Here is a 42,674-nt window from a genome sequence, read left to right as displayed (position 1 = left end):
AAGAAAAAACATAGGTAATCACTTTTTACTCTACAAGATGTACTTGCTCGAGCGGATACGAATATATAGAAGTTCTGGAAAAGTATCAAAGAAGTTTGTGGACAATTTATATCAAACATATATTGATTTATATGGAAAGCCTGATTCATTAAAACAAATATTAAGAGTTGGAGTTAGAGATATTGAAGAAGACACATATCTGTCTGAAAAGAAAAAAAATGACAAAGAAAAAACCAACTCTACACAATTATTTTTTACTCCAACTCTGAACAAAGATTACTTAAATGGAAAAAAAGCTGTTTGGATAAAAGATAATTTTATATTAATATTTAATATTCCTACAATAAAAAAGCCACAAACTCCAAATGAAAAAGTTTATTATCAAAAAGACTATGATAGATCGATACTAATATCGTACGAAATGAAATCATACACAGAAGAATTGATTCGATTAAAAGATTCAATATCGAAAGGCTTAAACCCAAACGACATTATTCAGTTCAATATAGTATCTTCAAATTTTACTAATTCAAATCAATTATTAATTAAATTAAGTAGTGTTAGTTTAAAAGACACGAGAAAAGCTGATTTTTTAACAGACAAAATCAAAGGATTTAAATATCGGATATTAATAAAAGATTCTTACAATGAGTTAATTTTCAGAAAAGATAATTTAGAATATCAATTTGAGCAAACGCTTGGAGATAATGGAAACGGCGAAATCAGCGTTGATGAAATGTACCCATATTACAAAGATTTATTGATTGATTTAAACACAGAAATCCCTCAAAATAAAAAAACAAATTTTAAAGTTATTACAGAAATCGAAGAATTAAGATTAGAAGATGGACGTGTAATAAAATAACAGTAAAAGAATTTTATGAAATACTTTAAAGAAAATAAAGATTGGGAATACAATTCAAGAATTTTATCAGATGATAACATATGGTTATACTATGGTGAAGGATATAAATTAACAATTGATTTGATTGAAAAACAAATTCTTGAAACTGATAGAACAAACCAAGATTTTTTTATTTATCCTTATTGCTATATAATTAGACATTACATAGAGATTCGTTTAAAAGAAGTCGTTTTTGAAGGCAATAAAATTATTGGAAAAGAATTACCTTTAAAACTAAATCACGATTTATCAAAATTATGGAAAGAATCACAAGAGGTTTTAGAAAATGTTTGGAAAGAAAGTTTCGAAAAAGCACCTGATAATATTTCACAATTCATCAATGAATTTCATTCGATTGACGTTAAATCAGATAGTTTTAGATACCCAATAGACAAAGAAGGAAAAATAAATTTGGGAAAAATAAAAGGTATAAATTTTAAGCAACTTTCAGAAATCGTTAATGAAGTAAAATACTATTTAGATGGTATTACTGATGGACTTGCAGTATTAAAAGACGAATCAAAAAATAAAAGCAAAATAGAAACAGAAAAAAATACGGCTGGTAACAGCTAGAGTTTCGTTGCGTGCGTAGCACGAACAATGAAACTCCGGTTGAACGGAACTGGAGGTAGTTTAAAAAGGTTTTTTAAGCTGTTGAATTTGTATACTGGAGTAATAATAACCAAAAAAAGATGCCGCAGGGCATTTTTTTTTGGTTATTATATTCCCTTAAAAACATATTTAATTAAGTTTGATTTTTAGAATTTAATTTGGACAAACTGCTAATAAATCAGCCTCTAACTGCTCAATTGTACTCCATTCTGAACAGTTTGGTGGGATTGCCTCCTCATGATTTATTAATGATTTCAGTAATTTTTCAACTATATCAAATTTTGCCGCATCCGTTGAAATAGTCTGTAATGCATTATATGGTTTGTTCAACTTAATTTCTTCCCCAAAATATGCTTCTTCAAAATTTGGAAGAGACGCAAGCAATCTTACCTTAGTTCCTTCTGGGCTCGCAGCTACTGAATTCAAAATGTTCGGATTGTTTCCCCATGCTGGACTTTTTTTAATCCCATCTTTTGCTAAAACCCGATCTGAATCATGTAACACTGAATAATTTGCACCAAATTGATTTAAGATTTTTACTAGTGATACAATTGTAGCTTTTCCTCGAGCTCGAATAATATGTACATCTTTATATAGCTCTGGTTTTCTATTCTTTATATAGTTGAATGCAGTATATTCTGTGTCACCTTCAACAATTATTACTTTTCCACCGAAAAAGAATTCAGCGACGTAAGGATCACATAGATTAAGTAATTTAAGATTTGCCATATCGTCAAGATCAAGTTTGGCTTTTTTGGGTCTAAAAACTGTAGTCCCTTTAATTTCTCCAGCATCATTCTTTTCAACGCGTACAATACTTGTATTATTACGAGAAAAGTCTATAAAAACTGGTGAATGTGTTGTTACCATTACTTGCCAATTTCCTCCCGTAGGCAAACTGTACAATACATTACATGCCTCGCGTATGGCATTAGGATGTAAACAAATTTCTGGTTCATCCAATAGCAGCAAATGAGGTCTGCTTGGTTTACCGTCTTCTCTAACTTTTTGGTTTATTTCAGAAACGTATTTAAGTGCTGTCCAAAGTAGCGTACGTCTTGCACCACTTCCCTGTTTTTCAATAGAGCTTTGATAGCCATCTTTAGGTCCCATAGTCAAATCTGCATCTGGAGATAGGAACTTGAGATCAATTTGTTCACTTACCTTAGCATCAAAATTAACTTCATAATTTGGAAAAATATTAGAAATCAAATTTGAAAGTTCAACATTTGCTTTATCAATTTGTTCACGGGATTCATCGACAATTTTACTTTGCAGCTGCCCGACTTTTTGTAAAAGTTGTTGATATTCATTTTCTGCATCTGCATCAGCTGCCTGCATGCCCTTTATTTTGTCTTGGATTCCAGACAAAATAATTTTCTTAATAGCATCAGTCTGAGATTCGGGAGTATCAAATGCCTTGACTGAATGCGGGTCAGGTCTTCTCAAGTTCGCAATATTTGCAGGTCCAAAAGGGAAACTCTTTTCGTGCCAGTCATTAATATTGATATCCCATCCTTGTCTTTCAGGAAGGATATTATCTTTTTTCCAGGTCCATTTTTCCTTTACAAGCCACCCGTCTTCAAATTTTTGAATCCATTGAGCACCGACTCTTTCGTCGTAAATTATTGTGTGCAGTTCAATTTGAGGTAGATTATTTTCATCAAGTTTTCTATTCGGAAAATCATCAATGCTTAGTTTAGAGGCATTGGAACCATCAGACATTGCAATTTCATAAGCACGTAGTAATGAACTTTTGCCTACATTATTGGGGCCAACAAGTACAACGATTTCATCCAAATCGATTTCAACACCTGTTGATCCTATACAGCGAAAATTCTTTACAATCAATTTTGTCAGCCTTGGTCTAGGCATTGATAACATTATTTCTTCTTCTTCTCCAGTATTTTTTTTTGCCATGATAAATTATTTATTTAATCCAAAATACAAAAAATCGTATAAAATGAATTTACATTAGTCATAATAATCGATAAAGTACATTCAAAACCGACGGAATACATAAAGTTGATTGATGGGAACATCTTTTTATATGATTGTAATTATCGTTACACACTTTTTTATGTGTAAAAATTCAGACTCAAATCTATTTTTTTTAATCTTTTATCATAGGAATTTTAGAGTCTTTGATTGAATCCTTTACAAACTCTTTTCTTATTCTTTTGTTTCCAATACAGGCAGTGTCATCTAGCAAATCTTCAAATCTAAAAATTCTTATTTCGTTTTGTCTATGTTTGCCATTTCTGTCCTTAGCGGATTTATAATACCTAACAAATATATATTTATCATTTGAATAAAGTATTTCAAAATTAGCTGAGTCTTCTACTTTTTCAGCTTTACAAATTAAGTTATCTACATTTTTTAATTCAGCAGGCAACAAAAAAACATTGTGGAATTGGACCATAAAAGAAATTAGCATTATGATCTGAACACTTATAAAAACGATGCTTATATTAGAAGCAACCTTTTTTAAATGATTTAGTATCTCAATATCTTTACAATGCAATACTGAATAACCTAAAAAGGCAAAAGCAAAGAGTGTAATTACTATATTTACAGGTAAGTAAAGAAATAAACTTATAAGACTTTCAATGTTTTTTATAAAATAATTATTGCAATATGCCACTAAAACAATACACCCAAAAAATAACAAGATAAATAGTATTGCAAATAAAGCATTCCCTTTTTTTATAGTAACATTATTTTCAACTTCCTCATCATCATTATCAAGTTTCTTCCAAAAATAGAATAGAATAAAAACTGAAATTGTAAATATTATTAAAAACAATAGTATTAGTAATCCATCAGGTATAATTTGACTTACTGAAAAAAATCTTATAAATGAAAACGAAATCCTTGAAAGTTCAATTAATTGCCACAAACCTCCCAATAGAGCGGGTAGAATGATTATTAAATTCAGATTATTTTTTAAATACTTTAGAGGTGATTTTTTAAAGGTTCTATATATTTCTATAAGTTCATTCATTTGATTTAATTTTTATTCTGTGGGAAATTAACAAATATTGAATTCTAAAACTAATATGTCGCAATTACTGTATAAAAACTTTGAACAATAAGTAAGATCTTGTGTGAGCCGCAAGCCCAAACATAAAGTTGTTGTTGAACGAAACCCATCATTATCAGCTTTAGGGGCCTTGATGGGCGTTGTAATTTTGCGAAAGGAATTTTAAAATATTTTTGGTTAGAGAAGGTGTTGTGATAACTATGCTTATAGATATTAAAAAAGATGCTGAGAGGTGTCTTTGTTATTTCTACGCATAATTGTATATGAAGAAAGTTTTCTATTATGTTTTAATTTAAATCAAATATCACTAAAAGTGGGTATTGTAACAATAGTTTTAAAAGTCTTTATTTACGAACTAGAAGATATAGCTTGAAATATGGTAAAACTTTAAAAAAAGCATTACTTGTTGATGTTATATACAAGTTACCAGCAAGCGGTAAATAAATACTGGAAATATAATTAATAAGTATTTAAAATTCAGAATAATACATTGACTTAAAAAAAAATATGAAAACTGGAATTAGAAATTACAAAGAAATCACAAAAGAATTAAAAGTAAACTATCCAAAATTAACAGAGTATGAAGTTTTAACTTTAGCTATTCAGATTGAAAGAAATGAGATTTTAGAAAATGGTCTTGTTGTAAGTACAAATGATAAGACACCTAGCGGTATCGAAGCCATTTCAATCGCTCTAGGTTATACTGATAGTGAACCTAGAAATACAGTTGCTAATATTTTAACTGAAATAGCGAATAAAGAATAAATGCCAGCTGGTGACAGCCATTAGCTAGCTGGAATTTAGTGGAATTACCATTTCGCATCAAGTTTTCGTTAAGCCGAAAATTGAGCGGTTACGAATTTCCAGCCATCTCAAAGTGGCATAACGTGTGTGACTTGAACAATCAGCCTTGTCTGATTGGTGCTTTAAGACAGATGAGAGTAGGTCTCTCAGTGACGATTTTCAGGAATAGTTACTAAACCACCTTATGCTGCGAGTATTGGAAACATGCTGGTGGTGAGCGATAGGGAAAAACGGAAGCTATGACTTCTGTAGGTACGAATACATTGAGCTGAACGCAAGTGAACCAATGACGAAGCCTCGTAAGCGCAATAAATGATGTCCAAAATAGGTAGTTACGTTTGTACCTTTGACAAGAGTGTATCGGAAACCTGATTACTGGGTACACGGCATCCGGGGTTAAGTTGGCAGGACAGGTATTCAGGCTGTTTTAAGGAACAAGTGAACTCTACATCGTTCTGTAAAATCTTTTAGAGGAAGCAGACAAGAAAGGATGTGCTTGAGATGTAGGGGGCAGACTTAGTTGTAGTAGTGCAGAAGTTTTTGTAATGAAAATGGAGCGAAGGGCTAAGCATGTTTGGTTTCAAAATAATTTACAACCGTAAAAGGAATGATTGATTACTATGAGACAAAATCACAGCCAATAACCAAAGTAATGGTTTGGCAGGCATACAAGGAGGTAAAATCCAATGCTGGAAGTGGTGGAATAGACAAAATGAGTTGGGAATATTTGCAACAAAATGCAAGTACCGAACTCTATTTGCTATGGAATCGCTTAAGTTCTGGGAGTTACTTTCCAAAACCCGTCAAGCAAGTTGCAATACCTAAGAAAGGAGGTGGAGAGCGCCTACTTGGCATTCCTACAATTCTAGACCGTATTGCTCAACAAGTAGCAAGAAGACATTTAGAACGAATTTTAGAACCTAAATTCCACCCGAGTTCCTTTGGGTATCGCCCAAAGCGCAATTGTCATCAGGCAGTAGAACAAGCTCTTGCCCATTCGTATAACCACGATTTTGCTATAGATTTGGACATCAAAGGATTCTTTGACAACATCGACCACGATCTTATGCTTAAAGCATTGGGTCATTATTGTTCTGATAAGTGGATTTTGATGTATACAGAAAGATGGCTCAAGGCAGGCGTTGTACAGCAAGACGGAAACTTTAGTCCGTCGCTCTCAGGTACACCGCAGGGCGGAGTAATTAGTCCAATTTTAGCCAATTTATTTCTACATGTAGTATTTGATAAATGGATGGACAAAATTCACCCTCAAAAACCCTTCGAGCGGTATGCAGATGACATTGTTGTGCATTGCAAAACCGAAAAGCAAGCGAAATTTATGTTGCGACAAATACAAGAGCGTATGAAATCGTGTAAACTTCAGTTGCATGAGCAGAAAAGTAAAATCGTAAATCTGCGGGGATTCTCATTGGAGAAGTATCCAAAAGGATTTGACTTTTTAGGCTTCACAATCAAACCACGACCTTATAAAGTGAAAGGAACAGGAGTTATAAAATCCATCCCTTGTATTTGTGTTAGTCAAAAGTCCAAGTCCAGTATTATGGAGAAATTCAGGGAAATGAATCTTCACAAACGCAGAAAACCTTTGGAGCAAATTGCCAACGAAATCAATCCAGTACTGCGTGGTATCATTAATTACTACCACCATTTTTGGAAAGATGATATCCGTATGGTGTGGTTTCAGCTCAATGCACGGTTGCTTAAATGGGTAAAATGGGAAAAGGATTTGTATAAAAAGGCTTCAGTTCGATACTTAAAAACAAGGTATGATGAAAAACCTTGGTTATTTGCACATTGGTTGTTGGTATATCCATAAATTAAATTTAGTGTGATTTATTAACATGAAGAGCCGTATGAAGGGAGACTTTCACGTATGGTTCCGTGAGAACGTATGGCTGAAATTCCCTTGCGTGACTCGATTGTAGGCAACCCTATGACGACACAACAACAATCAAATAATTAACAATATACCAGGACAACTTTTAGAAACTTTAAATAAGACGCAACAAGTCAAAGCTGTAATAAGTATTAATCGACTAAATACTAAAGCTTATCTACTAGAGCCCTAATCTTACCTACTTGTTTATTTTTTTCCAAATAGTCTTGATAACTTGCCTGAGCATGAGCAATTAATTGATCATAAGTTATAACACGAGCATTGGTTGATCGTAGACTATTATTTGTTGCATTAATGTCTTCTAATGCATCTTTTCCTACAACACATATTGATTCAATAGTAGGGGAGGGAAATCCTGTATTTATTAAACAATTCCGCAGCGCACTTTCGTATTTCTGAACCTGATCAAGTAAAATCCCAGTTGTAATTTTGTATCCAGCAACGTATCTTTTTAATTCAATTATTATATGCTTATTTGTTGCATTTCTATATCTAATATCAATTCTACCTTTTTGTTCATCAGCAGATAATTTAGAGGTAACTTTTCCAAATTCATCCTTAACCGTTTTCTCTAAATGTTCTGTTCCCTCTGTCGCTCGATCCCATGAAGCATCTAAAAGCCACAAATTATTAAAAAGATGTTCCTGTAATATTTTCTCCTTATCATTATCACTTACGCTTTTTATAAGTTTATTAATTACCTCAACTCTTTGGCTTGCAATATCATAATATAAAGTTGCTTCAATATCTTGCATTTCTGAAAAAATACTTCCAAAAAGATGTAAATTGTCACCATTTAAATTTTTAATTTCAGATAATTTTTCCGCAACCCTTAATCTTTCAAATGCTAAAATCCCAAACTTATATACCTCTTTTTTCTTAACTATATCCTTATCAAAATGCAAATTTTCTATTACGGAAAATAAGGTTTTGGCATGTTTTTTATTATCTCCTCTTTGCAGATTGTACCACTCATTTAACTCTGGGATTTGAGCTACCGCTTTATCCTTCGCATTATCAAGTCTCAAACTTGACCATTTTGATTGAATCGACTTTAATAAAGGTTGCACATGACCTAATAGCTTTTGAAATCTTTCATCATTTTCATTAAATTGCTGTCTATTAGTTGTTGCAATATCTCTATCCTTATCATCATCTAAAAAATCGGCATGTAATTCACCTATCAAATAACTTGCATAAAGTCCACCTTCGTTGTAATATGATAATAAGTCTTCTTGCGCCAATTTTCCACGGATGAATATACTTATTTTATTGTTATTATCACTTCCATCTCTTAAATCACTTGGTTTGTCAACACTTGCAATCCATCCACTTATGACTAACCTATCATCAATTTTACCGTTTAGGGGTTGTTGAATTTTGATATTCGTAAACTTAGATAAAGTTGTTATATCAAAATCTCCGACAGGCCACAAAAATTCTAGTTTTTTATAAAATTGTCTATCATCAATTGTTAGTTTTTTTGAATTTATTGTGATATCAAAAGAATGTTTTCCTTGTAGAAGGACAAAACGACTTGCTAAACGAGTTCTTAAATATGACTCGGTTCTATTTATTTCTCTGGGAAAATCTGATATTATTATTTTCGTACCATGCGGTTCGGAGAAATCAATATAACTAATTTCTTCGGGATTGTATTTGCCGTTATTTTGCTTAATTTGTCTTTCCAATTCAGACTTCTCCAATTTTAGTGCATTTCCAACATTATTTTTAGACTTAGAATGTATTTCAATAACATTTGCAATTGATAATAAAGAAAGTTTTCCAATGCCTTTTCGTCCCATTACTGGTCTTGAGAATCTTTTTGATAAATTCTCACCATTTTCCCTTTTTTGATACCCTACTGTCAGAAATTTTTCGTTTATTTCTTCTAAAGACATACCATTACCATTATCAAAAATTATAATTTTATCGCTTTCCTGTGATATTGTTATATTAACATTTGTTGCGTCGGCATCATAACTATTGGCGATTACCTCTGAAAGTACTGCAGGCGTATTGCTATATAAATTAAGTCCTAAATGATTAAGAACATTTAGGTTTAACGTCATTGAGTATTTTTCCATAAAAATTAGATTTGTATTTGTACAAGAGATAAATTATTCGTTGTCGTAGATCTCCAGATGCTTTTTGATTGATTTGGCAATTACTTGACCTAATCGCGCTGGAACAGCATTACCTATATGTCTGCATATACTAATGGTTGACATCGTTGTACTAGGATCATAAAATTGATAATTTTCTGGAAATGATTGTAATATTGCAGCTTCTCTCATCGTGATAGCTCTATGTTGTTCTGGATGTCCGAAACGACCATTTCCTAGACCAATGCATTGAGTCGTAAGGGTTGGCGCAACATCATCCCAATGCATGCGTCCATAGACATCTCTGAATGTCCTTCCGCTTTCTTTCTTATGGCATTCCAAAAGTAATTCCGGTTGCCAATCACGCCATCCTCCGCCGGGAGGGGTAGCCATGATTCTTCTTTTGTTAATAGGATTTAATTTTCTTGTACGATGCAGTTTATCGTTTTTATATTCCACTCCATCTTCAATAGGAGGAAGGTGTCCGATAGCTTGCCTTACTGTTATTTTATTGTTTTTATGAGTTGGCTCGATTATTTGTATTTCCGCAAATTTAGATGCAAAAAGAACTAAACGATTTCTCCTTTGCGGCACACCATAATCTTGTGCTGAAACAATACTATATGTTACATGATATTTCAGGTTTCTAAGATTTGCTACAAAATCTCTAAAAACCGTTCCACTATCGTATTTTAATAAATTGGGAACATTCTCCATTGATATGATATCAGGTCTTACATCATTTATAATTCTACTAAAACTATAAAGAAGTTTCCATTTATCATTGGTTTCTTTATTTTTGGAATATGTTGAAAAAGCTTGACAAGGAGCACATCCAACTAAAATTTTTAACGATTTTCCGGGATAGAGAGCTGTTATGCTATCTGAATGCATCGTGATGAGGTTTTCGTGTAAAAAAGTAGAATTATTATTAGTCTCAAAAGCATATTTACAAGTACTATCAAAATCGATTCCAGCAATGACATTGAATCCCTCAGTTTTGAATCCGTGGGTAAGTCCACCAACTCCACAAAATAGGTCCACAATATTATATTTTTTTCCCATGCAAATTCAATTATATTTTATACAAATGAAACAAAAATACGGAAGAAGTTGTGAAAAAAAACGCAAGCTCGAAATATAAATCAAATTTTTTTTTTTTAATCAAGTTTTCAATTAACAATGAAATTATTTGAGTACCGCATTTTTGTTAATTTTATTATAATTTCCCATGTTACTTCACGAATTAAAATTCGACGAAGTAAATCCTTATCATCCCTCATTAGGAAGCAGACTTCTATGTAATTTCCTAAACACTTATGAAAACGATTCATGAGTAAGGGGAACTGTTTCCACTATATTTACACAGTAAAATCACTGAAAAACACATCTATGTAAGTACGAAAAGCTCTCTGTAATATTTAAAAGCATTCTTAATATTTTGTAATAAAAATATTATTTATAAATTTGGTTATAATAATGCACTATTTTATAACGACTATGTATTAGTTATAAACACTAGCATAAAAAAAATGAGGAAAATTCAATAAATTAGCCCAACTAATGATAAATTATTTTTGTAAAAAGTGGAAAGCAATAAAAAGAGCGAAAAATATACGTAGGAACAGAAACAAAATCCCTCCATATCTTAAAAATAATAGTTTTGAAGAAGAAATAAATTATAAACTGTGGTCAACAAAAGGTGCAAGATTCACAGCTAGTCACAGGAATCATATTTTAAATAAATTATCTTCTAAATCAATAGGATATTTATCTGCATATTTAATAATTATTGGAATTGTTAATTTGTACAATATTGATTTATTAGGTATCAAAATACTAGATAATCAAGTTGGTTTTATTTCTACTGCATTTTCTGTTCTTATACTTCTTTTTAGTCAACTTGAAAGTTCTGAAAATTTCTCTCTAAAATCAGAAAGATATCATAATTGTTCTTTAGACATTTCTGAACTTTATAATAGAGCAAGATTTACAAAAAACTTCACAGAAAATCCCATAATTAAACAAAATGAACTTTTACAAATAAGCTTTGAATACGAATCAATTCTTAAAAAATATGAAAACCATTTACCAATAGATTATTTACAATTTCAGCTAACTAAACCCGAATATTTTGGTTTAAATTTCATTATGATAAAATGGATTTGGCTGAAATATTATATAAAAGTATATGCTATCTATCACATCTTGATATTTGGACCATTAATTACATTATTTTACATAGCATTTTCAAGTAATTAGTATTCCTAAATGCTAAGCGTTCGTTGCGTCCACAGTACATTCATTTAAACGACTGATCTATAAAAAAAAACAGGGTAATGTATAAGACTTCATATTATCTACAAGACTCAACAAGAAGTTGTTGGTAAGTGAGGCTTATGATTTTTAATAAGCTATAGGTTTTTATACTGGAATAATATTATAATGGGAAATGATGTTAAGACGTAAGCGCCCAGCCAAGTACATCTTGTTTGTTTAAATAAAAAGATTCCGCTGCAAAGTACACCACTTTTGTGAAGTAAAAACTCAGATCAATGACCAGTGGATATTTTGGTTCGATTTGTTCCACTTATTCTGGTAAAAATGAACAGATTGATGTAAACACCGAAGAACCACATCTTATTTGCCTAGATAAGTTTCTTGTAATTGTGAGGGAATAAATCGGAGATGTTCTTGTGGTTTATCGATTGAATATTCTCAAGAGTATACTTGAGCCATTCGAACGGGTTTACCTCGTGCTTTTTGCAGTTAGTAAAAAAAGGTATACGCCATAGCACCGCCGGATCTGCAAAGTATGTACTTTAGATAAGTAATTTTGTTGTAAGTGTTGCGCAAATGTCTTTGACTTTGAGCAATTTTTTAATATCATGATTAAAATTAAAACCCCACATTTTTCACAAAGTATGATCTGCTGTTGTGAATTGATTTCAAAATTGTATTTTAGTTTATAATTCCCAACTTACTACAGCTAATCGAAGGCTGACGGAAAGAGTTTAAATTATAGTTGAAATCCTATATATTTACTTTCTAGTTATCAAAATAATGTTCGTTTAAAGGTTTTTAGAAGAAATGACCTTATGAGAGATTAAATTAATGTAAATATATGATTAACGAAAAAGACTTTAGAACTGTATTACTCATCTTGATAATTTCATTTGTTATTCCATTAATAATAGTAAATGAAGGCGCGGCAATTTTTGGAATTTCTAATCGCTTAAGTCAATATTTTAGTTACAGTCTGGCTGTTATTTGTTTTATTGCAACTTTAAAGAAACCTTGGTTACCAAAGTTTTTAGGAATTTACATTGGCGGGAATTACGAAGGTTCTTCACAAAGAATTACTAGTAATTTAGAAGAAGGTAGAGAAGAATATAACAAAATAACAATTATACAATCGCTGATATCAGTTAAGCTTCATGGTGTTTCATATGATCTCAATGGTAACCAAAATGCAATCTATGATGGTTATCTTATCGAGGGTGAAAATAAAAGTTTTAGATTCTACGTCAAAATTAAAACCACTCACAATGAAAGAGTTGGACTTATAGACCTTAACTTTAACGATAACCCTATTACAGGATTTGGCACAAGTATCGAAACTAGTGGATCTACGAAATGGCGTTTTGCATTAGAAAAGAAACAAACCACGACATAGCAACTAAGTTTTGGTTGCATATAGCACGAACTATGAAAGCTCAGGTGAACGGAATGGAGGTTAGAAAGAAAAATAATTGTGGTTTAATCCCATCTATTTACTTTCTAATTTAACAAAAAAAGTTACGTGTGAAGGTTTTTAGACGAACTGACGTCAAACTGTCTAATAGCTTCTTTATCACCTGTTAACTTATTTGTATTAAAAAACGCTCAAAACATTTCCGTAATTCATTGATTTTCTGTATATTTAATAATTAAATTCATCAATGGAACCAACAGAAACCAACTCCCGCTTTTTGCCTCATCGATTGATGATGCCATTGCGCAAGACAACGAAATCAGGCTCATTGACCTTTTTGTGGATAGTTTAAAACTCGCTGATTTTGGATTCACTTTCGATTTTGTCGAAAACGGAAGACCCGCTTATCACCCTTCGGATTTACTCAAACTCTTTATTTACGGCTACCTCATTCGCATGCGTTCTTCCAGAACTTTGGAGAAAGAATGCAATCGAAACATTGAACTCATGTGGCTTTTGAAAGGTTTGGTTCCAGATCATAATACCATTGCTAATTTTAGAAAAGACAATCCCAAAGCCATTGCTCGCGTTTTCCGTGCAACTGTAAAAATGGCCTCGCACTTTGAACTCATTGGAAGTACTTTGGTTGCGGGAGACAGCACCAAGCTTAGAGCACAGAACTCCAAGAAGAATAATTTTAATTCCAATAAGATTGAGCGTCACATTGCCTATATTGATGCTAAGCTCGAAGAGTACAACTCAGCTCTAGCCAAAGAAGACAGTGATACTCAATACAAACAAATAATAGAAAATAAAATTAAAAAACACACCGTTCAGAAGCAAAAATATATCGGTTATCAAAACACAATTCAGACCACTGGCGTTACCCAAATCTCTACTTCAGATCCCGATACTAGACAAATCATGACCCGAAACAACATATCGGAAGTGGCGTACAGCGTACAAACTACCGTTGACGCATTACACAATATCCCCATTGATTTCAAGGTTACTAATGAAAATGATGCCAAAGCTATGGGAGGCATGTTACGTCGTAGTAAAACCATTTTAGGACATAACCATTTTACCGCCATTTATGACAAAGGGTATCACACCGGAGGCGAGTTTGCATATGCAGACAGACTAGGTATTGATGTTCTGGTTGCTATTCCAGATGTAGCTTCGCATGCACCTGATCCTGCTTTTGATGCAAAATATTTTATATACAACAAACAAACCGATTCCTACATTTGTCCCGCAAAGGAAATACTTGTCACTAATGGAAGATGGTATACTAAAAGCAGAGGGAAATGGAGCAACCAAATGAAGCATTACAAAACTAAAGCCTGTTTAAGTTGTGCTTTTTTCAAACAATGTACTCAAAACAAATACGGCCGATTAATAGAACGCTCAGAGTATGCGGATTTGATTTATCAAAACAAAGTTCGAATCGAAAACAATTATGAAACCTACCGTAGGCGGCAAGCTATTGTAGAACATCCTTACGGAGTGATAAAACGTCAATGGGATTTTTACTATATCATGACTAAGAAAACCATTAAACACGCCTCGGCCGATGTAGGATTGATTTTTACAGCCTATAACCTGCGTCGAATTTTTAATCTGATTGACCAAAATCTACTAAAACAATATCTAAAAATATTGGCTTTATATTTAAGAGCTCTAAAAGCCACTTTTAACGCTTTTTACGACTCCTTTTTTGAAAAACTAAATCAAATTTCTTTTTTCAAAAAGAGAAATAATTGCAGCTTAAAATCACCTATATTTACTTTCTAATTAACAAAAATCAGTTCGTTTAGAGGTTTTTAGACGTACTGACGTTAGCAGCAAATTTTTGAACCTTCAAATCCAAAAACCCGATTGAACATGAATGAACTTATCGGTTTTAAAAATATTAATAGAATTTCCGATATAAATCAACTTAAGAGAGAATTGCTTTTGTTTGATAAGCTTTTTATTGTCGGTTATAATGAATATCAAGAAGTTTTCCATGATAGAGGCTTTAACAACACTAACGAATTATTGGAAAAGAAAGGTCTAATACCGCTTAATGACTTCATAATATATCAAGGGTATATTTTCATGAAGGAAAAAATAAATGAATTAGGAGGTGTAGAAAAATATTATGAAACAACTAAAACACCAGACAGGGAATTTCGTAATCAAAACTTAGAGTATTTGTTTGAACAAGGAAAATTAATTTCTGACTATTCAAAATTGGAAAAGAATAGTGACTATCATAAAACTTATTCTAAATTCTCGCCATTACTTGAGCAAAAAATAAAATTAAGTACGGAAAGAAAAATTGATGACTATTTTGACTTATGTAATTTATCTCACGATTTGAAAACAAGAATAGTTACATCATCTACTAAAATTCAAAGGTCGACATTGATTACTTGTGAATCCTCAATATACAATGTAGAAAGTCTAACACCTTTAAAAGAACAAGTGTATAATTTAATTTTAGAGGATTTTCCTATCATCGAGGTTAAAAATCTCAGTTGGGAGCAAATTTTTGATTTTAAAAGCGATCCTGAATCTTATAATTCAATATGGAGTTTACGTAATTGGATTAGTAAAATTTCAAGTTCCGCAAAAAATATTTCTGAAATTGAGGAAGAATATCGTGAGTTAAAATACAAATATGAACAATCTATAAAAATTCATAAGTTAAAGACAAGTAGTAGTGTATTTCAAACAACCATTCAAACTGGAGCGGAACTTTTAGAAAATATTGCAAGATTAAAATTTAGCAAAGTAGCTGACTTACTTTTTAAATTTCGCGAGAATCAAATATCATTAATGGAAAACGAACTCAAAGCGGAAGGAAATCAACTTTCTTACTTATTCAAAATGAAGGAATTAAATTAAAACTGCTGCTAATAAGTAAGACTTCATGCGGTCTGCAAGACCCAGCAAGAAGTCGCTGTTGAACGAAACCCGTCGTTATCAGCTTTGAGGAGCTTAATGGGTGTTTCAACTTATAGGGATTGCTTTCGTATTTTACTTTTTACAAATCAAACTCTGAATCGTAATGCTACAACGGATTTGGGCAATTGGTTTAATTTGAATATAGTTTTATACCCGCAAATTTAATGGATATCTGAAAAGTAGGTTTCCTTTTCCATACTAACAAAAAACAGATGCAAAAAGCAACGAGGGCAAATTTCACCTTCAAAAACAAAACGAGAGTAAATTTTTCATAAATTTACACTTGTACATGAAACGAGAGTAAATAACACCCTTGTTCAAAAAACAAAATTATGAGCGAGAAAGCGACATACAATCCTGAGATACCCTATAACGATTTACCGCTATTGCCGCCACAAGCGGAAATAGAGAGCACTAGAATTCTCAAAAAAACAATTACAGCAAGTAGAGCATTATCAGAATTAAAGGGAGCAATAACTAACTTGCCAAACGCAACGCTTTTCATCGACACTATCAATTTACAGGAAGCACAGGCGAGTTCGGCCATTGAGAACATCATTACCACACAGGATGAATTATTTAAAGCATCGATAGCAGAAAAGAGAAATGATAACCCGGCAACCAAAGAGGTAATGCATTACAAAGATGCCTTATGGTATGGAGTAGAGCAAATAGAAAAACGACCAATCTTGACCACAAATCTTTTTGTGGCTTTAATGCAAATTATAAAAGAAAACCAGTCAGGAATTCGCAATGCACCGGGAACACAACTGAAAAACCCAGCCACGGGCAAAGTAGTTTATACACCTCCCGAAGGAGAACAAATAATTAGAGAAAAACTCAAAAATCTGGAAGACTTCATTCATGCTGAAGATGCTATTGATCCATTGGTAAAAATGGCAATCATACATTACCAATTTGAAGCGATACATCCTTTTTTCGATGGAAATGGTCGGACAGGAAGAATCATTTTGTTGTTGTATTTAAATATGGCTGAATTATTAAGTTTACCAGCTTTGTATTTGAGTAATTACATAATTGAGCACAAAGACCAATACTACACTAACTTGCGAAAAGTAACCGAGGACGGAAACTGGGAAGACTGGATTCTCTATATGTTAGATATGATAGAACAAACGGCTTTAAAAGGTAGAAATCAAATTACATCCATAGAAAACTTAATGAGAGAAATGGGTAAGGAGATACAGCAGAGACTGCCAAAAGTATATTCTAAAGACTTGATGGAGGAACTTTTCATATTGCCATATACTAAAAGAAACCAACTTGAAAAAGCGGGACTGGGGAATCTAAAAACCGTTGGAAATTACTTAAAGGAATTGGAATTGGAAGGATTTTTAAAGAGTGAACAGGTAGGAAAAGAAAAGTTGTATTTGAATTTTAGGTTATTAGAAATTTTGAGATTAAAATAAAAAAATAATACATTAATAACCTGTATAATTATTTTAGGACGGGTCAATCTCTTATTAAAGGCATGGATAAAGCATAGATAAAGCATAGATAAAGCATAGATAGTGTATGGATAATGCATACTAAGTTTTGTATTTGTTATAATTTTAATCTCTGTTACGGTTTTAAAGCCTAGTTTACTATTACCATTAATCGAATGTCGATTAGAAGAGCTTTTAATTGTGGTTTATATCCTATATATTTAACTTCTATTTAACAAAATAAAGTCGTTAGGAAGTTTTTATCCCGGCGCTTCGGGATATGGTATAATTTCCCTTACCCACAAAGTTAATTTTTATAGGGACTTGAACTTTGGCTGCCGCCAAGATACCAAGCAGGTGGAGCACGCTGTCAGGCAGGCTAGAGGGAGGAGTAATTAGTCCATTACTGGCAAATCTATTTCTTTACGTTGATGTGACAAATGGATGGAAAAGTGCCATCCCCTGATTACTTAAATAGGTAAAATGGGAACGAGATTTGTATAAAAAGGTATCTGTTCGATACTTAAAAACAAAGTATAATGAAAAACCTACGTTATTTGTACATTGGTTGTTGGAATATCCATAAATAGAATTAAATTTCGTGTGATTTATTAACATGAAGAGCCGTATGAAGGGAGACTTTCACGTACGGTTCCGTGAGAACGTAGGGGTGAAATTCCCTTGCGTGACTCGATTATGCGACACCCCAAAATACCCGCACAAAACAAAAGTAAAAGCCAAAAACAAACAATCAAATTTGCAAAATTCAAAATGACGACTTATATTTGACAAATGTTGTCAAGTAAAATTATTCATATGGAAACAGTCGGACAAATAATCAGAGCAAAAAGAGAAAGTTTAGGTTTACTACTTCGGCAAGTAGCATCTTATCTCGACATTGACCAAGCTATTTTAAGCAAAATTGAGCGTAGCGAACGTAAACCCACTAAAGATAATATCATAAAACTTGCAGAAATTCTAAAACTTGATAAAGAAGATTTATTAGTTCAATTTATCAGCGACAGAATTGCTTATGAAATCGCAGAAGAAGATTGCGCAAGTAAAGTTTTGAAAGTTGCTGAACAAAAAGTTAAATACTTAAAGTCTAACCTTGTTAAAAATTAACTTATGAGTACTGAAACTTTAGACGCAGAATTAAATGTAGTTCAAGAACCTCAACTAGATTTTTTATATTATCCAAAAACCAATTTAAAACCAACCGAAGAAAAAGAAACACTAAATGTTCTTTCTCTTTTTTCTGGTTGTGGCGGAATGGATTTAGGTTTTGAAGGCGGTTTTTCAGTTTTGCAACAATCAATAAACGAGATTTTAACTCCGCATTTTATTGATAAAAAATTAAAAAACGGTTTTCTTCAACTCAAGAAAACAAAGTTTAAAACTGTTTTTGCTAACGATATATTAATTGATGCAAGAAATGCTTGGGTAAATCATTTTGCAAAAAAAGGACATAATGCAGAAGATTTTCACAAGGAAAGTATCGTTGATTTAGTAAAAATGTATCGTGATGGCGTAAATGTTTTTCCTGAAGATGTTGATATTGTAACGGGTGGTTTTCCTTGCCAAGACTTTAGTATTGCAGGAAAAAGAAACGGTTTCATTTCACATAAAAACCATAAAGGAGAACTTATAGAAAACGAAATTGCTTCAACTGAAACTCGTGGGCAACTTTATATGTGGATGAAAGAAGTAATCGAAATTACCCAACCCAAAATCTTTATTGCAGAAAATGTAAAAGGATTGGTAAATCTTGGCGATGTAAAATCAATTATTCAAAAAGATTTTTCATCAGCAAACGGAAATGGTTATATTGTTCTTGACCCACAAGTTTTACACTCTGCAAATTTTGGTGTTCCACAATCCAGAGAAAGAGTGATATTTATCGGCATAAAAAAATCGGTACTTAAAAAATCGGTTTTAGCCGAATTAGAAAAAGAAATTATTTCAGAACAATATAATCCTTATCCAAAACCTACTCATTCTTACACAGTTGAAGGAGAAAATTTAAAACATTTCGTTCAGCTAAAAGATGTTTTCAAACATATAGATGAACCTGAAAATACACAAGATTTATCCCAAAGGTTTTACTCAAAAGCAAAATTTATGGGTAAACATTGCCAAGGACAAACTGAAATGAAACTTTCAAGTATTTCTCCAACAATTCGTTCTGAACATCACGGAAACATTGAATTTAGAAGACTTTCAAAAGAAAATGGAGGACAAATAGAAAGTGAGTTAAATAAAGGACTGAAAGAAAGGCGACTAACAGTTCGAGAATGTGCTTTAATTCAAACTTTTCCACCCGATTACGATTTTGTTATTGAAAACAAAAACGGTCGGAAAGGTTCTTTTTTGGTAAGTCCGTCACAAGCATATAAAATTATTGGCAACGCAGTTCCACCACTTTTAGCATATAATTTAGCTAAAAGAATTGAAGATATTTGGGACTTATATTTTAAAAAGTAAGAATGATAGTTTCAGTAAATTCAGACCCAAACAGAAGTGAATTTGATTTATTACTCGGCTCGACAATCAGCGAGTTGAATATTCACGCAAAAAAATCATCAAAGAAAGTTGAAACACTTTTAGGCAGAAATCTTGAGCCTTATGTGAGAGATGTGATGGCAGATTTAGCAATAGGAACTGTTTTTGAAAATTCTATCGAACTTATCGGTGGGCAAAAATTTCCAGATATTGTTGCCAAGAAATATTATGGAATTGAAGTGAAAACTACAACTCAAAACCATTGGAAAACTACAGGAAACAGTGTTTTTGAAGGAACAAGAGTTGATAGTGTTGAACGTATTTTTATGCTGTTTGCAAAGTTAGCAAGTCCAATAGAATTTCGTTGTCGTCCATACGAAGAAGTCCTCTCCGAAGTTGTTGTAACGCATTCACCCCGCTATTTGATAGATATGAATTTGGAACAAGGCAAGACAATTTTTGACAAAATCAAAACGCCTTATGACACTTTTAGAAAAAACGAAAATCCAATCAGACCAATTGTTGATTACTACAAAAGCAAACTAAAACCAGGCGAAGAACTTTGGTGGATGGATGCTGAAAACAACAGTAAACCGAGTAACATTGTTATCCGAATTTGGAGTAATTTATCATTAAAGGAAAAACAAGAATTAAAAAACCGAGCTATGGTTTATTTTCCTGAACTCTTTGGAAACAGAAGTGATAAATTTGGTAGAATTGCAATTTGGTTAGTAACTCGTGAAGCAGTCGTTTGTCCAAATGTTAGAGATTTATTTACGGCAGGAGGCAAAAGTGATTACATAATTGGCAAAAAGGTTTATCAAAAAGTTCCAAGAATACTTTTAAACTTGTTTGATAATATTCCAAATATCGTAGAAACTATTATGCAAACATCAGCTTTTGAACTTTCGGAATATTGGGAAACCAAAACAACTGAAAAATCAAAACTTTTTGATTGGATTGACTTAGTCACAGAACACGCAAAAAAAATTCAAGATGCAAAGCATTTAAATATCAAACAAATATTAACAGAATTAACACTGAAATAGAAAAGGGGCGATCGCATAACCGCTGTTTTGAGCTAGCTGGAATTTAGTGGAATTACCGTTTCGCAATCATATTTTCGTTAAGCCGAAAATTGAGCGGTTACGATTTTACAGCCATCTCAAAGCTGCAAAACGTCAGGCTGTGAAAAAACCTCATTTAGTCGCTATTTTGACTTAAAATCATCCTCATAAACATCACTACAATCGTTCTACTACAAGCTCTTTTTTAGGCAGCAAATTGTAGCTCATTTTTAATAATGTCTTTACAAAGCCTAAAATAGTTCGTAATAAAGACAATATAAGCTTTTGCTTTGTAGGGCGTGTTCCAGTTCTTGATTTTGGCAATTAAAGCGGGTACATCAAGAATATTTATCGTGCGTTTGATGTTGTAGACAAGCATAATTAAACTATGCTCCCCATTTACTTTTTCGAGGCCCGTCAAATTGGTGTGATTGTAGCCCCATTGCCGTTTGATAGTGCCAAAGATATGTTCGTTGATTTCCTGCCGCTTACGGTAGAGCTGTGCATTTGCGTGGTAGCGCTTGTTGTTTTCTTCTACGGCATCGGCATATTGACTGCGGTCTATATCTCGACCAGCCATCCTACTGGTGCATAAATGTTTTACCAGACATTCTCTGCATTTAGGTGTTCGGTATCTTTTAAACTTATAACTATCTCTATCCGTGGTTTTCTTGTGCCAGTGGCCTGTGGTTTTAAGTGTTTCGCCTTGTGGACAAGTATATGTATCGGTAGTTAGATTGTATTGGAAATTAGAGACAAAATAATCCTTGGTTGTCCCGTTTTCCTTATTTTTTCCTTGTTCAGGCTGCGCTACAATTGTAGTGATCTTGGCTTGTTTACAGATTTCTATTTCTCGCCCGTTGTGATAGCCTTTATCAACCAAAGCCGTATAAGTTTCTATTGCTAAATTCTCTTTAGCTTCTATGGCAATAGCCGATAAGGCATTGCGATCGTTGCGATTGATGGTGTGTGTCGCAACCACAAGATTGTGTTTGGCATCTACTGCGGCTTGCATATTGAACGATATTTCGACCACCTGACCTTGAACTAATAATGCCCTGGCATCACTATCGGTAGTACTTATTTGAGGTTCACCACTTTCTTTGAGCTTTTCTTCCAACAATTCGTAGCGGATTCTGTTTTGTTTGAGACGCTCAATCTTTTGTTGGATGTTCTGGATTTTTGGATGGTTTTCCTTGTCATCATTTGTTTCCAAAGCATCAAGATATTCTTGGGTTTTAGCTTCAATATATTCCAAATGCTTATCAATTTTCTTTTGATTAAAATTGGCTTTTTTGCTGTTATGCGCCCGGCTTTTGGTGCCGTCAATGGCAATGGTTTCACCGCCAATCAAGTCCGCGTCTTTCAAGAACGACACAAAGAGCTTGAAGAGTTTCTTCAAAGCAGCGGGATTATCTTTTCTGAAATCGAAAATGCTGTGGTAATTGGGGCGAATACCCTCTATTAACCATTGTACCTCAATGTTTCTAAAAGATTCTTTTTCTAATTTTCGAGAACTCCTTATTCCGTTGAGATAGCCATACAAATAGATTTTAAGAAACACTTTAGTCGCGTGGCTCGGACGTCCTTCGCTTTTGATTGTTTGGATGGCAAAACCCAGCTTAGCAAGATCAATAAACATTACAAATGCATCTATGAATCGCACTTGATTATCGGGAGCTATGGCGTCTTCTAAACAAGAAATACGCATCTGGTGGCGGGAAATTCCTGAGATATGTTGCATTCCTAATAATACGAAAATTCCTGTTTTTACACAACTATTTCGCTATATTTGTTAGTAATGAAACGGAGGTTTTTTCACAGACTGACGTTAGTGGTAATTTTATGAAGACAACCTACATACAATTTGACGCACCAAAAAGCAACAGCCAGACAGCAAAAGATGGACTGATAAAAAGTTTATTGAAAAAAGCATTGGTAGGTATTCTGACAACGATTATTCCCAAAGCAAATCCAGACTTTGACGACAAAATAGACGAAGTGCAATATTGGCTTGTAGAGTGCAACAATGAAACTGGAATACCAGAGCGTGAAATTGGTTTGGACAAGGCAGGACGTGTAATATTAAAAATGCCATTCAAAGACAATTACGGCTACTGGACAGACAACAATTTATTGCTTAATGACTTTAAAGAACATTTTGTTGTTTCCGAAATTAGTAAGGACAGTTTTGAACAAAGCTGGGAATTGTTCGACAAAATATCAAACTTTGAAATAGAAATAGCGGACTTCCAAACTCTATCAACCGGTGCAGATGGTGGACACATATACTTGACGACTGAGATTAAATATAAAGGACAACTTAGAACATTGGTAATTTACTTTGCTGACAATTCAGACGAACAAAAAGTAAGGACAAAAGATAAATTAAAATTAAGCGGACGACTATTTGACGAAGGGGTGCAACAATCATTATCGTTGCTTGACACTAAACTAATTGACTGATGGAAAGAAAAACTACCACTAACAGCTAAGGGCTCGTTGGGCTTGTAAAGCCAACAATGAACCCGCGGTTGAACGGAACTAGAGGTAGTGAAAAGTGAGTGGGATTTTCGGTTTATTCTATCCGCTGTGGCGGAAGCCGAATAAGAGAATGTATTTCTTCTAAACTTGAAAAATGCCCTGAAGCTAGAACAGTAAATTATAGATTTCTCCTGGCACGAGCGTCTCGCTCATGCGCACAAGCCGAGTTTTTACAATAATATAAACAAGAGGAACCTCTTGACTGGTTACTTTCTTGTTTTAATGGATATTTTGTAATTTTCAATTCATAGAATAAATATTTTTTCCACTTAAAATTAAGTTCTTAATTCCAGACCCACACTATTCTGTTTATGGCTAACTAATTAAAGCTATAGGTATGAGATCAAAATCAAATCTATAATCACAATGCAGTGGTATGAAATAATTGGGCTTATAGTGTTATGGATTTTAGGCTTTATCTGAAAGAGAGGGAAGTTTTATGAGTATTTGAGGAAGAGGCATTATAATGATAGCTGGAGAACTAGAAGAAAGAAATGAAAAGATGCCGCATTAGAATTAGCTTACTATTATACTCTTAATTAAAGTTAAAATATCACTAAAATAGGGTATTGTGATTTTAGTTTAAAAAACTTCAATTTGTAAGCATAGATAAATAGCATAAATAATGATATTACTTTCAAAAAGATGTACATGTTTGATGTTATATACAAGTTGGAAGATATATATTAAAAACCAGAAATAACTAACAGAAATGAAATTAAAATTAATCGGACTTGGAATAATATTTTTACTGATTTCATGTAAAACTTATACAATTACACCCCAAAGTTTCAAAAGTCAATTTACTAAAACTGACAATAATAAAATGAAAGAAGTTGAAACTAATAATCCACTTTTTTACAAAAAATTTAAATACTTATCAAACGATATTAAATATCTAAATGCAACAGACAAAAAAGGAAATCTAGTTTTTGTCCAAAATTCTCCTTCACTTGAAATGAGAGTAACATTAATAAACGGGAAAAAGAAATATTTTTATTTCGATACTGTAACATTGGAAAATGACACTTTAAAAGGCGGTAAATCAAGATTTATGTCAGGATTAAAGAATGTCATACCTTTTGACCAAATTGTTAAAATAGAATTGCAAGAAGGTGGAAAAAACTATTACTATAATAACTAAGTCCAAAAATAAACATCAGCTAATAAGTAAGACTTCATGCGGTCTGCAAGACCCAGCAAGAAGTCGCTGTTGAACGGAACCCGTCGTTATCAGCTTTGGGGAGCTTAATGGGCGTTTCAACTTATGGGGATTACTTTCGTATTTTACTTTTTACAAATCAAACTCTGGATTATAATTCGGAGTTTTTTTATGGGCTTATTTGTTTTTTGGGTCATTTTTTCTGTTCTTAAAGGAAGAAGTTATTCTTTTTATGTGTTTTAAGTCACCTTAGGGCATAGGTATCCCCATTCCTATTATCGGATTTTTTTAAAATAAAGTACTTAAATATTTTTTGTCAATTTTTTTAGTTGGTTTGGAGGCGATTTATTGGGTGGTATTTTCTCGATGGTTTTCATGGTCTCGGTTTGACAATGCGGACACATTTTTGGAAAGATGATATGCGTATGGTGTGGTTTCAGCTCAATGCACGGTTGCTATAATGGCTCAAATGGGAAAAGGATTTGTATAAAAAGGCTTCAGTTCGATACTTAAAAACAAGGTATGATGAAAAACCTACTTTATTTGTACATTGGTTGTTGGTATATCCATAAATAGAGTTAAATTTAGTGTTATTTATTAACATGAAGAGCCGTATGAAGGGAGACTTTCACGTACGGTTCCGTGAGAACGTAGGGGTGAAATTCCCTTGCGTGACTCGATTATAGGGCATTTTAAAAGACAACACGGACAGTGATAGACAGTTATAAAGACATATCAAAAGCAGACTGCAATCGTATATCTAACAAAATTAGAGACGACATTTACAAACCTGCCTTTAACTTTAAGACTACTGTATTTTTATGTGGTGCTGACATTACTCAAAAAGACAAAATCCGATATAAAATAGCTGAAGCCTTAAAGCGGAGATTTTGGGCTGACATTATTTATCCAGAAGATATATTTGACGAATTACTTTATAGTTCCAAAACAAAAGACCTTCTATCTCTTGAAGGACTTTTAGCTGATAGCGTTGATGCAATTGTTTTAATACCTGAAAGTCCTGGCTCATTTGCAGAATTAGGTGCATTCGCCAATGATGAGCAGTTAAGAAGTAAACTAATTTGTCTTGTCGACAAGAAATATAAAAAGGACAAAAGTTTTATAAACCAAGGTCCTCTTAGACTTGTAAAGAAAGCAAATCCATTTGGGCTAATTTTTATTGACCCTGATGATATTGATGAAGAAATTGACAAACTAATTTCATCATTAAGGAAAATGAAAAAGGCAAGTGCTAAACGTGGTGACAAAATTTCTTTGCTCCAATTGGAAAACTTTTTATTGCCGTCAATCTATCTATTAGAACCAGTTTCAAAGGAGACTTTGGTTAACCTTGTTGCCTCAGCGACAGAAGATAAATTAAACTCTTTTCAGACAACAACAACAGCATTGACAATTCTAATAAAAAAGAAACAAATACAACTTACAGTAAATGGGTATAAATTGACAACATTAGGACTTGAAACATTTTTTGCCTTTCAAAAAACTAAGTCCCGCATTAAAAGGCAAGATGAAATAATAGAAATAGACAATCTAAGACTTGAAATATTAAATTTAAAATACAGAAATAAAAAATTGAAGGCATAGGGTAAGTTCTTTTTAGACGCTTAGTAAATTGTGTTATGCAATTGAAAATGCGAGTGGATGTTGTTTCGGCATCCGAGTTCTAAACTCAACTTTATCATCGCAAACTTTCATCGCAAAGCTTCAATGAAGCTTCACAATGAAACTTCACTCAAAAATTGTGAAGTAAAAAGAACTGCCCGACCTCCTTCATTACTTTAAGAATATGGCAAAAACAGAAATCATAAAACTTAATATGCTTGGATTACCCGTAATCCAAAGCATTGATGATTTTTCTGTTGTTACACATATTTCTAAATATACAATCTACCAATTGTCTCACCATTCCGACAAATACTATAAGACTTTTGAGATTCCAAAGAAATCAGGAGGCAAAAGGACAATCTGCCAACCAAGTAAAAAACTAAAAGGACTTCAATCCTGGATATTAGTTAATATTCTAAACAAAATACAAGTTTCTCCTTCTTGTAAGGGTTTTAGAAAAGGTAGCTCGACATTAGATAATGCTCTACCACATATTGGAGCAAACACAATACTAAATCTTGACTTAAAGGACTTCTTCCCAACAGTTAGTTCTAAGCAGGTTTACAACGTCTTTAAAACAATCGGATACAACAAACTAATAGCAACAGTTTTTACAAATATTTGCACATACAATGATATGCTTCCTCAAGGAAGCCCCTGTTCGCCTATGCTTGCTAACTTGACGGCTTGGAATTTAGACTTGAGAATTCAAGGATATGTTGGAAAGCGAGGAATTAGCTATACTCGTTATGCAGACGACTTATCTTTTTCAGGTCTAAATCCAACAAAAGTTGTAAAAATCATACCAATGATTAAGACAATAATAAATGATGAAAATTTTGAAGTAAATCATAAAAAAACAAGAATAGCTAGTTCAGCTAGAGCAAAAATTGTAACAGGACTGATAGTTAATGAGGATAGCGTAGGTATTGGAAAGCAAAAATACAAGGATTTAAGAGCAAAAATTCATCACTTGATTTTGCCAACTGAACAGAAAAATGAAAAGTTACTTTATCACGTTGGTGGTTGGCTTTCTTACCTAAACAGCGTGGACAAATTACGGCTACAAAAAGCAAAGAAATATATTAGCGAATTGACAAAGAAGTATCCAACAACATTAATAGCCCGCCTAGACAAATGAGAAAAACGCCCTATAACAGCTAAGAGTTTCGTTGCGTGCGTAGCACGAACAATGAAACTCCGGTTGAACGGAACCGTTTCCACTTCCGCAACCCTATGCACTTATCGTAAAAAAATTAGAGAGAATATCAAGAGGATTTATGGTCCTCTTTTTTTTTAGAGTAGTTTCTGCTTCGTTTTTGAGTGTTTTCGGTCACTTTTGGGCATAAAATCCCTTACCCATAAAATTAACTTTCACAGGAAGTAGCACTTTGGCTACCGCCAAGATACCAAGGGGGCGGACCACGCTGGTCAAAAACCGCTATTCGGTGTAAATTCCCAGTTTTACAACAGGGACATTTGGGTAAAAAGGGCTTTTTTTCTACTTTTTCCAATGTTTTAACCTTGAGTTTCTCCTGCAAAAGTTTCAACTTTTGGCGCTTCCAGCTGCTACTCAAAAAGCCATAATGACGGATTTTCACAAAACGTTTGGGCAAAACATGCAATGAAAACCGCCTGATAAATTCCCCGTGAGTGAGTGTCATTTGCTTCTTTGCTCCCGCTACCCGATAATCCTTGTACTCAAAAGTGACGTTTTGATTGTCGATATTTTTTATTCGATGGTTGCTAATGGCAATTTTATGGGTGTACCTCCCCAAATATTCCACCACCGACTTTGGACTTCCAAAAGGTTTCTTAGCAAATACCACCCAAGGTTTTCTCCATAATTCCCGCCGGATTTGTTCGTATTTAATCGGCTCTTTTGCTTTGAGTTTTTCGCAATATTTCGCCTTAAAAACTTTCGACAAGGCTTTGACCGGGAATAAAAATTTGCCATCCGTTCTGCTATTTTGCCATTTCCCTTCTTTATTTACTCCTCCACCAGGAACAATACAATGCAAGTGCGGATGCAAACTCAATTGCTGTCCCCAAGTATGCAAAACGGCTATCATTCCAGTCTGTATATCCTTGGTTTTACCAAATTGTCCTAGCGTTTCCCAAGTCGCTTCAAACAAAATGTCATAAACCATTTTGGGCTGATGAATTGCTAAAGAATTAATACTATCTGGCAAGGTAAAAACCACATGAAAATAAGGTACTGGTAAAAGCTCAGTGGCTCTTGCCTGAATCCAATCTTCTCGCTTGTTACCCTGACACTTTGGGCAATGCCGATTGCGGCAACTGTTGTAACTGATCCTGATTTTTCCGCAACCATCACAGGCATCAATATGGCCACCTAGTTTTGATGTTCTACAGCGTTTTAGGGCAGATAAAGTTCGGAGTTGCCAAGTGTTTAATCCTAAAGTTTCAATTCTTGTTCCAAGCTTTCTCAGCACATCGGCTACTTCAAACCTGGGCTGCATTGAGCAAAAAGAGTATCAAGGGGACTAAATTTTTGTTGGCTCTCTAATTGAGCAATCTGCAAATATTCTATGGTTGTTTCTATATTTTGGTGTCCCAAAAGATCTTTGAGCGTCATAATATCCATACCGTCTTCAAGCAAATGTGTGGCGTAGGAATGGCGTAGTGTGTGTACATGAACTTCTTTGATAATCCCAACGGCTTTGGCGACTTGTTTTACCGCCCATTGTACGCCGCGCTGGCTGTATCGATTATCAAAATCGCCTCCAGCTCCATTAGGCAAAGGCTGACCATTAAAAAGATACTCTTTGGGTTTTTCGGCTTCAATATATTTCTTCAATCCTCGTATCAAATGAACCGAAAGGGGGACATAACGGTCTTTCTTTCCTTTACCTTGTACTACTTTGAGTTGTTTTCTATCAAAATCTAAATCTTGTAAACGCACGCAGCGGGCTTCCATACAACGAAGTCCACAGCCGTAAAGCAAACCGATAAGGACTTTGTGCTTGAGCAATTTAGCCCCTTGAAGCATCGCCCAAACTTCAGCTTTACTGAGTACTACAGGAAGTTTTTTCTCGTGTTTTATAGAAGGTAAACGTAAGTATTCATAAGCTAACCCCTCCGATTTTAGCAAAAATCGAAGACCGTAAACAGTGTGTTTAAAATAGGTTTGTGAAGGGGTTTTCGACTTTTTTTGTAGATAAAAAAGGTAGTCATGTATTTGCTCAGGGTCCAATTCGGTGGGAATCTTCCCAAAATACAAAGCAAGAGAAGCTACATGGAGCGAATAATTTCTAAAAGTACTTGGACTTCGTCCTAAAACCGAAATGGTGCGCTCAAATCGATCTATTAGTTCCTCAAAACCCGGAACTTCTCGCTTGGCTTGGTTGAGAATATTGTTTTCTCTTACCGCATCTGGATGCTTTTTTTTGTAGTCATAAGAATAGATTTTAGTTATCTTCGTAAGATAATCAAAATCCACAATCGTGCTACCGAAGGTTTAGTTCAACAACCGTTTAGCCGTATTTGAGACTTTAGTGGAATTACCGTTTTTAAATCGTATTTACGTTAATCCGAAAATTGGGAGGTTACTATTTTCCAGTCATCTCTAAGAAGCACCATGTTGTGAGGCACTATCGAGCAAACTCGTAAAAAAAAGAAGAAATTATAAAATAATAAAAATGAAAGTTCCAGATAAAAACATAAAATTCCCACTTGAAAATTATGATAAACTTTGTTTTCTAAAAAACTTAATTAAAAATCCTAATATTGTAGTAGGTGATTATACTTATTATGATGATTTTGAAAATGTTAATAATTTTGAGAAAAACGTAAAATATCATTTTGAATTTATTGGAGATAAATTAGTAATTGGTAAATTTTGTATGATTGCTTCGGACGTAAAATTTATAATGAACGGCGCAAATCATTTGACAAAATCAATAAGTTCTTATCCTTTTGCAATATTTGGAGAACAATTCCTTTTTTACAAAAAGAAACTAATTGTAATCTAAATCGTCTATATTTACTTTATAATTAATACAAAACAACGCTGTTTGCAGGTTTTTAGACGAACTGACGTTACCTGCAATTTTAGAAAAACGAAAACTTTATGACAGAAAAAAAACTAATTGAAAAAGGTTACTTAGCAAAAGAATTACCACCTCAATTTATTACTTATCCATTAGCTAATAACTTAGTTAAAGTCAAAAAAGAATGGAAAGCAAAATTTAGTAGTTTATCTAAAGAAAGAAGAAAGTTTTTCGGAGAGACAAAATCTACTGTCTTTAATTTACCCAAAGTTTCTTTAAGCAGAAGAACATTATCAATTCCCAATCCAATTCATCAAATTAAGTTAACTGAATTTATTATTACTAACTGGAAAGAAATTGATAATACTTTAAAATTATCAAAATCATCATACACAATACCTATTGAAGATCCGAAAGGAAATAGAGCTTTTACAACTAAGAGTAGTTTTGGGGAATTCAAAAGAGAACGATTTATAAAATCATTCGATAATTACTATGAAGTAAAATCAGATATATCAAAATTTTACGGCTCAATATATACGCATTCAATTCCTTGGCTATTACACACAAAAGCAACAGCTAAAATTAAAAGAGACGATTATACTTTAATTGGAAATGAATTGGATAGGATTCTTAGAAGTAGTAATTCAGGTCAAACTGTTGGTATCCCTATTGGTCCTGATACTTCATTAATAGTATCCGAAATTATTAATTGTAAAATTGATGAAATTTTACAAAGTAAATTTAAATCTAACAACATTAAATTCTTTAGATTCATTGATGATATATACATTTATTGTGATTCATATTCAGAAGCAGAAAAATCCTTTAAGTTCTATCAAAAAACTTTAGCTGAATATCAGTTAGATATTAATGAAGAAAAAACAGAAATAACCAAAACTCCATTTGATTTTGACACAAAATGGTCTATTGAGTTAGGCAGTTTTAAATTTAGAAACAATCCCAAATCTCAAATAACAGATTTAGAAAGATTTACAAGTTTATCATTTGATTTTGCAAGAAAACACCATAAAGATTCTGTTTTACTTTTTACAATTCAGGTTCTAAAAGGTATTGCACTTTATGATGAAAATTGGGATTTCTACGAATCTGTAATTCTTAAGGTTTTACTTACAGAACCAAGAACCTTTGAAAGTGTTGCCCAAATTTTATGCAGTAATAAATCTCGTGTCAACAAAGACAAATTAAGAGGAATACTAAATAAACTCATCGAAAATCATATAAACAAAGGACATCAATATGAAGTTTCGTGGGCATTAACCATATGCAAAGAGTTCAATATTAAATTAAAAGACTCAATTTCTGAATTAATATTTAACTCAAATGATTTGATTTCAATATTAGTCGCTTTGGATTTAAAAAAATTGGGACTAATAAATTCTACAGTAGACACCTCATTTTTACAACCAGATTTAATAGAAGAGAATCTGATAAATGAATATTGGCTATTCACTTATGAATCTGTATATAAGGGTTGGTTAACTTCTCCAAAAGATGTTTTAAACAACAATGAGTTTTTCAAAATATTAAAGGAAAACAAAATTTATTTTTACGATGAAAATGCAAAAATTCCAACCTTTAAATTTAAATCAGGTGATGAAATCGATGAAGAAAACAAAGATGTAAAATTAGAATATTCAACAGCCAAACAAATATTTACCGGAGGAGGTGGCGGAGGAGGATATTAAAAACTGCAGGTAACAGCTAGAGTTGTTGCGTGCGTAGCACGAACAATTAGATATTCCGACGAAAGTACACCACTCATTCCGGAGCAAAGTACACCACGATTCCGCAACAAAGTGGTTCTTCGTCAATTTTGGTGAAAAAGAATCGACTTAGATAAAACCATTTTTCTTAATAATTGGAAGCTAGCCCTTCCATACATCATTCTTTTGATATTCTTAAGTCGATTAACCTGGCCTTCAACTTGTCCGTTACTATATGGGGTAACCACTGCATTGTTAACAGCATCATAATCTCTTAATAGATTTTTAGCAAAATTTTTGAAAGGTAGATTATCAACCATTTGAGCATTAGCGATCCATTTTGACAAGGAGTCCGGCTCCTTCCTTTTGAATAAGTCCTTAAATTGTTTTACTAGTACCCCAATCTGTTTAATTTCTGGACATGCGTTAAATAAAAGATCCAAGAATCGATTGTTTTCAATACTTAATTTCTCTTTGTCACTGTAAAGTAGGAATGAAAGCTGATTTGGAGACCATGCTCTTATTTGGTCCGTTTTTGGAGAAATACCCGCTCTGGTTATTTTGTTGGAGGCATAGAGATTATTCATTCTTTCACAAAAACTAGTGTATTTGCCCGAAAAGCCATCTTTTTTAATGGTCTGAAATAACTCTTTATATGTTTTACTCTTACTGTCCTCTTGCATTAAAATGGGAGTAAATGAATCAAAATTAGTTCGGGAATGGCCTTTTCTAATATAAAGCGCATCTAAACTGAAATATCTGGCAACAGTTTTTCTGCTTATTTTTAAAGCATCCGCAATGGCCCTTTTTGAAAACCCTTGTTGCTGCAACTCTTTGACTTTATTGAATTTATAGGATTTTGCTGGATTGATTCTGGTACTCTTGTCATCATCACCATGTATAGTTTCGCTTACTTGCGTTTGTTTTACCGACTCTTTCTGCGTCTGGTTATCATTATAAAGATCAAAAACCTCTCTAAGGACTTTACTTTTGGTTTGAAACATGCGACTGGTAGCTTCTCCTAGGTTTTTCATAAGGTGGAATCGGTCTGCTACTTGTATTGCTTGCGGTGCTCCATTGGTAGCTCCTATTGCATAAGGTCTATATCTATCCCTGGATATGACCTGTATTTCAGGATGTTTCTTTATCCAGTCAGAAACCGTCCCTGCTTCCCGGTCTGGAAGCAAATCTATTACTTGGTTTGAATCAAGATCGACAACAATAGTACCATAAGTACGACCTTTTTTAAATGCCCAGTCATCAATTCCTATAATACCTGATGTTATTGTTTGCTCCTTGTTGGGAAGTTTTTTGATGATTCTTACTATAGTAGAGGAACTGACAGGAACTCCTGCAAATTTGCTTATTCCTGCACCCTTATTACCTCCTAACTCAAAAGCTATTTTAGAAATAAGTTCTACAGATCTGCTCATTCTTCTGCCATATGGTTTTATCTCTTCTGAAAAACGTTCGGTAAATATCTTGCGAGAGCAAGTGGTGTTATCACAAAAGTATTTTCGTGAAACTAGTTTGATTCTAACTAAGTTTCCAGAGACAGGTAAATCCGCTAATTCTCTAAAATACCTACTATGTATTCGGTTACTTCTTTTGTTGCACAAAGGACACCTGGAGCTTAATTGGCAAGTAAGGGCGTTAATTAATACACTACCGGTTTGATATGTACAAGAGTTGCCTTTTAGTTTCACGGTAGATGGTAATATAAATTTTGGAACTTTCACTAATTATATATAATTTAATTACACGCAAAATTCGTAAATTAGCAGATCATTAACCAAGTGATTATGGGAAATTATTCGTTAAAAGTTCAAGGATATGAAGCTGATGAAATAAAAAAGCTTTTGAGTACCGACAAGGCCTTCATTGTTGGCATAAGACTTTATATTGTCTATAAAGTATCTTTGGGACATTCTAGCAGGAAATTAGCTGAATTACACGGAGTTAGTTTTAAACAAATTACAAATTGGGTGCATCGCTTCGAAAAAGAAGGTATAGAAGGCCTTGTGGATAAAAAAGGACGCGGAAGAAAAGCATTGTTAAATGAAAGTCAACTTAACCAACTTAAGAAATTAATACTAGGTGAACTGCCACAAAATCATGGTTATAAAGCTAAAAAATGGACTGGTCCAATGATCACTGATTGGGTAAAAAGGACATTTGAAGTAGAATACAAAGAGGCCCAGGTATATAATCTATTAGATAAAATTGGGGTATTCTTTGTAAAAGGAAAGGGATTTATTGAAAAATAAATGTGTAATTATTATTTACATTTTCACCAAAATTGACGAAGAACCACTTTGCAGCGGAATAAGTGGTGTACTTTGCTCCGGAATGGGTGGTGTACTTTGGAGCGGAATCCTGGTGCACTTTGTAGCGGAATCGTGGCGCCCTTTACAGCGGAATATCCAACAATGAATCTCCGGTTGAACGGAACCACTCTACATCCATCCCTTATGGGGTTTACGATAAATGAGTAAGAAGAATTTCAAGAGGCCATTGGGCCTCTTTTTTTTGAAGTAGTTTATCCGGTTGTTAAAATGTGTTTTCCATCACAATAAAACCTAAGTTCCCTTAGCCGTAAAATTAACTATCACAGTCCCGATATCATGAGAGTTTTGGCTACCGCCAAGATATCAAGCTGGTGCACCACGCTAGAAGGAGGAGTAATGGCAAATCTATTTCTTCACGTGGTATTCCTAAGTATAAATAGCATTTCAAAATAAAAATATGGCACAAATAAATCCTTACATTCATTTTAACGGAAATGCAGAAGAAGTAATTGCATTTATATAATCCTTCCTGCTTAAATTCAGAATAAATGTTTAAATTTAAATTTTAAAAAAGTTTTAAACGAGAAAAATCATGAATAAAATCGCTAAATATAGAGAACAACTATTGTGCTTTTTAGAAAATGAGGAAGAACCTGATATCATATGGGATTGGGTTGTAAAACAACCCGTTCTTGATCAACCAGATATTTTTAGAGAACTTAAAGCTATTTTTAAAGAAAAAAATACACAAAAAGACTTTAATTATAGCTACGAAATAAATGACAACTTCGACTGTTTTATCGAAGAATTTGAAGATTCTATTCTTGATGATAAACTTGCCGAAAACCTATTTATTACTGAAATACTAAGAGTTTTGAGTGATACTACAAAACTAAAGGAGTTTTTAACTTTCATTAGAGAAGCCTTAATTAATAGTATACTTACATACGATGATAATAATGAAAGAATATGGATTTTAGTCCATCAAACAATAAAGGCAGAAAAAGAATCGGGCGTTTACGATCCTGACAATTGGAGTGCTATTATGTGATCGAAAATCCCCTGCTGGCGCAAGCGTCTCGCTTATGCCCACAATCTAAATCAATTAATAAAATTAGCTCAATGGTACGGAATTGTATTGTTTGTTGTTATAGTCTTATTAATAGATTTTAGAGATATATTACTTTTTGATCTAGCAACCTTCTTTTTTTGAGTAACTGAACTGAAAAACACCAGTTATCAAATCTGTATATTTTATAAAAGCGTCTATAAACGGCATTTGATAGTCTTTATGTATTACTTTTTTCTAAACTTGAGAAGCGCATTTGTTAACGGGAAATTCCAGTGATGTATTGTATTCAGTTTTCCATCACAATAAAACCTAAGTTCCCTTAGCCGTAAAATTAACTTTCACAGTCCTTATAGCTATCGGCAGCATTTGGGTTCGTTCCAAGATACCATGTAGGTGGCCTATGTATTTATACCAACAATTTTCACGGCTCTTTATACTATTTTTTATTGCTTTTAATCCGTACTCTTTTTTACAATAAGGATATAATTGTAAGCTAAATCAGCTATATTTAGCTTCTAAAGAACCAAAGGCAACCCAGTTTGAGGGTTGTTAGACATACTGACGTTGGCACTCATTAACAAAAAAATCGTATAGATGACCTATAATTTTGACATTGATAAAATCGTAAATTTTTTAGAAAAATACAAAAATGACTTACCAAAACTTTATAATTGGAATGCGAGAATAGAAAAACTTCTAGAACTTGAAACTTTATCAGAAATACAAATTGCTGAAATAAATAGTTTACCTCCTTATCAAAAAGAACTTCAATTGAAAAAAATTGTTGGTCAAAAACTAAATGAGTCTTTAGAATTAAATAGCGAGTTATTTGATAAACTTTGTTTGTGGATAATAAAGGATTGGGGTGGAATTACAACGGCAAAAGATATAGATACTATAATCCTTATTAAAGATTTTTTAATAAAAGAGAAACCACATTTTAAAAGAATTGCGAGTTCTTCAAAAGTCGGAGCATATTTGTATCCGAATAAAAACGTAATTTATGATTCTCGTGTTGCATATTCACTAAATTGGATAATACTTTCTGAGAATGCTGGAGAAAAATATTTTCCTATTCCAGAAGGTCGAAACTCAAAAATGTCAGCATTTGACTTGAACGTTTTAATACGATTAAAAAATATTTCTCATTATCAAATAAAAGATATTAAACATTTAGATCAGAGGCTTTTTATAAAAAAAGCAGATGACAAAATTTACATCGATAAAAAAGATGCATATTTCCAACTTAATAATCTCATAAAGCAAGTAAATCAAAAATTGTGGAAAGGAGATAAAGAAAAGCAAGAACATTTATACTTTACTGAAATGCTACTGTTTTCAATAGCTGACAGAGAAATATATATGGACATAATTGAAAAGTATAGTCCTAAATAAATTAACGAATGTTAATCGTAAAAGTTTTGTTGCGTGAGCAGCACGAACGATGAAAGCTGTGTTGAATGGGACAGCTCTACAAAAAGGATTTGTATAAAAAGGCTTCAGTTCGATACTTAAAAACAAGGTATGATGAAAAACCTTGGTTATTTGCACATTGGTTGTTGGTATATCCATAAATTGAATTAAATTTAGTGTGATTTATTTACATGAAGAGCCGTATGAAGGGAGACTTTCACGTACGTTTCCGTGAGAACGTAGGAGTGAAATTCCCTTGCGTGACTCGATTAGCTACAACTTTAACACAACGTTTAAATTATTAATACTAAGTAGTTTTAAACTCCTTGAATATGAACTTTTACAATTATGAAACTAGAAGCTAAAACCATTATATTTTTTTTATTTTGTCATTTATTGACTGCTCAAAACAAATTTACAATTTCAGGATCTATTTCTTCACAATATAAAGATGCTGATATTGTACTTTACACAAATAGTTCCGGATTTATCCCTATAAAAACAAAAGAGAAAAAGGGGCAATTTTATTTTACAGGTGAAATTAAGTATGATTATGAACAAGTTGTTTTATCTGTAAATAAAGAAAATAGAAACCTTGGAATAACTAGTTTTTTTATTGGAAGAGGGAATGTTGAAATTGATATTCAAGAAATTAATAAGGTCGACTCATTAAATAACATACATTTTTCCAATGTGCCTTTTGTTAAAGAGAAGAAGATATTTGAAGAAATGACAACCCCATATAAAGATAGTAGTAAATTAGCTTTTGATATTTACAGCAATTTAAAAAGTGACAAATTAAAAAGATATGATAAAGATTCTTTATGGTCAATTGTTTCAAATTCGAGAAAAAAACTTTTAGCACAAAAAGTAAAATTTATGGAATTATTTCCTAGAGTATATATTTCATTATACTATTTTGACAAAGAGATAATTAATTCCTATCATCCAATTACTGTTAACGAACTTAACGCAATTTATACTAAATTTAGTAATAATTTGAAAGAGACTGAATTAGGGAAATCAATTGGAGCATATATAAAGAAAAAACAATCGCTTACTGTTGGAAATACTTTACCAAATTTCTCCTTTATATCCGATAAAGGACAAAATTTTGATTTGTCATCATTTTATAATAATAAAAAACTTATACTTCTTTGTTTTTGGGGCAGTAGCTGTGCTCCATGCATAAAAAAAATTCCAACGTTAAAAACGCTTAATGAAAAATATGAAACTAAAGGCTTACAATTAATATCTGTTTCATTAGATAATCAGGCAGATTCGTGGTTTAGGTCTTTAAAAAAGTATGAAATGCCTTGGTTGCAAACTTGCGATATTCACGATTACAATGAAGGAAGAAGTATAGGGAAGATCTTAGATGTAGACAGAATGCCTCAATATTTTTTAATTGATAACGTGGGTAAACTTGTTTATCATAATGAGCAATCGAATGATGATGAAAATTTTACAGTTTTATTGAAAATCTTAGAAAGTCAATTACGATAAACACTCTTTTTTAGAGTATAATCAGCACTAAATTTTACAATTGAATAATATTGTTTAAACAAATAGTCAAAAATTGGATATTTCGGTTCGATTTGTGCTAGTGATTTCGGTCAATTTGTGCCACTATTTCGGTTTGAATAGTGCCACTATTTCGATTCAATTTGTGCCACTTGGCTAATAAATCATGGTATTCCGGTTCGATTTGTGCCACTTTGAAAGATTAAAATCAGCTATTATCTTGTTGTTATCTAAAACAATACGATATGGCTAATAAACTTGATCCTATGGACTTAAAACAAATCATTACTTTACATTTGGACGGTTATAGCAATCGTAAAATAGGAAGTACATTAGGTATTTCTCGCAATACTGTAAATACATATATGCAGCTATTTGAAGGCTGTAAATACTCTTTACAACAATAACAATGAAAAAAAAAATATTTGAAAACACAAAAAGAACTTTAACGAGAGAAGAGTTTTTATATAGATTATGAGAATTTCTGTAAAGCTAAAGTTCTCTTATTACTAAAAGAATTAGAGAGTAAAAAAGAAATGCATAATCATACATTATTGGACACTCCAAAAGTAGACTGGGAAATTATCATGGCAAAAAAAATGTTAGACATTATTCAATTGGAAGTTCATAAATTACTCGATTAAGAGCATTTTCTAAATCCACTTCAATACCTTGAACTTTAACGCTACTGATTATAGAGTTTACAAAATATTCCGCAAGTTCATTCCACTTTTCAAAGCTATTAGATAATGGAACTCGATAAGAAAGAATAACAGTTTCAATTTCTTTTTTAACTTCTATAGCTTTGTCAACTGTTTCAGCGTATATAAATTTATTAAGTAATTCTTCTAACAACATAGTTTATATTTTATCCAAAAGTAAGAAAAAATACCTATATTCGTCTGAAATGAAGTAAATTAAAAGTTATGAGTAAAGATATTGGAGCGGCGTTTATGTCAACACTACTTATAATAGTTGTTTTTGCAATTTATAAGTATATCAAGAATTATAAGGCTAATGAAGCCAAAAAAGTATTGATTAAAGTTGCAAATGTGGAGGATAATAAAACTAAAAACTTTAACACAAAAGCAGAAAATTTAAAAAATCTAAGAGACAGCCACGTTCTTTCAGAACCAGAGTATCAAGATAAGATTACTAAAATTAATGATGAGGAATTAGAGCAAAGAGTAAAAAGAACTGAAGAGTATACAAGTTTAAAAACATTATACAGTGATGGAGTTTTTGATAAAGAAGAGTTTGAAAGTAAGGTTAAAATTATAAGAAATCAATTATCAGAGAAGTTAAAAGACAATCCAAATAAGGAGAAGAGTTTCCGCGTTTCGGGGGATTTAAAAAGTGGTGTAGCAATAGCAATAGATGAAGATTTAAATTATGGTTTTGTTGATGAAAATGAAAATATTATAATTGATTTTAAGTATCAATTTGCAAGAGATTTTAAAGGGGGTGTTGCGTTAATAAAAATAAATAATTGTTTCGGCTTCATAAATACAAAAGGAGAAGAAGTTATTAAACCACAATTTTATTGGGCTGATGAATTTAGTGAAGGTCTTTGCGCAGTTAAAAATTATGAACAAAAGTTCGGTTTTATAGATGAAAAGGGCTTAATTATTATTGACTATCAGTTTGACCATGCTTATCAATTCACAAATGAAATGGCAAAAGTTAAGGTGAAAAAATTATGGGGTATGGTAGATAAAAAAGGACATTTTATACAAACACCAAAATTTAAAAAACCAACTGATTTTTAAGAGAATTAAACATATAAAATAAACTAAGTAAAAATTAATAAAAAATAGTGATGCTTGGGACATCACTAAAAAACCATTCTTGTTACTATTATTCACAGGAATTACAGTAGAAACATTCTGCCTCTTGAATTGGAATTGTAAATGGACCAACAATGAAGCACCTATGTAAAAGCAGTAAATTTGAGCATCAAATAAAAATCGTTAAATATTAACTGCAGTCCAAAAAATGGCTGCCAAATCTTTAATTATTATGAATACTCAAATTACTGCAAATCCAAAGATATATATTGGTTTGGATATCCACAAAAAAACATGGACTGTTTCTATTCAAACGGATATTTTTTTCCATAAAACTTATTCTATGCCATCAAAATCATCGGATTTGTTTGATTATATAGAGAAGAATTTTCCAAAACATGAAGTAAATTTGGTTTATGAAGCAGGTTGTTGTGGCTTTTCCGTGGCTCGCTATTTCTTAAATTTGGGCTGGAATGTATTGGTTGTAAATCCTGCTGACGTAAAAACAGGAGACAAACAAAAATACCAAAAAACAGATACTCTTGACGCTAAAAATTTATCTAATCAACTCAAAGCAGACACTTTAATTGGTATAAATATTCCAACTGAAGCCGAAGATCAGTTTACTTCCTTGGCGCGTCATCGTACTCAAGTTACAAAAAAATTGCGTCAAACAAAGTCCCATATCAAGAGTTTATTGCTTTTCCATGGTATTGAAATCCCAGCAGAATATGACAATTCTAATTGGGCAAATGGATTTATAGAATGGCTTGAAAATTTGAAATTTAGTACTAATTGCGGTGATTTGGCATTGCAAGGAAAAATAAGAATGTTCAAATTTATCAAGTCTGAATATTTAGAAATAGCGAATCAAATGCGTGCTTATTGTCGCAAAGAACATAAAACAGATTATTATTTATTGAAAAGTATTCCAGGAATTGGAGGCTATTTGTCAGCGGTAATTATTGCCGAATGTGGCGATTTGCGACGCTTTAATACCGAAGGACAATTTGCCAGTTTTGTGGGTATTGTTCCTGGAATGTACAACAGTGGCGGAGGCGAAAAATGTTTAGGAATAACTCCTAGAAGTCGCTCACAACTGAGAAGTTATCTTATAGAAGCCGCATGGATAGCGATACGGAAAGATGCCGAGATGCAACAGTATTATAGGAAGCATCACGGAAAAAACGTAAAAAATATTATTGTAAAAGTGAGTCATAAAATGACTCGAAGAATTTTGTCGGTCATAAAAAAACAAACACCCTATCAAGTAAATGTGAATTTAGTTTTAGAAAAAAATAAAAAAAAGTCAGCTTAAAACACCAGAAAATTCAACTTCAAAACATGGTGCCGATCCAACTCCATTGGAAGCCGCATCGCCAAGTAGGTAGCTGATTTTCTTTAAAAAAAAACTAAAAACTAAAAAGATAATACAAAATCATCTTAAAAGTCTCACAATACAACAAGAGAAATAGACTGCAAAACACAGGTAGTAGTTGCAAAATATACAAGCTACATCACGAAGCAGGCAGCTATTTTTTATCAATCTTATAACCAAACCGGTGCTGGTGGCTATTAGTTTAGACCACAAATAGGAGCTTGAGATTTAAGATTACCAAAAGAAAATATATGGAATAAAAGAGTAGAAAATTATTCGTGGCATTATTGAAAAAGTTAGAACAACTTTTTCATGTCCTGAGCCTTTGGCGGACAAAAAGTTGTTTCCAACTTTTTCAACAAGCTGTTGGAACGGCATTTTATACTCAAAAAATAACGACATATCGCTCAGTTTAAAAAGTTGTTGATAACTTAAATTGCTTTACATAGGAACCTGTGTTGAACGAAACCGCTCTACATCCATCCCTTATGGGGTTTACGATAAATGAGTAAGAAGAATTTCAAGAGGCCATTGCGCCTCTTTTTTTATGGCCTTACAATAAGGAATTCATTGTAAAACTACTAGAACTAACTCTTAAGTAAGTACGAAAAGCCTGTAATAAATAAAAAGTACCTTTGATGATTTGTAAGAAAAATTGAATATATTTGAAAGAATAACAAAACGCAACCCAATAGCGTGTATACACCCTTTTCTGGGTGGCTATGCGCTACTTTGTAGCGCATATATACAAGTTGTAAGCAACCCGTGCGAAACAGAACGCAGTAACTGTACCTACAATATTTTCTTCCTTTTAAACCATATAAAAATAAGGACAGATAAAATAACCATAAAAATAATTACATATAAATATCCGTATTTCCATCGCAATTCGGGCATAAAGTCAAAGTTCATTCCATAAACACCTACAATAAAAGTAAGCGGAAGAAAGAAAGCCGAGAAAATCGTTAATAATTTCATCACATCATTACTTTTTTGCGCAGTAACAGACAAATAAGTATTCATTAAGTTGTATCCGCTCGAGCAAGTACATCTTGTAGAGTAAAAAGTGATTACCTATGTTTTTTCTT

The 42,674-nt window shown here is 32.7% G+C and carries 35 protein-coding genes and 1 pseudogene; 25 read left to right on the top strand and 11 right to left on the bottom strand.

Annotated features, from left to right (window positions below):
* The coding region (locus tag FQU23_RS16005) for a hypothetical protein (protein WP_209282358.1) at nucleotides 1-865 on the top strand (865 nt) is incomplete at its 5' end.
* A gap of 15 nt (nucleotides 866-880) precedes the next feature.
* Nucleotides 881-1,477, top strand: a complete 597-nt coding sequence (locus FQU23_RS16000; protein ID WP_147674731.1) for a hypothetical protein — start codon at nucleotides 881-883, stop codon at nucleotides 1,475-1,477.
* A 192-nt stretch (nucleotides 1,478-1,669) separates the two neighbouring features.
* On the opposite strand, the gene FQU23_RS15995 is transcribed toward FQU23_RS16000, so the two are convergent.
* Both FQU23_RS15995 and FQU23_RS15990 read right to left on the bottom strand, forming a co-directional pair.
* The gene (locus FQU23_RS15995; RefSeq protein ID WP_147674730.1) at nucleotides 1,670-3,436 is read right to left on the bottom strand and encodes an ATP-dependent nuclease; all 1,767 of its coding nucleotides are present in this window, start codon (nucleotides 3,434-3,436) and stop codon (nucleotides 1,670-1,672) included.
* Between the two features lie 193 nt (nucleotides 3,437-3,629).
* On the bottom strand, nucleotides 3,630-4,520 hold the full coding sequence (locus FQU23_RS15990) for a hypothetical protein (protein ID WP_147674729.1): 891 nt from the start codon (nucleotides 4,518-4,520) through the stop codon (nucleotides 3,630-3,632).
* Nucleotides 4,521-5,066: 546 nt separating this feature from the next.
* Here FQU23_RS15990 and FQU23_RS15985 point away from each other — a divergent pair.
* Both FQU23_RS15985 and ltrA read left to right on the top strand, forming a co-directional pair.
* A complete protein-coding gene (locus FQU23_RS15985) occupies nucleotides 5,067-5,324 on the top strand; it encodes a histidine kinase (RefSeq protein WP_147674728.1) in 258 nt (85 codons plus the stop codon).
* 646 nt (nucleotides 5,325-5,970) lie between these two features.
* Nucleotides 5,971-7,200, top strand: coding sequence for a group II intron reverse transcriptase/maturase (gene ltrA / locus FQU23_RS15980; protein ID WP_147674727.1), 1,230 nt, complete (start codon nucleotides 5,971-5,973; stop codon nucleotides 7,198-7,200).
* 227 nt (nucleotides 7,201-7,427) lie between these two features.
* Here ltrA and FQU23_RS15975 read toward each other — a convergent pair whose 3' ends face one another.
* The gene (locus FQU23_RS15975) at nucleotides 7,428-9,368 is read right to left on the bottom strand and encodes an ATP-binding protein (protein ID WP_147674726.1); all 1,941 of its coding nucleotides are present in this window, start codon (nucleotides 9,366-9,368) and stop codon (nucleotides 7,428-7,430) included.
* Between the two features lie 33 nt (nucleotides 9,369-9,401).
* Nucleotides 9,402-10,451, bottom strand: coding sequence for a DNA cytosine methyltransferase (locus tag FQU23_RS15970; RefSeq protein WP_147674725.1), 1,050 nt, complete (start codon nucleotides 10,449-10,451; stop codon nucleotides 9,402-9,404).
* A gap of 498 nt (nucleotides 10,452-10,949) precedes the next feature.
* Between FQU23_RS15970 and FQU23_RS15965 the strand changes: the two genes are divergently transcribed.
* A complete protein-coding gene (locus FQU23_RS15965) occupies nucleotides 10,950-11,648 on the top strand; it encodes an SLATT domain-containing protein (RefSeq protein ID WP_147674724.1) in 699 nt (232 codons plus the stop codon).
* 386 nt (nucleotides 11,649-12,034) lie between these two features.
* Here FQU23_RS15965 and FQU23_RS15960 read toward each other — a convergent pair.
* Nucleotides 12,035-12,166: pseudogene (locus tag FQU23_RS15960) on the bottom strand (transposase domain-containing protein); the annotation flags it as partial.
* Nucleotides 12,167-12,510: 344 nt separating this feature from the next.
* Between FQU23_RS15960 and FQU23_RS15955 the strand changes: the two are divergent.
* From FQU23_RS15955 to FQU23_RS15925, 7 genes are all read left to right on the top strand, one after another.
* Entirely contained in the window at nucleotides 12,511-13,062 is a 552-nt protein-coding gene (locus FQU23_RS15955) for a hypothetical protein (RefSeq protein ID WP_147674723.1), read from the top strand.
* Between the two features lie 249 nt (nucleotides 13,063-13,311).
* Complete coding sequence (locus tag FQU23_RS15950; protein ID WP_147674722.1) at nucleotides 13,312-14,877, top strand: IS1182 family transposase; 1,566 nt, start codon at nucleotides 13,312-13,314, stop codon at nucleotides 14,875-14,877.
* Between the two features lie 90 nt (nucleotides 14,878-14,967).
* Nucleotides 14,968-15,975 carry a hypothetical protein gene (locus tag FQU23_RS15945; protein WP_147674721.1) on the top strand — a complete coding sequence of 336 codons (1,008 nt, stop codon included), beginning with the start codon at nucleotides 14,968-14,970 and terminating at the stop codon, nucleotides 15,973-15,975.
* 392 nt (nucleotides 15,976-16,367) lie between these two features.
* Complete coding sequence (locus FQU23_RS15940) at nucleotides 16,368-17,465, top strand: Fic family protein (protein WP_147674720.1); 1,098 nt, start codon at nucleotides 16,368-16,370, stop codon at nucleotides 17,463-17,465.
* An 834-nt stretch (nucleotides 17,466-18,299) separates the two neighbouring features.
* Nucleotides 18,300-18,608, top strand: coding sequence for a helix-turn-helix domain-containing protein (locus FQU23_RS15935; protein ID WP_147674719.1), 309 nt, complete (start codon nucleotides 18,300-18,302; stop codon nucleotides 18,606-18,608).
* 3 nt (nucleotides 18,609-18,611) lie between these two features.
* Nucleotides 18,612-19,967: a DNA cytosine methyltransferase gene (locus FQU23_RS15930; protein ID WP_147674718.1), complete on the top strand. Its 1,356-nt coding sequence runs from the start codon at nucleotides 18,612-18,614 to the stop codon at nucleotides 19,965-19,967.
* A 2-nt stretch (nucleotides 19,968-19,969) separates the two neighbouring features.
* Nucleotides 19,970-21,034 (top strand): hypothetical protein, encoded by a 1,065-nt coding sequence (locus FQU23_RS15925; RefSeq protein ID WP_147674717.1) that lies wholly within the window; start codon nucleotides 19,970-19,972, stop codon nucleotides 21,032-21,034.
* 223 nt (nucleotides 21,035-21,257) lie between these two features.
* Here FQU23_RS15925 and FQU23_RS15920 read toward each other — a convergent pair whose 3' ends face one another.
* Nucleotides 21,258-22,796, bottom strand: a complete 1,539-nt coding sequence (locus FQU23_RS15920; RefSeq protein WP_245181137.1) for an IS1182 family transposase — start codon at nucleotides 22,794-22,796, stop codon at nucleotides 21,258-21,260.
* A gap of 101 nt (nucleotides 22,797-22,897) precedes the next feature.
* Here FQU23_RS15920 and FQU23_RS15915 point away from each other — a divergent pair, with 101 nt between their 5' ends.
* The 4 genes from FQU23_RS15915 to FQU23_RS15900 all read left to right on the top strand — a co-directional run bounded on the left by FQU23_RS15915 (nucleotide 22,898) and on the right by FQU23_RS15900 (nucleotide 27,525).
* Nucleotides 22,898-23,518: a hypothetical protein gene (locus tag FQU23_RS15915; protein WP_147674716.1), complete on the top strand. Its 621-nt coding sequence runs from the start codon at nucleotides 22,898-22,900 to the stop codon at nucleotides 23,516-23,518.
* Nucleotides 23,519-24,308: 790 nt separating this feature from the next.
* Entirely contained in the window at nucleotides 24,309-24,740 is a 432-nt protein-coding gene (locus FQU23_RS15910) for a hypothetical protein (protein WP_147674715.1), read from the top strand.
* A gap of 729 nt (nucleotides 24,741-25,469) precedes the next feature.
* Nucleotides 25,470-26,363 carry a retron St85 family effector protein gene (locus tag FQU23_RS15905; RefSeq protein WP_147674714.1) on the top strand — a complete coding sequence of 298 codons (894 nt, stop codon included), beginning with the start codon at nucleotides 25,470-25,472 and terminating at the stop codon, nucleotides 26,361-26,363.
* Nucleotides 26,364-26,565: 202 nt separating this feature from the next.
* The gene (locus tag FQU23_RS15900; RefSeq protein ID WP_147674713.1) at nucleotides 26,566-27,525 is read left to right on the top strand and encodes a retron St85 family RNA-directed DNA polymerase; all 960 of its coding nucleotides are present in this window, start codon (nucleotides 26,566-26,568) and stop codon (nucleotides 27,523-27,525) included.
* 226 nt (nucleotides 27,526-27,751) lie between these two features.
* On the opposite strand, the gene FQU23_RS15895 is transcribed toward FQU23_RS15900, so the two are convergent.
* Both FQU23_RS15895 and FQU23_RS15890 read right to left on the bottom strand, forming a co-directional pair.
* Complete coding sequence (locus FQU23_RS15895) at nucleotides 27,752-28,867, bottom strand: IS91 family transposase (protein WP_147674712.1); 1,116 nt, start codon at nucleotides 28,865-28,867, stop codon at nucleotides 27,752-27,754.
* On the bottom strand, nucleotides 28,846-29,847 hold the full coding sequence (locus FQU23_RS15890; RefSeq protein ID WP_317165212.1) for a tyrosine-type recombinase/integrase: 1,002 nt from the start codon (nucleotides 29,845-29,847) through the stop codon (nucleotides 28,846-28,848). Before FQU23_RS15890 ends, FQU23_RS15895 begins: the two co-directional genes overlap by 22 nt.
* Nucleotides 29,848-30,046: 199 nt before the next feature.
* On the opposite strand from FQU23_RS15890, the gene FQU23_RS15885 reads away from it, so the two are divergent.
* Both FQU23_RS15885 and FQU23_RS15880 read left to right on the top strand, forming a co-directional pair.
* Complete coding sequence (locus FQU23_RS15885) at nucleotides 30,047-30,379, top strand: hypothetical protein (RefSeq protein WP_245181136.1); 333 nt, start codon at nucleotides 30,047-30,049, stop codon at nucleotides 30,377-30,379.
* Between the two features lie 98 nt (nucleotides 30,380-30,477).
* Complete coding sequence (locus FQU23_RS15880; protein ID WP_147674711.1) at nucleotides 30,478-32,106, top strand: RNA-directed DNA polymerase; 1,629 nt, start codon at nucleotides 30,478-30,480, stop codon at nucleotides 32,104-32,106.
* A gap of 122 nt (nucleotides 32,107-32,228) precedes the next feature.
* Here FQU23_RS15880 and FQU23_RS15875 read toward each other — a convergent pair whose 3' ends face one another.
* Nucleotides 32,229-33,830 carry an ISL3 family transposase gene (locus FQU23_RS15875; protein WP_317165213.1) on the bottom strand — a complete coding sequence of 534 codons (1,602 nt, stop codon included), beginning with the start codon at nucleotides 33,828-33,830 and terminating at the stop codon, nucleotides 32,229-32,231.
* Nucleotides 33,831-33,926: 96 nt separating this feature from the next.
* On the opposite strand from FQU23_RS15875, the gene FQU23_RS15870 reads away from it, so the two are divergent.
* From FQU23_RS15870 to FQU23_RS15850, 5 genes are all read left to right on the top strand, one after another.
* On the top strand, nucleotides 33,927-34,391 hold the full coding sequence (locus tag FQU23_RS15870) for a helix-turn-helix domain-containing protein (protein ID WP_147674709.1): 465 nt from the start codon (nucleotides 33,927-33,929) through the stop codon (nucleotides 34,389-34,391).
* Between the two features lie 613 nt (nucleotides 34,392-35,004).
* Complete coding sequence (locus tag FQU23_RS15865) at nucleotides 35,005-35,463, top strand: hypothetical protein (RefSeq protein ID WP_147674708.1); 459 nt, start codon at nucleotides 35,005-35,007, stop codon at nucleotides 35,461-35,463.
* Nucleotides 35,464-36,078: 615 nt separating this feature from the next.
* Nucleotides 36,079-36,879 carry a hypothetical protein gene (locus tag FQU23_RS15860; RefSeq protein ID WP_147674707.1) on the top strand — a complete coding sequence of 267 codons (801 nt, stop codon included), beginning with the start codon at nucleotides 36,079-36,081 and terminating at the stop codon, nucleotides 36,877-36,879.
* 366 nt (nucleotides 36,880-37,245) lie between these two features.
* The gene (locus FQU23_RS15855) at nucleotides 37,246-38,403 is read left to right on the top strand and encodes a TlpA family protein disulfide reductase (RefSeq protein ID WP_147674706.1); all 1,158 of its coding nucleotides are present in this window, start codon (nucleotides 37,246-37,248) and stop codon (nucleotides 38,401-38,403) included.
* 263 nt (nucleotides 38,404-38,666) lie between these two features.
* On the top strand, nucleotides 38,667-38,828 hold the full coding sequence (locus FQU23_RS15850) for a sigma factor-like helix-turn-helix DNA-binding protein (protein WP_245181135.1): 162 nt from the start codon (nucleotides 38,667-38,669) through the stop codon (nucleotides 38,826-38,828).
* A gap of 202 nt (nucleotides 38,829-39,030) precedes the next feature.
* Here FQU23_RS15850 and FQU23_RS15845 read toward each other — a convergent pair whose 3' ends face one another.
* A complete protein-coding gene (locus FQU23_RS15845) occupies nucleotides 39,031-39,279 on the bottom strand; it encodes a hypothetical protein (protein ID WP_147674705.1) in 249 nt (82 codons plus the stop codon).
* Between the two features lie 68 nt (nucleotides 39,280-39,347).
* Between FQU23_RS15845 and FQU23_RS15840 the strand changes: the two genes are divergently transcribed.
* Nucleotides 39,348-40,190 carry a WG repeat-containing protein gene (locus FQU23_RS15840; RefSeq protein ID WP_147674704.1) on the top strand — a complete coding sequence of 281 codons (843 nt, stop codon included), beginning with the start codon at nucleotides 39,348-39,350 and terminating at the stop codon, nucleotides 40,188-40,190.
* Nucleotides 40,191-40,440: 250 nt separating this feature from the next.
* Entirely contained in the window at nucleotides 40,441-41,526 is a 1,086-nt protein-coding gene (locus FQU23_RS15835; protein ID WP_147674703.1) for an IS110 family transposase, read from the top strand.
* Nucleotides 41,527-42,378: 852 nt separating this feature from the next.
* Here FQU23_RS15835 and FQU23_RS15830 read toward each other — a convergent pair.
* Nucleotides 42,379-42,609, bottom strand: coding sequence for a CorA family divalent cation transporter (locus FQU23_RS15830; protein ID WP_165425781.1), 231 nt, complete (start codon nucleotides 42,607-42,609; stop codon nucleotides 42,379-42,381).
* Nucleotides 42,610-42,674: the final 65 nt, after the last annotated feature.

Origin of the sequence: Flavobacterium sp. XN-5, from assembly GCF_008033395.2 — a bacterium.
GTDB classification, from domain to species: domain Bacteria; phylum Bacteroidota; class Bacteroidia; order Flavobacteriales; family Flavobacteriaceae; genus Flavobacterium; species Flavobacterium hiemivividum.
This window is presented reverse-complemented; position numbering and strand designations above follow the sequence as displayed.

Coding starts and splice junctions, on each gene's coding strand:
- FQU23_RS16000 (WP_147674731.1), top strand. CDS start 881: ATGAAATACTTTAAAGAAAATAAAGATTGGGAATACAATTCAAGAATT.
- FQU23_RS15995 (WP_147674730.1), bottom strand. CDS start 3,436: ATGGCAAAAAAAAATACTGGAGAAGAAGAAGAAATAATGTTATCAATG.
- FQU23_RS15990 (WP_147674729.1), bottom strand. CDS start 4,520: ATGAATGAACTTATAGAAATATATAGAACCTTTAAAAAATCACCTCTA.
- FQU23_RS15985 (WP_147674728.1), top strand. CDS start 5,067: ATGAAAACTGGAATTAGAAATTACAAAGAAATCACAAAAGAATTAAAA.
- ltrA (WP_147674727.1), top strand. CDS start 5,971: ATGATTGATTACTATGAGACAAAATCACAGCCAATAACCAAAGTAATG.
- FQU23_RS15975 (WP_147674726.1), bottom strand. CDS start 9,368: ATGGAAAAATACTCAATGACGTTAAACCTAAATGTTCTTAATCATTTA.
- FQU23_RS15970 (WP_147674725.1), bottom strand. CDS start 10,451: ATGGGAAAAAAATATAATATTGTGGACCTATTTTGTGGAGTTGGTGGA.
- FQU23_RS15965 (WP_147674724.1), top strand. CDS start 10,950: ATGATAAATTATTTTTGTAAAAAGTGGAAAGCAATAAAAAGAGCGAAA.
- FQU23_RS15955 (WP_147674723.1), top strand. CDS start 12,511: ATGATTAACGAAAAAGACTTTAGAACTGTATTACTCATCTTGATAATT.
- FQU23_RS15945 (WP_147674721.1), top strand. CDS start 14,968: ATGAATGAACTTATCGGTTTTAAAAATATTAATAGAATTTCCGATATA.
- FQU23_RS15940 (WP_147674720.1), top strand. CDS start 16,368: ATGAGCGAGAAAGCGACATACAATCCTGAGATACCCTATAACGATTTA.
- FQU23_RS15935 (WP_147674719.1), top strand. CDS start 18,300: ATGGAAACAGTCGGACAAATAATCAGAGCAAAAAGAGAAAGTTTAGGT.
- FQU23_RS15930 (WP_147674718.1), top strand. CDS start 18,612: ATGAGTACTGAAACTTTAGACGCAGAATTAAATGTAGTTCAAGAACCT.
- FQU23_RS15925 (WP_147674717.1), top strand. CDS start 19,970: ATGATAGTTTCAGTAAATTCAGACCCAAACAGAAGTGAATTTGATTTA.
- FQU23_RS15920 (WP_245181137.1), bottom strand. CDS start 22,796: ATGCAACATATCTCAGGAATTTCCCGCCACCAGATGCGTATTTCTTGT.
- FQU23_RS15915 (WP_147674716.1), top strand. CDS start 22,898: ATGAAGACAACCTACATACAATTTGACGCACCAAAAAGCAACAGCCAG.
- FQU23_RS15910 (WP_147674715.1), top strand. CDS start 24,309: ATGAAATTAAAATTAATCGGACTTGGAATAATATTTTTACTGATTTCA.
- FQU23_RS15900 (WP_147674713.1), top strand. CDS start 26,566: ATGGCAAAAACAGAAATCATAAAACTTAATATGCTTGGATTACCCGTA.
- FQU23_RS15895 (WP_147674712.1), bottom strand. CDS start 28,867: ATGCAGCCCAGGTTTGAAGTAGCCGATGTGCTGAGAAAGCTTGGAACA.
- FQU23_RS15885 (WP_245181136.1), top strand. CDS start 30,047: ATGAAAGTTCCAGATAAAAACATAAAATTCCCACTTGAAAATTATGAT.
- FQU23_RS15880 (WP_147674711.1), top strand. CDS start 30,478: ATGACAGAAAAAAAACTAATTGAAAAAGGTTACTTAGCAAAAGAATTA.
- FQU23_RS15870 (WP_147674709.1), top strand. CDS start 33,927: ATGGGAAATTATTCGTTAAAAGTTCAAGGATATGAAGCTGATGAAATA.
- FQU23_RS15865 (WP_147674708.1), top strand. CDS start 35,005: ATGAATAAAATCGCTAAATATAGAGAACAACTATTGTGCTTTTTAGAA.
- FQU23_RS15860 (WP_147674707.1), top strand. CDS start 36,079: ATGACCTATAATTTTGACATTGATAAAATCGTAAATTTTTTAGAAAAA.
- FQU23_RS15855 (WP_147674706.1), top strand. CDS start 37,246: ATGAAACTAGAAGCTAAAACCATTATATTTTTTTTATTTTGTCATTTA.
- FQU23_RS15850 (WP_245181135.1), top strand. CDS start 38,667: ATGGCTAATAAACTTGATCCTATGGACTTAAAACAAATCATTACTTTA.
- FQU23_RS15845 (WP_147674705.1), bottom strand. CDS start 39,279: ATGTTGTTAGAAGAATTACTTAATAAATTTATATACGCTGAAACAGTT.
- FQU23_RS15840 (WP_147674704.1), top strand. CDS start 39,348: ATGAGTAAAGATATTGGAGCGGCGTTTATGTCAACACTACTTATAATA.
- FQU23_RS15835 (WP_147674703.1), top strand. CDS start 40,441: ATGAATACTCAAATTACTGCAAATCCAAAGATATATATTGGTTTGGAT.
- FQU23_RS15830 (WP_165425781.1), bottom strand. CDS start 42,609: ATGAATACTTATTTGTCTGTTACTGCGCAAAAAAGTAATGATGTGATG.